Annotated in this window: 52 protein-coding genes and 2 pseudogenes (2 of these 54 cut by a window edge); 21 read left to right on the top strand and 33 right to left on the bottom strand. The window is 74.2% G+C overall.

The window, feature by feature from the left end:
• Positions 1–190, bottom strand: a pseudogene (locus ACFY0X_RS26480) (hydrolase) (its annotated part extends 764 nt beyond the left edge of the window); the annotation flags it as partial.
• A gap of 246 nt (positions 191–436) precedes the next feature.
• Here ACFY0X_RS26480 and ACFY0X_RS26485 point away from each other — a divergent pair.
• Positions 437–1,549, top strand: a complete 1,113-nt coding sequence (locus ACFY0X_RS26485) for a HoxN/HupN/NixA family nickel/cobalt transporter (protein WP_387758128.1) — start codon at positions 437–439, stop codon at positions 1,547–1,549.
• Between the two features lie 97 nt (positions 1,550–1,646).
• Here the strand turns inward: ACFY0X_RS26485 and ACFY0X_RS26490 are convergent, their stop codons facing one another.
• Positions 1,647–2,585, bottom strand: coding sequence for an SGNH/GDSL hydrolase family protein (locus ACFY0X_RS26490; RefSeq protein WP_387758129.1), 939 nt, complete (start codon positions 2,583–2,585; stop codon positions 1,647–1,649).
• Between the two features lie 335 nt (positions 2,586–2,920).
• Here ACFY0X_RS26490 and ACFY0X_RS26495 point away from each other — a divergent pair, with 335 nt between their 5' ends.
• From ACFY0X_RS26495 to ACFY0X_RS26510, 4 genes are all read left to right on the top strand, one after another.
• On the top strand, positions 2,921–4,576 hold the full coding sequence (locus ACFY0X_RS26495; protein ID WP_387758130.1) for an FAD-binding dehydrogenase: 1,656 nt from the start codon (positions 2,921–2,923) through the stop codon (positions 4,574–4,576).
• A 242-nt stretch (positions 4,577–4,818) separates the two neighbouring features.
• Positions 4,819–5,235, top strand: coding sequence for a (2Fe-2S) ferredoxin domain-containing protein (locus ACFY0X_RS26500; RefSeq protein ID WP_387758131.1), 417 nt, complete (start codon positions 4,819–4,821; stop codon positions 5,233–5,235).
• 169 nt (positions 5,236–5,404) lie between these two features.
• A complete protein-coding gene (locus ACFY0X_RS26505; protein WP_387758132.1) occupies positions 5,405–5,659 on the top strand; it encodes a hypothetical protein in 255 nt (84 codons plus the stop codon).
• 213 nt (positions 5,660–5,872) lie between these two features.
• A complete protein-coding gene (locus tag ACFY0X_RS26510; protein ID WP_387758134.1) occupies positions 5,873–7,540 on the top strand; it encodes a fibronectin type III domain-containing protein in 1,668 nt (555 codons plus the stop codon).
• Positions 7,541–7,663: 123 nt separating this feature from the next.
• Here the strand turns inward: ACFY0X_RS26510 and ACFY0X_RS26515 are convergent, their stop codons facing one another.
• Together ACFY0X_RS26515 and ACFY0X_RS26520 are read right to left on the bottom strand one after the other, a co-directional pair.
• Entirely contained in the window at positions 7,664–7,996 is a 333-nt protein-coding gene (locus ACFY0X_RS26515; RefSeq protein ID WP_387758136.1) for a YnfA family protein, read from the bottom strand.
• 31 nt (positions 7,997–8,027) lie between these two features.
• Positions 8,028–9,242 carry a pyridoxal phosphate-dependent aminotransferase gene (locus tag ACFY0X_RS26520; RefSeq protein ID WP_387758137.1) on the bottom strand — a complete coding sequence of 405 codons (1,215 nt, stop codon included), beginning with the start codon at positions 9,240–9,242 and terminating at the stop codon, positions 8,028–8,030.
• A 97-nt stretch (positions 9,243–9,339) separates the two neighbouring features.
• Between ACFY0X_RS26520 and ACFY0X_RS26525 the strand changes: the two are divergent.
• Positions 9,340–9,693: pseudogene (locus ACFY0X_RS26525) on the top strand (winged helix-turn-helix transcriptional regulator); the annotation flags it as partial.
• Between the two features lie 296 nt (positions 9,694–9,989).
• Positions 9,990–10,802: an SGNH/GDSL hydrolase family protein gene (locus ACFY0X_RS26530; RefSeq protein WP_387758138.1), complete on the top strand. Its 813-nt coding sequence runs from the start codon at positions 9,990–9,992 to the stop codon at positions 10,800–10,802.
• On the opposite strand, the gene ACFY0X_RS26535 is transcribed toward ACFY0X_RS26530, so the two are convergent.
• The gene (locus ACFY0X_RS26535) at positions 10,799–11,455 is read right to left on the bottom strand and encodes a GNAT family N-acetyltransferase (RefSeq protein ID WP_387758140.1); all 657 of its coding nucleotides are present in this window, start codon (positions 11,453–11,455) and stop codon (positions 10,799–10,801) included. The genes ACFY0X_RS26530 and ACFY0X_RS26535 overlap by 4 nt on opposite strands.
• 128 nt (positions 11,456–11,583) lie before the next feature.
• Between ACFY0X_RS26535 and ACFY0X_RS26540 the strand changes: the two genes are divergently transcribed.
• The gene (locus ACFY0X_RS26540) at positions 11,584–12,510 is read left to right on the top strand and encodes a pentapeptide repeat-containing protein (protein WP_387758141.1); all 927 of its coding nucleotides are present in this window, start codon (positions 11,584–11,586) and stop codon (positions 12,508–12,510) included.
• 60 nt (positions 12,511–12,570) lie between these two features.
• Here the strand turns inward: ACFY0X_RS26540 and ACFY0X_RS26545 are convergent, their stop codons facing one another.
• The 5 genes from ACFY0X_RS26545 to ACFY0X_RS26565 all read right to left on the bottom strand — a co-directional run bounded on the left by ACFY0X_RS26545 (position 12,571) and on the right by ACFY0X_RS26565 (position 16,114).
• A complete protein-coding gene (locus ACFY0X_RS26545) occupies positions 12,571–13,131 on the bottom strand; it encodes a DinB family protein (RefSeq protein ID WP_387758142.1) in 561 nt (186 codons plus the stop codon).
• Between the two features lie 157 nt (positions 13,132–13,288).
• Positions 13,289–14,026, bottom strand: a complete 738-nt coding sequence (locus ACFY0X_RS26550; protein ID WP_387758143.1) for a tyrosine-protein phosphatase — start codon at positions 14,024–14,026, stop codon at positions 13,289–13,291.
• A gap of 23 nt (positions 14,027–14,049) precedes the next feature.
• Positions 14,050–14,721, bottom strand: coding sequence for a TetR/AcrR family transcriptional regulator (locus ACFY0X_RS26555; protein WP_387758145.1), 672 nt, complete (start codon positions 14,719–14,721; stop codon positions 14,050–14,052).
• 113 nt (positions 14,722–14,834) lie between these two features.
• Positions 14,835–14,978, bottom strand: a complete 144-nt coding sequence (locus ACFY0X_RS26560) for a hypothetical protein (protein ID WP_387758146.1) — start codon at positions 14,976–14,978, stop codon at positions 14,835–14,837.
• A gap of 236 nt (positions 14,979–15,214) precedes the next feature.
• Positions 15,215–16,114 (bottom strand): aminoglycoside phosphotransferase family protein, encoded by a 900-nt coding sequence (locus ACFY0X_RS26565; RefSeq protein ID WP_387758148.1) that lies wholly within the window; start codon positions 16,112–16,114, stop codon positions 15,215–15,217.
• 377 nt (positions 16,115–16,491) lie between these two features.
• Between ACFY0X_RS26565 and ACFY0X_RS26570 the strand changes: the two genes are divergently transcribed.
• Positions 16,492–18,966, top strand: coding sequence for a Tex family protein (locus tag ACFY0X_RS26570; protein WP_387758149.1), 2,475 nt, complete (start codon positions 16,492–16,494; stop codon positions 18,964–18,966).
• 119 nt (positions 18,967–19,085) lie between these two features.
• On the opposite strand, the gene ACFY0X_RS26575 is transcribed toward ACFY0X_RS26570, so the two are convergent.
• From ACFY0X_RS26575 to ACFY0X_RS26600, 6 genes are all read right to left on the bottom strand, one after another.
• Positions 19,086–19,547, bottom strand: coding sequence for an SHOCT domain-containing protein (locus tag ACFY0X_RS26575; protein WP_387758151.1), 462 nt, complete (start codon positions 19,545–19,547; stop codon positions 19,086–19,088).
• Between the two features lie 323 nt (positions 19,548–19,870).
• Positions 19,871–20,272: an NUDIX hydrolase gene (locus ACFY0X_RS26580; RefSeq protein WP_387758152.1), complete on the bottom strand. Its 402-nt coding sequence runs from the start codon at positions 20,270–20,272 to the stop codon at positions 19,871–19,873.
• Complete coding sequence (locus ACFY0X_RS26585; RefSeq protein WP_387758153.1) at positions 20,269–21,429, bottom strand: type III polyketide synthase; 1,161 nt, start codon at positions 21,427–21,429, stop codon at positions 20,269–20,271. The genes ACFY0X_RS26580 and ACFY0X_RS26585 overlap by 4 nt, the downstream gene beginning before the upstream one ends.
• A gap of 50 nt (positions 21,430–21,479) precedes the next feature.
• Positions 21,480–22,685 (bottom strand): cytochrome P450, encoded by a 1,206-nt coding sequence (locus ACFY0X_RS26590; protein WP_387758154.1) that lies wholly within the window; start codon positions 22,683–22,685, stop codon positions 21,480–21,482.
• A 186-nt stretch (positions 22,686–22,871) separates the two neighbouring features.
• Positions 22,872–23,579, bottom strand: coding sequence for a response regulator (locus ACFY0X_RS26595; protein WP_387758155.1), 708 nt, complete (start codon positions 23,577–23,579; stop codon positions 22,872–22,874).
• Positions 23,576–24,478 (bottom strand): sensor histidine kinase, encoded by a 903-nt coding sequence (locus ACFY0X_RS26600; RefSeq protein ID WP_387758156.1) that lies wholly within the window; start codon positions 24,476–24,478, stop codon positions 23,576–23,578. Before ACFY0X_RS26600 ends, ACFY0X_RS26595 begins: the two co-directional genes overlap by 4 nt.
• A 139-nt stretch (positions 24,479–24,617) precedes the next feature.
• Between ACFY0X_RS26600 and ACFY0X_RS26605 the strand changes: the two genes are divergently transcribed.
• The 4 genes from ACFY0X_RS26605 (at position 24,618) to ACFY0X_RS26620 (ending at position 29,614) form a co-directional block, all read left to right on the top strand.
• On the top strand, positions 24,618–25,340 hold the full coding sequence (locus ACFY0X_RS26605) for an ABC transporter ATP-binding protein (RefSeq protein WP_387758158.1): 723 nt from the start codon (positions 24,618–24,620) through the stop codon (positions 25,338–25,340).
• Positions 25,341–25,437: 97 nt separating this feature from the next.
• Positions 25,438–27,765 carry an FtsX-like permease family protein gene (locus ACFY0X_RS26610; protein WP_387758159.1) on the top strand — a complete coding sequence of 776 codons (2,328 nt, stop codon included), beginning with the start codon at positions 25,438–25,440 and terminating at the stop codon, positions 27,763–27,765.
• A gap of 209 nt (positions 27,766–27,974) precedes the next feature.
• Complete coding sequence (gene hemC / locus ACFY0X_RS26615; protein WP_387758160.1) at positions 27,975–28,910, top strand: hydroxymethylbilane synthase; 936 nt, start codon at positions 27,975–27,977, stop codon at positions 28,908–28,910.
• 176 nt (positions 28,911–29,086) lie between these two features.
• Positions 29,087–29,614 carry a hypothetical protein gene (locus tag ACFY0X_RS26620; RefSeq protein ID WP_387758161.1) on the top strand — a complete coding sequence of 176 codons (528 nt, stop codon included), beginning with the start codon at positions 29,087–29,089 and terminating at the stop codon, positions 29,612–29,614.
• A 24-nt stretch (positions 29,615–29,638) separates the two neighbouring features.
• Here ACFY0X_RS26620 and ACFY0X_RS26625 read toward each other — a convergent pair whose 3' ends face one another.
• Positions 29,639–30,157, bottom strand: a complete 519-nt coding sequence (locus tag ACFY0X_RS26625) for an ArsR/SmtB family transcription factor (protein WP_387758163.1) — start codon at positions 30,155–30,157, stop codon at positions 29,639–29,641.
• Positions 30,158–30,219: 62 nt separating this feature from the next.
• Between ACFY0X_RS26625 and def the strand changes: the two genes are divergently transcribed.
• On the top strand, positions 30,220–30,804 hold the full coding sequence (gene def / locus ACFY0X_RS26630; protein ID WP_387758165.1) for a peptide deformylase: 585 nt from the start codon (positions 30,220–30,222) through the stop codon (positions 30,802–30,804).
• Positions 30,801–31,457, top strand: coding sequence for a class I SAM-dependent methyltransferase (locus ACFY0X_RS26635; RefSeq protein WP_387758166.1), 657 nt, complete (start codon positions 30,801–30,803; stop codon positions 31,455–31,457). The genes def and ACFY0X_RS26635 overlap by 4 nt, the downstream gene beginning before the upstream one ends.
• 497 nt (positions 31,458–31,954) lie before the next feature.
• On the opposite strand, the gene ACFY0X_RS26640 is transcribed toward ACFY0X_RS26635, so the two are convergent.
• Complete coding sequence (locus tag ACFY0X_RS26640; RefSeq protein ID WP_387758168.1) at positions 31,955–32,974, bottom strand: hypothetical protein; 1,020 nt, start codon at positions 32,972–32,974, stop codon at positions 31,955–31,957.
• Positions 32,975–33,086: 112 nt separating this feature from the next.
• On the opposite strand from ACFY0X_RS26640, the gene ACFY0X_RS26645 reads away from it, so the two are divergent.
• The gene (locus ACFY0X_RS26645; RefSeq protein ID WP_387758170.1) at positions 33,087–33,680 is read left to right on the top strand and encodes a TetR/AcrR family transcriptional regulator; all 594 of its coding nucleotides are present in this window, start codon (positions 33,087–33,089) and stop codon (positions 33,678–33,680) included.
• Positions 33,681–33,834: 154 nt separating this feature from the next.
• Here ACFY0X_RS26645 and ACFY0X_RS26650 read toward each other — a convergent pair whose 3' ends face one another.
• Positions 33,835–34,515 (bottom strand): TetR/AcrR family transcriptional regulator, encoded by a 681-nt coding sequence (locus tag ACFY0X_RS26650; protein WP_387758172.1) that lies wholly within the window; start codon positions 34,513–34,515, stop codon positions 33,835–33,837.
• 97 nt (positions 34,516–34,612) lie between these two features.
• Between ACFY0X_RS26650 and ACFY0X_RS26655 the strand changes: the two genes are divergently transcribed.
• Both ACFY0X_RS26655 and ACFY0X_RS26660 read left to right on the top strand, forming a co-directional pair.
• On the top strand, positions 34,613–35,356 hold the full coding sequence (locus ACFY0X_RS26655) for an SDR family oxidoreductase (RefSeq protein WP_387758174.1): 744 nt from the start codon (positions 34,613–34,615) through the stop codon (positions 35,354–35,356).
• 37 nt (positions 35,357–35,393) lie between these two features.
• Entirely contained in the window at positions 35,394–35,825 is a 432-nt protein-coding gene (locus ACFY0X_RS26660; protein WP_387758176.1) for a hypothetical protein, read from the top strand.
• Positions 35,826–35,853: 28 nt separating this feature from the next.
• Here the strand turns inward: ACFY0X_RS26660 and ACFY0X_RS26665 are convergent, their stop codons facing one another.
• The 4 genes from ACFY0X_RS26665 to ACFY0X_RS26680 form a co-directional block, all read right to left on the bottom strand.
• Positions 35,854–37,287, bottom strand: a complete 1,434-nt coding sequence (locus tag ACFY0X_RS26665) for an SDR family oxidoreductase (protein ID WP_387758178.1) — start codon at positions 37,285–37,287, stop codon at positions 35,854–35,856.
• A 148-nt stretch (positions 37,288–37,435) separates the two neighbouring features.
• A complete protein-coding gene (locus ACFY0X_RS26670) occupies positions 37,436–38,083 on the bottom strand; it encodes a hypothetical protein (protein WP_387758180.1) in 648 nt (215 codons plus the stop codon).
• Positions 38,084–38,167: 84 nt separating this feature from the next.
• Positions 38,168–38,746, bottom strand: a complete 579-nt coding sequence (locus ACFY0X_RS26675; protein ID WP_387758181.1) for a carbohydrate binding domain-containing protein — start codon at positions 38,744–38,746, stop codon at positions 38,168–38,170.
• A gap of 241 nt (positions 38,747–38,987) precedes the next feature.
• Positions 38,988–39,614, bottom strand: coding sequence for a DUF3592 domain-containing protein (locus ACFY0X_RS26680; RefSeq protein ID WP_387758182.1), 627 nt, complete (start codon positions 39,612–39,614; stop codon positions 38,988–38,990).
• A 189-nt stretch (positions 39,615–39,803) separates the two neighbouring features.
• Between ACFY0X_RS26680 and ACFY0X_RS26685 the strand changes: the two genes are divergently transcribed.
• Positions 39,804–40,757 (top strand): aldo/keto reductase, encoded by a 954-nt coding sequence (locus ACFY0X_RS26685; RefSeq protein WP_387758184.1) that lies wholly within the window; start codon positions 39,804–39,806, stop codon positions 40,755–40,757.
• Between the two features lie 10 nt (positions 40,758–40,767).
• Here ACFY0X_RS26685 and ACFY0X_RS26690 read toward each other — a convergent pair whose 3' ends face one another.
• The 4 genes from ACFY0X_RS26690 to ACFY0X_RS26705 form a co-directional block, all read right to left on the bottom strand.
• Positions 40,768–41,388 carry a GNAT family N-acetyltransferase gene (locus ACFY0X_RS26690; protein WP_387758187.1) on the bottom strand — a complete coding sequence of 207 codons (621 nt, stop codon included), beginning with the start codon at positions 41,386–41,388 and terminating at the stop codon, positions 40,768–40,770.
• Positions 41,389–41,471: 83 nt separating this feature from the next.
• Positions 41,472–42,155, bottom strand: coding sequence for a nitroreductase family protein (locus ACFY0X_RS26695; RefSeq protein ID WP_387758189.1), 684 nt, complete (start codon positions 42,153–42,155; stop codon positions 41,472–41,474).
• A 68-nt stretch (positions 42,156–42,223) separates the two neighbouring features.
• Entirely contained in the window at positions 42,224–43,861 is a 1,638-nt protein-coding gene (locus tag ACFY0X_RS26700) for an ABC-F family ATP-binding cassette domain-containing protein (protein ID WP_387758191.1), read from the bottom strand.
• A 223-nt stretch (positions 43,862–44,084) separates the two neighbouring features.
• Complete coding sequence (locus ACFY0X_RS26705; RefSeq protein WP_387758193.1) at positions 44,085–45,311, bottom strand: trypsin-like serine peptidase; 1,227 nt, start codon at positions 45,309–45,311, stop codon at positions 44,085–44,087.
• A 587-nt stretch (positions 45,312–45,898) separates the two neighbouring features.
• Here ACFY0X_RS26705 and ACFY0X_RS26710 point away from each other — a divergent pair.
• The gene (locus ACFY0X_RS26710) at positions 45,899–47,512 is read left to right on the top strand and encodes an ABC-F family ATP-binding cassette domain-containing protein (protein WP_387758194.1); all 1,614 of its coding nucleotides are present in this window, start codon (positions 45,899–45,901) and stop codon (positions 47,510–47,512) included.
• 42 nt (positions 47,513–47,554) lie between these two features.
• On the opposite strand, the gene ACFY0X_RS26715 is transcribed toward ACFY0X_RS26710, so the two are convergent.
• The 6 genes from ACFY0X_RS26715 to ACFY0X_RS26740 form a co-directional block, all read right to left on the bottom strand.
• A complete protein-coding gene (locus tag ACFY0X_RS26715) occupies positions 47,555–49,081 on the bottom strand; it encodes a S41 family peptidase (RefSeq protein WP_387758195.1) in 1,527 nt (508 codons plus the stop codon).
• 346 nt (positions 49,082–49,427) lie between these two features.
• Entirely contained in the window at positions 49,428–50,081 is a 654-nt protein-coding gene (locus ACFY0X_RS26720) for a Pr6Pr family membrane protein (protein WP_387758196.1), read from the bottom strand.
• A 144-nt stretch (positions 50,082–50,225) separates the two neighbouring features.
• Positions 50,226–50,906, bottom strand: coding sequence for a response regulator (locus tag ACFY0X_RS26725; protein WP_387758321.1), 681 nt, complete (start codon positions 50,904–50,906; stop codon positions 50,226–50,228).
• Between the two features lie 68 nt (positions 50,907–50,974).
• Positions 50,975–52,243 carry a sensor histidine kinase gene (locus ACFY0X_RS26730; RefSeq protein ID WP_387758198.1) on the bottom strand — a complete coding sequence of 423 codons (1,269 nt, stop codon included), beginning with the start codon at positions 52,241–52,243 and terminating at the stop codon, positions 50,975–50,977.
• Positions 52,240–53,217, bottom strand: coding sequence for a hypothetical protein (locus tag ACFY0X_RS26735; RefSeq protein WP_387758199.1), 978 nt, complete (start codon positions 53,215–53,217; stop codon positions 52,240–52,242). The genes ACFY0X_RS26730 and ACFY0X_RS26735 overlap by 4 nt, the downstream gene beginning before the upstream one ends.
• Positions 53,218–53,299: 82 nt before the next feature.
• Complete coding sequence (locus tag ACFY0X_RS26740; RefSeq protein WP_387758201.1) at positions 53,300–53,887, bottom strand: GNAT family N-acetyltransferase; 588 nt, start codon at positions 53,885–53,887, stop codon at positions 53,300–53,302.
• Positions 53,888–54,208: 321 nt separating this feature from the next.
• Here ACFY0X_RS26740 and ACFY0X_RS26745 point away from each other — a divergent pair, with 321 nt between their 5' ends.
• A protein-coding gene (locus ACFY0X_RS26745; protein WP_387758203.1) for a CaiB/BaiF CoA transferase family protein crosses the window boundary here: on the top strand, positions 54,209–55,415 show its 5' portion. 29 nt of this gene lie beyond the right edge of the window; 1,207 of the gene's 1,236 nt are visible here — the first part of the coding sequence; the start codon lies at positions 54,209–54,211; the stop codon falls past the right edge of the window.

Raw genomic sequence — 55,415 nt, forward strand, 5'->3', positions numbered from 1 at the left:
TCCAGTCGGCGTTGCCCGCGGTCTCGGCCTTGCTGTTGTCGAACAGCACCCGGTGCGGGGTGGCGCTGACCGCGGCGGCCGTGGCGGCGGGAGCGGTGGCGGTGGGGGCGGCGGTGGCGGGGGCGGTGAGACCGGCCGCGAGCAGCGCCGCGCCGGCCAGGGCCGCGGCGGTTCGAATACGGATAGTCATGGGCCGTTCCTCCGTGGGGAGTTGAGGGTTCGGCGCTCAGGTTTCGCGCGTAGAACGGAAGTATCCGCGCGTAGAGCCCGTGGTGAAAGCCCTGGAAGGTTACGAAGCCTTGTACGGGTCGTGACGATCTCCGGGAGGGGGGTGGCGGCGGGGGAGACGAATCCGTAATTGCGCATGACTTGCAACTGCGTGCATCGAGACGGAAAGATGGCCCAGCTCCGACCGCCCGAACGAAAGGACACGACGATGACCGCCCCCCGTTGGCGCGACCGGCTCAGCCGTGAGGAGTGGATCCGCCTGGCCGGAATGGGCGGCTTCATCCTCGCGCTGCACGTCATCGGCTGGTTCACCCTGATCGCGCTGGTCGAGCCCGAGCACTACGACGTCGGCGGCCAGGTGTTCGGCGCGGGCATGGGCCTGACCGCCTACACCCTCGGCATGCGGCACGCGTTCGACGCGGACCACATCGCCGCCATCGACAACACCACCCGCAAGCTGATGGGCCAGGGCAAGCGCCCGCTGTCGGTCGGCTTCTGGTTCTCGCTCGGACACTCCTCGATCGTCTTCGGCCTCTGCGCGCTGCTGGCCCTCGGCGTCCGCTCGCTGGCCGGCCAGGTGGAGTCCGACGACTCGGCGCTGCACGAGCTGACCGGCCTGATCGGCGTCGCCGTCTCCGGCACCTTCCTGCTGCTGCTCGGCCTGATCAACCTCGGCGCCTTCAACGGCATCCTCAAGGTCTTCCGCCGGATGCGCCACGGCGACTACGACGAGGCGGAGCTGGAGCGCCAGCTGGAGCGGCGCGGGCTGATGAACCGCATCCTCGGCCGGGTCACCAGGGCCGTCACCAAGCCCTGGCACATGTACCCGGTGGGCCTGCTGTTCGGGCTGGGCTTCGACACCGCCACCGAGGTGTCCCTGCTGGTGCTGGCGGGCGGCGCGGCGGCCTTCTCGCTGCCCTGGTACGCGCTGCTCACCCTGCCGATCCTGTTCGCGGCCGGGATGAGCCTGCTGGACACCATCGACGGCTCGTTCATGAACTTCGCGTACGAGTGGGCCTTCTCCAAGCCGGTCCGCAAGATCTACTACAACCTGACCGTCACCGGGCTGTCGGTGCTGGTCGCGCTGGTGATCGGCTCGATCGAGCTGATCGGCCTGCTCGGCGAGAAGCTGGACGTCACCAGCGGCCCGATCGCCTGGATCGGCGGGCTGGACCTCAACTTCGTCGGCTACGCCATCGTCGGACTGTTCGTGCTCACCTGGGCCGCGGCGATCGCCTACTGGAAGTTCGGCAACGTCGAGGAGAAGTGGTCGGCCGGGCTGGCCGCCGCCTCCGCCACCGCCTCCGGCGAGTCCGAGTAGCGCGCCCGCGCAGCCGAGGGCCGGTGACCGGGGTCTGGTCACCGGCCCTCGGGGCTGTCGGGCCCGGGCGGGCCGGCGCGGCGCGGCGCGGGCGGCGCTACTTCAGCGCGGCGAGCACCGCCTGCGCCATCACCTGCTCGCCGGTCGCGTTCGGGTGGAACGGCACGGCGGGCGAGCCGGGCAGCGCGCCCTCGATCCAGCGGTCGTCCGAGCAGACGTCGTGCCCGAGGGTCGGCGTCGCGGTGTCCACGTAGGTCGCGCCGTTGGCGGCCGCGGTGGACTTCAGGGCGGCGTTCAGCGTGTCGAGCACCCCGTGCATGTACTCGACGTCGCCCGGGGTCACCGGCTGGCGCAGGACGCAGGTCGAGCCGTCGGCGGGCAGCACCGACGGGTAGCCGACCAGCAGCACCTTGGCCCCGGGCGCCTTGGCGTGGATGCGCCTGAGGGTGTCGGCCAGCTGCGGGGTGATGGTGGTGCGGATCCGCTCGGCCAGGTCGTCGGTGCCGTACTGCCAGGACATGGTGCTCCAGTCCCAGTAGCCGTGGTGGTAGACGTCCTTGCAGGGCGTGCCGAACGGGTTGACGACGGCGCCGGCGATGCAGGTGGCGACGAGTTCGCCGAGGCCGAGGTCGCTGGCGGCCAGGTCGTTGCCGCCGATCCCGAGGGTGACCAGGTCGGTGTCGGCGGTCACCGCGTCCAGCTGCGGGTCGTTGACCCGGATGAAGGCGTCGTACTGGGGCTGCGTCATCGCCTTGATCTTGGCCGCGGAGCAGGTGACGTCGCTGTACCGGCCGGCCTTGAGGGCGGCGGCGACCAGGTGGCCGTAGTTGCGGTCGGAGCGCAGGCACAGGCCGGCCGACTGGCCCGGCACGCCGGCGCCGGCGGCGTAGGAGTCGCCGAGCGCCACGTAGTGCCTCGGCGCCGCGACGGCGGCCTGGGCGGTGGTGGAGGTGAGCGCGAGCGCGGCGCCGAGGGCGACGGCGGCGAGCGCGGTGGAATTCCGGAGGTGCCGGGATTTCCGGGCAGGGCGGAGCACGGTTCCTCCTGGGGGAGAGAAACGACGGGTGGGGGTCGTGCCGAGCCGGGCCACAGCTACTCGCAGGTAAGTTACTGCCAGGTTTCCCGGGCGTCCATGGTTCGCGCGGAAATCGCCGATATTCCGTCAGACGGCCCCGGACGGCATTTCGCATTTCGCTCCACCGCGTATCGTTCGGCCCCCTACGGCAATTCCGAAACGACCCGGAGCGGAATTCGGCCCGGCGCTCGTTACCCGCGGGTTGACCGGACGTCACCGCAGACCGCACTATCGGGCGCACAGCGACGGCGCGTCCCGGGCGCGCCGCCACCGCGAGCCGCGACGGAGGACTGCGCATGGCCCTGGACGCCGACGTCATCGTCATCGGGGCGGGCCTCGCGGGCCTCGCCGCCACCGCCGAACTCGCCGACGCCGGACGGAAGGTGATCCTGCTCGACCAGGAGCCCGCGACCGGTCTCGGCGGCCAGGCGCACTGGTCCTTCGGCGGCCTCTTCCTGGTCGACTCGCCCGAGCAGCGCCGGATGCGGATCCGCGACTCGCACGCCCTCGCCCGGCAGGACTGGTTCGGCACGGCCGGCTTCGACCGGCCCGAGGACGCCTGGCCGCGCCGCTGGGCCGAGGCGTACGTGGACTTCGCGGCGGGCGAGAAGCGCTCCTGGCTGCACGGGATGGGCGTGCGGTTCTTCCCGGTGGTCGGCTGGGCCGAACGCGGCGGGTACCTCGCCGACGGGCCGGGCAACTCGGTGCCGCGCTTCCACATCACCTGGGGCACCGGGCCCGGGCTGCTGGCGCCCTTCGTCCGGCGGGTCCGCGCGGCCGCCGCGCGCGGCCTGGTGGACCTGCGCTTCCGGCACCGGGTCACCGGCCTGTCCGCCACCGCGGGCGCCGTCGACACCGTCACCGGCGAGGTGCTGGTGCCGAGCCCGGCGGGCCGGGGCGAGGCCAGCTCGCGCGAGGTCGCCGGGGGCTTCGAACTGCGCGCCCAGGCGGTGGTCGTCACCTCCGGCGGCATCGGCGGCAACCACGACCTGGTCCGCAAGGCCTGGCCGGCCCGGCTCGGCACCCCGCCCGCCCGGTTGCTCTCCGGCGTGCCCGCGCACGTGGACGGGCTGATGCTGGAGGTCGCCGGCCGGGCCGGGGCCAACCTGATCAACGGCGACCGGATGTGGCACTACACCGAGGGCATCGCCAACTGGGACCCGATCTGGGCCCGGCACGGCATCCGCATCCTGCCCGGCCCCTCCTCGCTCTGGCTGGACGCGCGCGGCCGGCGGCTGCCCGTCCCGCTGTTCCCCGGTTTCGACACCCTCGGGACGCTCGAACACATCATGACCACCGGGTACGACCACACCTGGTTCGTGCTCAACCAGCGGATCGTCGAGAAGGAGTTCACCCTCTCCGGCTCCGAGCAGAACCCCGACCTCACCGGGAAGTCGGTGCGCGGCGTGCTCGGCCGCGCGCTGCCCGGCGCCCCCGGCCCGATCCGGGCCCACCTGCGGCACGGGCCGGACTTCGTCGTCGCCGGCAACCTCGCCGACCTCGCCCGCGGCATGAACGCCAGGACCGGCGGGTCGCTGATCGCCCCGGACGAGCTGCGCCGCACCGTCGAGGACCGCGACCGGCAGCTCTCCAACCCCTTCTCCAAGGACCTCCAGGTCACCGCGATCCACGGCGCCCGCCGCCACCTCGGCGACCGGCTGATCCGCACCGCCGCCCCGCACCGCATCCTCGACCCGGCCGCCGCCCCGCTGATCGCCGTCCGGCTGAACATCCTGACCCGCAAGTCGCTGGGCGGGCTGGAGACCGACCTGTCCTCCCGGGTGCTGCGGCCGGACGGCGAGGTGCTGCCGGGGGTGTACGCGGCGGGCGAGGCGGCCGGGTTCGGCGGCGGGGGCGTCCACGGGTACCGCTCGCTGGAGGGCACGTTCCTGGGCGGCTGCCTGTTCTCCGGCCGCACGGCGGGACGGGCGGCGGCGCGGGCGGTCGGCTAGCGCGGGCGGCCGGTCAGCGTGGTCAGCCGGGCGATCGGCCCTGGGCTCAGTCGGGCGCGGGCGGGCGGCCGGGGCCCTGTCGGGCGCGGGGACGGGGAGCGCTCCGGGGTCGTGCCTCGGTGCGCCCCTCCCCCGTGCGGACCGCACCGGATCCGCCCCGCGGCGGGGCCGCGGCGGGGTGACGGGTACAGTGCGGAGGCCGGTGCGCAGGGCGCCGCAGACCAGGGGGGGCAGGAGAACCGATGAGCCGCCGAGACCGCGACGGTGCCCGGGACCGCAAGCGGGGCGCCGGCGCCCCCGTGACCGTGACGGTCTGCCGGGGCTGCTGCTGCGGCACCGAGGCGAAGCACCCCGGGGTCGACCACGCGGGCCAGTACGAGCGGCTGCGGACGGCGGTGGGCCCGGCGGGCCGGGTCCGGGCGGTCAAGTGCCTCGACGTGTGCACCCAGTCCAACGTGGTGGTGGTCGGCCCCTCGGCCGAGGGCCGGGCGGCGGGCGGCCGGCCGGTCTGGCTGGGCTTCGTGCTGATGGACGAGATGATCGACGACATCGCCGCCTGGGTGCGCGCGGGCGGTCCCGGCCTGGCCGACCCGCCCGGGCTGCTCGACCTCCAGCTGATCTCGGTCTCCCGGCGGGTCCGCGAGGGCCTGCCCGAGTGAGGCCGCCCGAGGCCGCCCGCCGGGCCGATTGACTGATCGTCAGATCACATCGGCCGGGGGTGGTTCGCGGCCTTCACCACTACGATGACCGGTGGTGTCCGGCCGTTCCGGGCGGCGCCGAGCCGTCTTCGGACGGCACCGAGCCGTTTCCGCGCGAGGGAGGAAGCCGATGACGACGGTCTGCCGCATCTGCGCGGGCACCGGCCGGACCGCCGGTCTCAGCTGCCGGACCTGCCAGGGCACCGGCACCACCGAGGTGGGCGGCGGGGGCGGCAACTGCTTCCTCTGCGACGGCACCGGGGTGTACGTGCGCTACCGGGTGGACGCGACCGGCGCCAAGCACGCCTACCGGGACGAGATCTGCCGCACCTGCGACGGCACCGGCAACCGGGCCGCCAACCAGTGGGACGAGCCCTCCGGCTGACCCTCCGGCCGGGCTCCTGCCGACCAGCCGGGGCCGCCGCCGACACCCGCTCAGACCGGGCGGCGCGAGGGGGCCATGATGCGGCGTCGGGACGGTACGGACACGTCCTTTGCCGAATCATGGTCGAACAATTGCGTTCGAATGACCGGCACGCTGCGACCCGTTCACCCGGCGTCCGTGCGCGATCAACGAACCGCTGGAAGAGTCCCGCGCATGGATATCCCCAACATGGGCGTGCCGGCCGAGCTCGCCGACCGCATGAGCATGGCCGAGCAGCACGAGTACCTGCGGGCCCGCTTCTCCCGCCGCCGGATGCTGCGCGCCGGTGCCGTGACCGTGGGCGCCGTCGCCGTCGGCGGCGCGCTGGGCAACGGGACGGCCTTCGCCGCCCCGGCCGGCCCGCAGCTGCTGACCGGCGGCACGACCGACGGCGTCGACGGCTCGCTGGTCGCGCCGACCGGCCGCCACCTGCAGTTCGGCCCCGAGCCGGACACCCAGTTCCGCATCTCCTGGCAGGTGCCGGCGCCGGTCAGGAAGCCCTTCCTGCGCTTCGGGAGGACCCCGTGGGAGCTGAGCCACAAGGTCCAGGCCGAGGTCCGCGCCCTGCACACCCCCGCGCTGACCCCGAACGGCCGGCCGGTGGACCAGTACTACCTGCACGTGGCGCTGGAGGACCTGCGCCCCGACACCACGTACTACTACGGTGTCGGCCACGAGGGCTTCGACCCGGCCTCGCAGCAGCGGATCTCCACCCTCCACACCTTCCGCACCGCGCCCGCCCGCGACCACCGCTGGGGCAAGGTGTACGAGCCGTTCACCTTCACCGCCTTCGGCGACCAGGGCGTCAGCGCGCACGCGGCCGGCAACGACCACGTCATCAAGGCCCAGAACCCGGCCTTCCACCTCCACGCCGGCGACATCTGCTACGCCGACCCGGCCGGTTCCGGCACCGACCCGGACAAGTCCGTCTTCAACGCGCGGACCTGGGACGACTTCCTGGTGCAGACCGAGCCGGTCGCCGCCGACGTCCCGTGGATGGTCGCGTACGGCAACCACGACATCGAGGCCTGGTACTCGCCGAACGGCTACGGCGGCGAGAACGCCCGCTTCTTCCTGCCGGACAACGGCCCGGACCCGCGCGCCGTCCCCGGCGTCTACACCTTCCGCTACAAGAACGTCGGCGTGATCTCGCTGGACGCCAACGACGTCTCCTACGAGATCCCGGCCAACCTGGGCATCTCGGCGAACAAGCAGACCAGGTGGCTGGAGCGCACCCTCAAGGACCTGCGCGGCGACGAGACCGTCGACTTCGTGGTGGTCTTCTTCCACCACTGCGCCTTCTCCACCACCGTCGCGCACGCCTCCGAGGGCGGCGTCCGCGAGGCCTGGGTGCCGCTGTTCGAGAAGTACCGGGTGGACCTGGTCATCAACGGCCACAACCACATCTACGAGCGCACCGACGCGATCCTCGGCAACAAGGTCTCGAAGCAGGTGCCGAGCGGCGCCACCATCGAGCCGGCCAAGGACGGCGTGGTCTACGTCACCGCGGGGGCGGCCGGCCGCAGCCTGTACAAGTTCGACGTGCCGGACACCTACGAGGGGCACGAGAACCACCAGGACGAGGTCAGCACCTACTACTGGAGCAAGGGCCGGGTGAAGACCCCCGAGACGATCCAGTGGTCGCGGGTGCGCTACACCGGCTACTCCTTCATCAAGGTCGACGTCACCCCGAAGCACCTGGGCCAGAAGTCGGTCATGAAGGTCACCGCGCTGGCCGAGGACGGCACACAGATCGACAACTACACGATCCTGCGCGAGGTCGGCGAGGGCTGGGACTCGAACTCGGACGACGACGGCCAGGGCGGCGGCTGGGGCTGGTAGTCCCGGCGGGCCCGGCGGGGCCCCGGCGCCGGAGGTGCGGCGCCGGGGCCCGCACCGCCCGGCGCCGGCCGTCCCGGCGCGGGCCCGTACGCCTCAGTGCCGGGGGCCTCAGCGCCGTACGCCTCAGCGCCGGGGCCCGTACATGATGACGGCGACCCCGGCCAGGCAGATCAGCGCGCCCAGCACGTCGTAGCGGGTCGGCCGGAAGCCGTCCACCACCACGCCCCACAGCAGCGAACCGGCCACGAACACCCCGCCGTACGCGGCCAGCACCCGGCCGAAGTGGCTGTCCGGCTGCAGCGCCGCGACGAAGCCGTACGCGCCGAGCACCACCACGCCCACCCCGGCCAGCCACCACGGCCGTTGCTCGCGCACGCTCTGCCAGACCAGCCAGCAGCCGCCGATCTCGGCGAGCGCGGCGAGGACGAACAGGGCGACGGAGCGGAGGACGGCCATGGCCCCGAGCGTACGGGGACGCCGTGGCCGTTCAGCCCTGGCGGTAGGTGGCCAGGAAGCGCCCGATCCGGTTGACGGCCGTCTCCAGGTCGTCGGCCCGGGGCAGGGTGACGAAGCGGAAGTGGTCCGGGCGGGGCCAGTTGAAGCCGGTGCCCTGGACGACGTGGATCTTCTCGCGCAGCAGCAGGTCCAGCACGAACCGCTCGTCGTCGACGATCCGGTGCACCGCCGGGTCGAGCCGGGCGAAGGCGTACAGCGCGCCCTTGGGCTTGACGCAGCTGACGCCGGGGATCTCGTTGAGCGCCTTGACCGCGATGTCGCGCTGCTCGGTGAGCCGGCCGCCGGGCAGCACCAGGTCGTTGATGGACTGGTGGCCGCCGAGTGCGGCCTGCACGGCGTACTGGGCGGGCACGTTGGGGCACAGCCGCATGCCGGAGAGCATGGTCAGGCCCTCCAGGTAGTCGGTGGCGTGCTGCCGGGGCCCGGAGACGACCAGCCAGCCGCTGCGGAAGCCGGCCACCCGGTAGGACTTGGAGAGGCCGTTGAAGGTGAGGGTCAGCACGTCGTCGGCCAGGGCGGCCAGGCAGTGGTGCTCGGTGCCGTCGTAGAGGATCTTGTCGTAGATCTCGTCGGCCAGCACCATCAGGTGGTGGCGGCGGGCCAGGTCGAGGATGCCCTCCAGCAGTTCCTTCGGGTAGACCGCGCCGGTGGGGTTGTTGGGGTTGATGACGACGATCGCCTTGGTGCGGGCGGTGATCTTGGCGGCGATGTCGTCCAGGTCCGGGTACCACTCGGCCCCTTCGTCGCACAGGTAGTGCACGGCCTTGCCGCCGGCCAGCCGCACCACGGCGGTCCAGAGCGGGTAGTCGGGCATCGGCACGAGCACCTCGTCGCCGTCGTCCACCAGCGCGGTGACGGCCATCTGGATCAGCTCGGAGACGCCGTTGCCGAGGAAGACGTCGTCGACGGTGACGCCCTCGACCCCGCGCTGCTGGTAGTACTGCACCACCGCGCGGCGGGCCGGCAGGATGCCGCGCGAGTCGCTGTACCCGTGCGCCTTGGGCAGGTTGCGGATGATGTCCTGGATGATCTCCTCGGGCGCCTCGAAGCCGAACGGAGCCGGGTTGCCGGTGTTCAGCCGCAGCACGCTGTGCCCGGCCTCCTCCAGGGCGTTGGCCTGGTCGACCACCGGTCCGCGGATCTCGTAGCACACGTCATTCAGCTTGCTGGACTGCCGAAACTCCATCTGCGGCCTCCCGACCGTCACCACCGCTCCGCTGCTTCAGCTTTGTTCTACCAAGTGTGTACTTGGAAAGTCCAACCTCTTGGCTATGCTGATCCGCATGTCACGCCGAAGCTACGACCAGTACTGCGCCGTCGCCCGCGCCCTGGACGCGGTGGGGGAGCGCTGGAGCCTCCTGATCGTCCGTGAGCTCCTCGGTGGCCCGCGCCGCTACACCGACCTGCACGCCGACCTGCCCGGCGTCTCCACCGACATCCTGGCCACCCGGCTCAAGCAGCTGGAGGGGGAAGGGCTGGTCGTCCGCCGCCGACTGGAACGGCCCGCCAACGCGATGGTCTACGAACTGACCGGGCGCGGCCGCGAACTGCGGTCGGTCGTCGAGGCGTTGGGGGAGTGGGGGCTCGCCGCCCTCGGCGAGCAGCGGCCCACCGACGCCGTGCGCGAGCACTGGTTCACGCCCCGGAAGGCGGCGGAGGAGACGGCGGCGGTCCCGGCCGGCTGACGGTGGTCGCGCCGGCCGGCGGCCGATGCCCGCGGGGCGTGCCCGGAGGGGACCGGGGCGGCGGCAAGGCCCCCGTCGCCGGCCGCCGCCCCGTGGCCCCACGATGGCCCGGGCCGATAAACGAACACTCGACGTGCGATGAGCGCCGGGCCCGCCGCCGTTCCCGAGTGGGCACACACGTACGATCGTCGGATCGCGAAGCCGTCTCGGGAGACCACTCGGGAGACCAGGAGAGCGGAGGCCAGCCCGTGCCCACCCCCTACCGCAGCTACGTCGCCGTCGGCGACTCCTTCACCGAGGGCATGGGCGACGACCTGTTGCCCGACGGCCACTACCGGGGCTGGGCCGACCGGGTCGCCTCGGCGCTGGCCGGCGAGACCTCGGCGCCGGCCGGTGGGACCTCGGCGCCGGCCGGTGGGAACGGCGGCTTCCGGTACGCCAACCTCGCCGTCCGCGGCAAGCTGATCGGCCAGATCCACGACGAGCAGCTCGCCCCCGCCCTCGCGATGGGCGCCGAGCTGGTCACCCTGGCCGGCGGCCTCAACGACGTGCTGCGCCCCGGCTGCGACATCGACGCGGTCGAGCGGCAGCTCGGCCGCTGCGCCACCGAGCTGCGCGCCGGCGGCGCCACCGTCGTGCTGTTCACCAGCACCGACCCCACCCGCCGCCTGGCGGGCAGCGCCCGGCTGCTGCCCGCGATCCTGCGGATGAAGGCCTTCGTCCAGGAGCTGGGCCGGCAGGACGGCTTCGTCGTGGTCGACCTGTTCTCCGCGCCCTGCTTCGACGACCGCCGGCTGTGGGCCGAGGACCGCCTGCACCTCGCGCCCGAGGGCCACCGCAGGGTCGCCGCGGGCGTGCTGGAGGCGCTCGGCCGCCCCGCCGCCTTCGACTGGCGCGCCCCGCTGCCCGCCGCCGCCCCGGCCGGCCGCGCCGAGCGGCTGCGCGCAGACGCCCGCTGGCTGGGCACCCACCTCGGCCCGTGGATCGGCCGCCGCCTCACCGGCCGCTCCTCCGGCGACGGCCGCCCGGCGAAGCGGCCGGAGCTACTGCCCTACTCCTAGGCCTCCGGGCGTTCCGGCTGCAGGACCAGGCTCGCCATCGGGGCGTGGGTGGTCCAGCCGAGCGCCGTGTAGAGCGCCTGGCCCTCCGGCGTGCCGACCAGCACGCCGGTGCGCGCGCCCCGCTCGTACGCGGCGGACTGGAGCGTCCGCATCGCCAGCGCGCCCAGGCCCCGGCGGCGGTGCTCGGGCACGGTGGTGATCTGGTCCGGTACGGCCACCGGGCCGGCCAGGCCCGCCTGGCCGCGGGCGGCGAGGTGCCCCTCCCCGGTGCGCACCAGCGCCCGGAGGACTCCGCCGCGCTCCCAGGTGGTCACGGTGTAGCCGGCCGGGGCCCGGGGCCGCTCGGCGGTGAGCGGGACGCTCATCAGGAAGCCCGGCACGTCCAGGCGCCACCGCTCGTCCAGCCACGGGCGCACGGTCGCGTCCTCGGTGAACAGCTTCAGCCAGGTGGTCGGCGCGGTGACGGTCTCGCCGAGCTTGCGGACGTCGGCCTCGGTCGGCTCGGGCAGCACGTGCCGGCCCACCTCGCCGGCCGGTGCCCCGACGTCGATGCTCCAGCCCCAGGGCTGGTCGACGGGCTCGGCGGAGCCGCGCGAGACGGTCCAGCCCGAGATCCACATCCGGACGAGTTCCCTGATGCCCGGGTCCTGCATGGCGCCCACCCCTATGTGTAATAGTCCAAAGGTCCCTGCGTACCTTACAGGCGCCGAGGGCCGTCTGCCCAGTAGGATTTCCGGGTTCACCGCGCCGTCCGGCGCTCGGCTGTAGGAAGGACCGGAACGTGCGCGAGACCGAACCGCCGCAGAACCCCACGGCGGCCGCGCCGACCCCGCTCGAATCCGACTGCGGCAGCTGCTTCGGCCTCTGCTGCGTCGCCCTGCCGTTCGCCGTCGGCAGCGACTTCGCCATGAACAAGGCCGCCGGCAGCGCCTGCCACAACCTCCGGACCGACTTCAGCTGCGGCATCCACGCCCAGCTGCGCGACCGGGGCTTCCAGGGCTGCACCGTCTACGACTGCTTCGGCGCCGGGCAGCGGGTCTCCCAGGTGACCTTCGGCGGCCGCAGCTGGCGCGAGGAGCCGGACAGCGCCAAGCCGATGTTCGACGTCTTCCCGATCGTGCGGCAGCTGCACGAGCTGCTCCACTACCTCACCGAGGCGCTCACCTTCGAACCCGCCGGAGCCGTCCACGACGAGCTGCGGCAGGCGCTGGCGGAGACCGACCGGCTGGCCGGCGGCGCCCCCGAGGAGATCCTCGCCGTCGACGTCCCGGCCCACCGGCAGCGGGTCAGCGAGCTGCTGCTGCGCGCCAGCGAACTGGTCCGCGCCGCCGTCCCGCGCCGCCGCGAGCACCGGGGCGCCGACCTCTTCGGCGCCCGGCTGCGCGGCGCCGACCTGCGGGGGGCCAACCTGCGCGGCGCCCTGCTCGTCGCGGCCGACCTCTCCGGCGCGGACCTGCGCCTCGCCGACCTGGTCGGTGCGGACCTGCGGGACGCCGACCTGGCCGGCGCGGACCTCACCACGGCCCTCTTCCTCACCCAGGCCCAGCTCAACGCCGCCCGCGGCGACGCCACCACCCGCCTCCCGGCGGGCCTCACCCGGCCCGGTCACTGGCCCGAGAAGGCCCCGGCCTCGAAGGCGCCCCGCCGGGCCGGCGGCCCCCGCCCGTCCCGGAGCCCCCGATCGTCCGGGGCCCCGCGCCGCAAGTAGGGCCCGGCGCCGCTGGTCCCGGCGCAGCGGGCGGGCGCCCACAGCAGGTAGGCCCGGGTGCTACTGGCCCACCCGGCCGTCGACGCACTCGCGCAGCAGGTCGGCGTGGCCGCAGTGCCGGGCGTACTCCTCGATCCGGTGCACCAGCAGTTCCCGGATCGCGATCCGGGAACTGCCGACCCGCTCACCCAGGTCCCGGTGTCCGGCCAACTCGGCGTCCAGCGCCGCCTGTTCGCGCTCCAGGTCGCGGAACGCGGCCTCCACCACGGCCTGGTCGCCGACCGCCTCGTCGAAGTCCGCGTCCCGCCCGCCGTACAGCCTGGGCAGCGGCTCGCCGTCGGTGATCCAGTTCCGCCAGTCCCGTTCCACCTCGGCCAGGTGCCGGACCAGCCCGAGCAGCGACATCGTCGACGGCGGGACCGAGCGGCGGGCCAGCTGCTCCGGGTCCAGGCCGTCGCACTTCATCCGCAGGGTCAGCCGGTAGTTGGTCAGGCAGTCCTGGAGTGCCCCGAGTTCGCCGTCGGGGCTGGGCCCGTCACTGTTGCGGGGGTCGTCGTCCGGGTCGGCCCACATGTCGGGGTGAACGGTCGCCTCGGTCCATCGCACGGGTTGTTCGGTCATGCGGTGCATGATCGTCCGTGACCACCCCGTCCCGCCACCGGGTTGTGCCGCGCCCCGGTCCTCGCCCGGGCCGCTGCCGACGGTGCGGCGCGCGTGGGAAGTCGGACGGGCCGACTTCCCACGCGGCACGTCGTCTGCTCAGGCGGTCAGCAGACGGTCAGCGGGCGGTCAGCAGCCGGGCGCGCAGGGCCTCGATCTGGTCGCGGCCGACGCCGAGGGTGCCGGTGAGGTAGCCCTCGACCGAGCCGTGGCGCTCGGCGAGGTCGGCCAGGACGAGCCGGATGACGGTTTCCGGCGCGCGCCCGTAGCCGGGCCAGCGCAGGGCGCGGCCGGGGTGGGCGGCGTGCCACTCGGCGACGAGGCGCGGGGTGGCGAGCTCGGTGAGCGCGAAGTTGGCGGCGATGTCGTCCTCGCCGACGCCGAGCAGGGTGTGCAGCAGGGCGGCGATCAGCCCGGTGCGGTCCTTGCCGGAGGCGCAGTGGAAGACCACCGGGGCCTCGGCGGCCGTGATCACGTCCAGGACCTGGCGGATCTCCTTCACCCCGTCCTCGGCGACCTCGGCGAAGCGGTCGGCGAGGTAGCGCCAGGGGTCGAGCTCCGGGTCGATCTCGGCCTGGTCGTACGGGCGGTGCTCGATCGAGAGGTTGTGGTACTCCAGGCCCTCGAACTCCGGCACCCGGCCCTTGGCGGCGATCTCCCAGGGGTAGCGCAGGTCGATCACGGTCCGCACCCCGAGGGCCCGCAGCCGGTCGAGGTCCTCGGGGGTGCCGAGCTTGCCGAGCGAGTCGGAGCGGTACAGCAGCCCCCACCGGACGGACCGTCCGTCGGCGGTCGGATAGCCGCCCAGGTCACGGAAGTTGTGCAGGGCGTCGAAGGGGATGTGGCGCATTGTCATGCGCGCACTCTAGCCAGCGGGCCTCAGCCGGCGGCCGGCCGGTCCCCGGCGCCGGTCCGGTTCCCGGCGGCCGGGCCGTAGCCGTGGGCGAGCAGGTCGAAGGCGCGGGTGGCGTCGCCGACGGCTTCGGCGTGCAGGTCGTCGGCGCTGCGGCCGTCCTGGATGCGGCGCCAGTTGTGCAGGGCGAGCACCCGCTGGGTGGCGGTGACCTGGGCGGCGAGCAGGGCGGCGGCGAGGTCCTGCGGCCCGGGCAGGCCGGCGGCCTCGCGCAGCGCCTCGGCCAGCGACCGCTCGGCGCGGGCCACGTACTCGCCGACCCGGGCGGCCAGGCTGGGGGTGCCGTAGACCAGGGCGGTGAAGGCGAGCACCGCGGGGTGGTCGTTGAGGCCGGTGACCGGGTCGCGCCGGGCGAGGCCGGCCAGGAAGTCCCGCAGCAGCGCGTCGAGCACCGGCTCGCCGGGCAGCCGCCCGCGGACCACCTCGGCGGCCTGCTCCTGGTGGTCGGCGAAGCGGTGGACGACCAGGTCCTCCTTGGTGGGGAAGTAGGAGAACAGCGTCGGCTTGGAGACCTCGGCGGCCGCCGCGACGTCCGCCACCGACACCCGGTCGAAGCCGTGCTCCAGGAAGAGCGCGATGGCCGCCTCGGAGATGACCCGCCGGGTCCGCTCCTTCTTCCGCTCCCGCAGTCCGCTCATGCGGGACAGGCTAACAGCGGGGATTGACCGGGGCAGGTTTCTGGCCTGGTATGACAATCCGCGGAGCCCCGGGACGCGTCCCGGGCCGGAGCTCCGGAAGCGTCCTCACCGTCTCAGGCCGTGAGCGAGCCCGTGCTCTGGCGGACCGGTTCCACCACCGGTGCACCCGCCGTGACCGGCGAGGCGGTGCCGTCGCCGGCGGCCTCCAGCGACTCGTCCGGCACCTCGCGGTCCTCGGCCGGCAGCTGGTCGCGCAACCGCCGGATGGCGGTGGCGAGTTCGCGCAGGGCGGCCTGCGGGACGACGGGCGCCCGGTTCTTGACGATGCCGGCGTCGTGGTCGCCGTACTGGTCGACGGAATCGCCGACGTCGAAGCCGCTCGATCTGCCAGGGACGATGGCTCACCACGGCGCCGGTCGCGGAAGCGGACGCGCCCGCGCCGCGCCCCGCTCTACACGCCCCGCTCTACACGCCCCGCTCTACACGCCCCGCTCTACACGCTGCGGTCGGCGAGCACCTCGCGGACGACGTGGCGGGCGTTGGCGGTCAGCGCCTGGTCGGTGTGGCGGTAGTACGGGATCGTCACCAGGGCGATGGAGAACGCCCAGGCGCGGCCGCGGGCCCACATGGCATCGTCGGCGTGCAGGGCGGCGCGGAAGGCCGGACGGGCGGTGGCGGGCAGCAGGTTCCAGGCGGCGATCAGGTCGGCGGTCGGGTCGCCGACGCCCATCAGGGCGAAGTCGATGACGGCGGAGAGCCGGCCGGTGCGGGCGAGCAGCAGATTGCCGGGGGTGAGGTCGCCGTGCAGCCAGACCGGCGGGCCGGCGTACTCGGGGAGGCGAAGTGCCTTGTCCCACAGCGCGGTTGCGGCCGCCGTGTCGATCGAGCCGGAGAGCTGGGCGATGGCCGCGCGGGTGGCGCCGTCCCGGGAGGCGAGCGGCGCGCTGCGCTGGGAGGCCGGAGCGCCGGCCGGGTCGACGGCGCGCAGGGCGTTGACGAAGCCGGCCAGGTCGCGGGCCAGGCCCTCGGGCGCGGCCAGTGCCCCGACCACCGGGTTGGCGCCGTCGAGCCAGTGCAGCACCGACCACTCCCACGGGTAGCCGGCGGCGGGCCGGCCGACCGCGAGCGGCGCGGGGACCGGCAGCGGCAGCCGCGGCGCCAGCCGGGACAGCCACTGCTGCTCGCGCCGCGGGCCCCCGGCGGCCCACCCCACCCGGGGCAGCCGGACGGCGAGTTCGGGTCCGAGCCGGAACATCGCGTTGTCCGCCCCGGGGACGGGGACGGGGGTGACGGGGAGGCGCTCCCACTGCGGGAACTGGGCGGAGATCAGCCGCCGCACCAGGGGCGCGTCGACCACCGGTCCGTCGGGGTGCATCCGGGTGGCAGCGCACATGCCCGGCAGCGTACAGCGCCGGTCGTCGCCGTTCAGCAGGATTCCCGAACTGCCCGAACTTCTCAGCTGATGGGATGCTCAGCGGTCAGCGGTCAGCGGTCAGCGGTCAGCGGTCAGCGGTCAGCGGTCAGCGGTCAGCGGTCAGCGGACGGCGGGCGGCGGGCGGTTCCCGGCCCCGCCCGTCGGCCGGGGAACCCCCAACCGCGCCCCAACCGAGCCCCGCCCGAGCCCCGGTGGAGCCCCGCGCCGGTCCCGGGACCGGTCCCGCGACGGCGCGCCACGCCCGGCCGCCCCGGGTGCGGCCGGGCGCCGTCGTCGGCACCTGCCAGAATGCAGGGCGTACGGCGCAAGCACTGAAGGAGAAGGTGACCGGCTTCGTGACCACGCCAGTCGAACAGGGGGCCCGGCAGGCCCAGCAGGCGATCGAGCGGAAGATCGCCGAGGAACTGGGCGTCCGCGAAGGGCAGGTGAAGGCGGCGGTCGACCTGCTCGACGGCGGCGCGACCGTGCCCTTCGTCGCCCGCTACCGCAAGGAGGTCACCGGCTCCCTCGACGACGCCCAGCTGCGCGCCCTGGAGGAGCGGCTGCGCTACCTGCGCGAGTTGGAGGACCGCCGGGCGGCCGTCCTGGAGTCGATCGAGGCCCAGGGCAAGCTGGACGACGCGCTGCGCGCCCAGGTGCTCGCCGCCGACTCCAAGGCCCGCCTGGAGGACATCTACCTGCCGTTCAAGCCGAAGCGGCGCACCAAGGCGCAGATCGCCCGCGAGGCCGGCCTGGAGCCGCTCGCCGACACCCTGCTCGCCGATCCGGACCAGGACCCGGCCGCGCTGGCCGACCAGTACCTCAACGACTCCGTGGCGGACCGGAGTGCCGCCCTGGAGGGCGCCCGGGCGATCCTGGTCGAGCGCTTCGGCGAGGACGCCGACCTGGTCGGCTCGCTGCGCGAGCGGATGTGGACCCGCGGCCGGCTGGTCGCGAAGGTCCGCGACGGCAAGGAGGGCGACGGCGCCAAGTTCGCCGACTACTTCGACTTCGCCGAGCCGTACACCAAGCTCCCCTCGCACCGCATCCTGGCGATGCTGCGCGGCGAGAAGGAGGAGGTGCTCGACCTCGAACTCTCCCCGTACGACGGCGAGTCCGAGGGCGACCTGCCCGGCGAGAACGACTACGAGCAGCGGATCGCCGCCCGCTTCGGCATCGCCGACCGCGGCCGCCCGGCCGACAAGTGGCTCGGCGACACCGTCCGTTGGGCCTGGCGCACCCGCATCCTGGTCCGGCTCGGCATCGACCTGCGGGCCCGGCTGCGCGCCGAGGCCGAGGAGGAGGCGGTGCGGGTCTTCGCCGCCAACCTCCGCGACCTGCTGCTCGCCGCCCCGGCCGGCACCCGCGCCACCATGGGCCTGGACCCGGGCTTCCGCACCGGCGTGAAGGTCGCCGTGGTCGACGCCACCGGCAAGGTCGTCGCGTACGACACGATCTACCCGCACCAGCCCGCCAACAAGTGGGACGCGGCCCTGGCCACCCTGGCGGCCCTGGCGAGGAAGCACGACGTCGACCTGGTCGCGATCGGCAACGGCACCGCCTCCCGGGAGACCGACAAGCTCGCCGAGGACCTGCTCAAGCGCCACCCCGAGCTGAAGCTCACCAAGGCGATGGTCAGCGAGGCCGGCGCCTCGGTCTACTCGGCCTCCGCCTTCGCCTCGCAGGAGCTGCCGGACCTGGACGTGTCGATCCGCGGCGCGGTCTCGATCGCCCGCCGGCTCCAGGACCCGCTGGCCGAGCTGGTCAAGATCGACCCCAAGTCGATCGGCGTCGGCCAGTACCAGCACGACCTGAGCGAGGTGAAGCTCTCCCGCTCGCTGGACGCCGTGGTCGAGGACTGCGTCAACGCCGTCGGCGTGGACGTCAACACCGCCTCGGCGCCGCTGCTCACCCGGGTCTCCGGGATCACCGGCACCCTGGCCGACAACATCGTGGCCCACCGCGACGCCAACGGGCCGTTCCGCACCCGCAGGCAGCTCAAGGACGTCGCCCGGCTCGGCCCCAAGGCCTTCGAGCAGTGCGCCGGCTTCCTGCGCATCCCCGACGGCGAGGACCCGCTGGACGCCTCCAGCGTGCACCCCGAGGCCTACCCGGTGGTGCGCCGCATCCTGGCCTCGACCGGCGGGGAGCTGCGCGAGCTGATCGGCAACGGCGAGCGGCTGCGGGCGCTGCGTCCGGCGGACTTCGCCGACGACACCTTCGGCGTCCCGACCGTCACCGACATCCTCGGCGAGCTGGACAAGCCGGGCCGCGACCCGCGTCCGGCGTTCCGCACCGCGACCTTCAAGGAGGGCGTCGACAAGATCGGCGACCTGGAGGTCGGCATGGTGCTGGAGGGCGTGGTCACCAACGTCGCCGCCTTCGGCGCCTTCGTGGACGTGGGCGTCCACCAGGACGGGCTGGTGCACGTCTCGGCGCTGTCGAGGAACTTCGTCAAGGACCCGCGCGAGGTGGTCAAGCCCGGCGACATCGTCAAGGTCCGGGTGCTCACGGTGGACGTGCCGCGCAAGCGGATCGGGCTGACCCTGCGGCTGGACGACGAGGTCGGCCGCGAGCGCGGCGGCGACCGCGGCGACCGCGGTGACCGCCAGGCCCGCCCGCCGCGCCAGGAGCGCCGCAGCGGCGGCCAGGGCGGCCGCGGCGGCCAGGACCGGCGCGGGGGCGGCGGTCAGGGCGGCGGCCAGGTCGGCGATCGCGGCGGCTTCGGCAGCGGCGCTCCGGCCAACAGCGCCATGGCGGACGCGCTGCGCCGCGCGGGCCTCACCGGCGGCGACGGCGGCTCGGGCGACCGCCGCTCCGGGCGGCGCTGAGCCGCCCCGGGCACGAAGGACGCGCGACCGCACGACACGCGACCGCACGACCGCACGACACACCACGGCCGGGGGCAGGTGGGCGCAGGACGCACCCGCCGGCCCCCGGCCGTCGTCCGTCACACCAGGAGCTTCTCCTTGGCCTTCTGGTACTCCTCGTCCGAGATGGCGCCCCGGTCCCTCAGGTCCGCCAGCTTGGCCAGGTCGTCGACGTGGCTGCGGCCCGCACCGGGACCGGTAGCGGTGCCGACGCCGGTGGCACCGACGCCGCCCGGCGCCGACCCGGCCGCGTCCCGGATGTAGGCCCTGAACGCGTCCTCGGACCGCTGCGCCTGTTCGACGTCCCGTCTGCCCATCGACTGCCCGCGGGCGATCAGGTAGGCGAGGACGCCGATCAGCGGCAGGACGATCACCAGGACCAGCCAGCCGGCCTTGCCCCAGCCGCTGAGGTCGTGGCTGCGGAAGATGTCCGTGATGATCTTGAACAGCAGGAAGAACCAGAGGATCCAGAGGAACAGCTCCAGCATCGTCCAGAAGATGTTGAGCACCGGGTAGTCCACGGCCAGCAGTTTGGTCTCCATGGCCGAGTCATATCACCGCAAAACGGACACGACTCTCCGTTGTTCGGCTGTTCCGGTGGTCTTCCGCTCCGACGGGAATATCCGCTCCGACGGGAATGTCCGCGGCGCGGGAAGGCCGCGGGGGCCTCCGGGAGGGGGCCTCAGCCGAGCCCGGCCCGCCGCCGCAGCTCCACCGCCAGCTCGACCAGCTCGCCCCACCAGGCGTCGTGCCCGGCCAGCAGCAGCCGCCGGGCCTCCGCGGGCGCCACCGGCCGCACCTCGACCACCTGCTCGCCGTCCGCCGGGTTGGTCGGCGCGGAGTCCAGCGCGACCTCGGCCCAGCCTCACAGCCAGGCCTTCTCCGGGTGCGGCTGCCACGGCCGGTACGGCACCGGGTCCTCGGTGCGGCAGCGGTGCGCGCCCAGCCAGTACGGCTCGCCGAGCAGCCGGGCGCCGGCCTCCTCCCGCAGCTCGCGGGCGAGGCAGGAGGGGATGCTCTCGTCCTGCTCCCGGGTGCCGCCGGGCAGGAACCAGTGGTCCCGGTCGTCACGGCAGAGCACCACCCGGCCGTCCACGAAGCCGACCAGGTGGATGTTGGTGACCAGCGCGTCCGGCGGCAGCTCGGTGGAGAACTGTGCGTCGAACCGCCCCCAACCCCAGTACTGCGGCGCGTGCAACGCGGGGAACAGCGAGGCGAGTTCGGCGGATCTGGCGGAGGCGTCGGCGCGGTCCGTGGTGTCGGTCATTCGGTGATGGTAGTGCCGGCCGGGAAACGGCGGGGGGCGGTCGGATGGACGAGGGCGATGTCGGGGGTGGAGGTGGCGCGTGGGAGGCGTGGGCGCGGGCCCTCGGCCGCGACGCCGACCCAACTGCCGAGGGAGATCTCGGCGGTGATGCCCGGTCCGAAGCCGGCGATCAGCCCGGTGGTGCCCTCGGGCACGCCGCCGTCGGCGAACAGCCGGGCCAGCGCGTCGAAGACCACGGCGCTGGCGATGTTGCCGCGTTCGGTGAGCGTCGCCCGGCTGTAGCGGAAGGTGGCCGGCTCCAGGTTGAGGAAGCGGCAGAGGTCGTCCAGGATGCGGGGGCCGCCCGCGTGCACGATGTAGAAGCCGAGTCCGGAGACGTCCCAGCCGTGGTCCCCGGCCAGGCCGCGCAGCGCGGGCGCGAGCATCTCCATGGTGCCGGGCACCCGCTTGTCCAGCTGGAAGTGGAAGCCGGTGTCCTTCACCCCGTACGAGATCCAGTCAACGGTGTGCGGGACGAGGTGCGAGCCGTTGCGCTCGACCTGGACGCCGTGTCCGCCGTTGCCGCGCATCACCACCGCGGCGACGGCGTCCCCGAACAGGCCGTTGGAGAGCAGCGAGCCGACGCCGAGGTCGGTCGGCTGGTAGCAGAGCGAGCAGAACTCGCAGGCGACGATCAGCACGTTGGCGCCCGGGTAGGCGCGGCAGAAGTCGTGCGCCCGGTTGACGGCGGCGCCGCCGGCCGCGCAGCCGAGCTGGGCGATCGGCACCTGGCGGGTGTCGGAGCGGAAGCCCATGGTGTTGATCAGCCAGGCGGTCATCGACGGCATCATGAAGCCGGTGCACGAGACGTAGACGATCAGGTCGATGTCCTGGGCGGTCAACTCACCGTGGGCGAGGGCCCGTTCGACCACCTCGGGGACGCGCCGCTTGGCCTCCCGCTCGTACACCTCGTTGCGGATCGTGAAGCCCGGGTGGGTGAGTGTCCGCTCGATCGGCTGGACCAGGTGCCGGGTGCGCACCCCGGTGTTCTCGATCAGCCGCAGCGCCAGGCCGAGCTGGGGGTGGCCGGCGTGCAGGGTGCGCGCGAGGTCGAGGGTCTCGTCGAGGGTGATGACGTGCTCGGGCACGGCGATCGCCGGGCGGCAGAGAGTTGCCATGGTGCGGGTCTCCCCAGTGCTGCGGGAACGGTGGGTTGGAGGGGAGGCGGTTACCAGGCCACCGGCAGGGTGCGCGGGAAGCGCCAGATCGAGCCGGAGTTCCAGTCGAGTTCGGACGGCTCGACGGCCAGCCGCAGGCCGGGGAAGCGGCGCAGCAGGGTGCCGATGGCGACCTGCAGCTCCATCCGGGCCAGGTGCGAGCCGAGGCAGTGGTGCTGGCCGTAGCCGAAGGCCATGTGGGTGGGCGCGCCGCGGTCGAGGTCCAGCTCGTCGGGGCGTTCGTAGAAGGCCGGGTCCCGGTTGGCGGTGAGGTAGGAGACGTGCACGGCCTCGCCGGCCCGGATCAGCACGCCGCCCAGTTCGACGTCCTCGGTGGCGACCCGGGCGATGCCGACGCCCTGGCGGAACGGGATGAAGCGCAGCAGCTCTTCCAGGGCGCTCGGCAGCGTCTCGGGGCGGGCGCGCAGCTTCGCGAGCTGTTCGGGGTGGGTGAGCAGGGTGTAGGTGAGGTTGCCGAGCTGGTACGTGCTGGTGTCGTGGCCGGTGACCAGCAGGACCATCGCCATGACGGTCAGTTCGTCCGGGTCGAGCAGTTCGTCGCCGTCGCGGGCGGTGGCCAGGGCGCTGATCAGGTCCTCGCGGGGGTGCGCCCGGCGTTCGGCGGTCAGCTCGGTGAAGTAGCCGCGCAGCGCGGTCTTGGCGGCCTCCTGGCCGTCCCGGCTGCCCGGGCCCATCCGCATCATGGCGACCGCGTGGCCGCGCAGTTCGGCGCGGTCGGCGGCGGGGATGTCCAGCAGTTCGCAGATGGTGGTGAGCGGGAGGCGGTTGGCCAGGAAGTGCATCAGGTCGGCGGGGGCGCCGTGTTCGGTCATCTCGTCGAAGTAGCCGTCGACGGTGCGCTGGGTGGCCGGGCGCATCCGCTCGACCTGGCGGTTGGTGAAGCCCTGGGCGACCAGCCGGCGCAGCCGGTTGTGGGCGGGCGGGTCCATCAGGTTGATCGCCTCGGCCTGGGCGATCGGGGCGGGCGTCATCCGGGGCAGGTCGCGGCCGATGCCCCCGGCGCGGCTGAACCGGCGGTCGGTGGTGACCAGTTTGACGTCCTCGTAGCGGGTGGCCAGCCAGGCCTCGCCCTCGCCGTACGGCAGCCGGATCCTGGCGACCGGGGCTTCGGTGAGCAGCCGCTTCAGGAGGGGGTCGAACTCCAGGCCGTCGGTGTGGTGGAAGGGGCAGTCCCACACGGGGGCGGTGGTGGTCACGGGCCGGTCCAAGTGTTCTCGTCATGCCGGTGGCGGTGCCCGAGGCGTCGGTCCTGTTCGGGCGTGGACATGCAGATGGTGCCCCATGAACTGGCAAAAAGGCGGATTCGGCGAAGAGTTAGCTCTAAGGAGTGAGATTCGGATGATAGTCACGCGAATTGGGGCACGGTGCGGGCGAGTTGGCGGTCAGCCGCCCGGTGCCACCAGCCCGGTCTCGTAGGCGAGCACCACCGCCTGCGCCCGGTCGCGCAGGTGGAGCTTGGCGAAGATCCGGGCGACGTGGGTCTTCACCGTCGACTCGCTGAGGGTGAGTTCGCGCGCCAGCTCGGTGTTGGACAGCCCGCGCCCGAGCAGCGCGAGCACCTCCGCCTCGCGCGGGGTGAGCGGGGCGAGGTCCCGGTGCAGCGGCGGGCCGTCGGCGCCGGGGGCCGGGCGCGGGGCGCCGGCCGCGAAGCGCTCGACCAGGCGCCGGGTGATCGAGGGCGCGAGCAGCGCGTCGCCGGTGTCCACCAGCCGTACGGCGGCGGCGAGATGGGCCGAGGTGACGTCCTTGAGCAGGAAGCCGCTGGCCCCGGCGGACAGCGCGGCGTAGACGTAGTGGTCCAGGTCGAAGGTGGTCAGCATGATCACCCGGCAGTCCGGCACCTGGGCCAGGATGCGCCGGGCGGCCTCCAGGCCGTCCGTGCCGGGCATCCGGATGTCCAGCAGGGCGACGTCCGGGCGGTGCAGCACGGCGGCGGCCACCGCCTCGGCGCCGTCGGCGGCCTCGGCGACCACGTCGATGCCGCGTGCGGTGAGGATCATCCGGAAGCCGGTGCGGACCAGCTCCTGATCGTCGGCGATCACCACGCGCGGGCGGCGCGGCTCGTCGTGCTCCACGGGGCCCGCCGTCACGGCCGGTCCAGCGGGATGCGGGCGCGGACCCGGAAGCCGCCGCCGAGCCGGCGCCGGGCGTCCAGGTCCCCGCCGTACACCGCGACGCGCTCGCGCAGACCGATCAGCCCGCGCCCGGCGCCGTCGGCCGGTCGTGGCGCCGGTCGTGGCGCCGGTCGTGGCGTGGGCGGTGGCGTCGGCCCTGTCGTCGGCCGTGAGGACGGCCGCGGGGCCGGGCCGGGCGCCCCGGAGAGCACGCTCGGGCCGCTGTTGAGCACCTCCACCCGCAGGTAGTGGTCCGCGTAGCGCACCGTCACCTCCGCCGTCACCCCGTCCCCGTGCTTGAGCGCATTGGTCAGTGCCTCCTGGACGATCCGGTACGCCGTCACGTCGATGCCGCCGGGCAGCGGCCGCGGCTCGCCGGAGATCCGCACCTCGACCGGCAGCCCGGCGAAGGCGAACCGGTCGATCAGCGGGCTCAGCCGGCTCAGGCTGGGCTGTGGCGCGAAGCCGTCCGCGGCCGGTTCCTCGGCACCGTCGGCGGCGGGGGCGAGCAGGCCGAGCAGGTGCCGCAGTTCGGTCATGGTGTCCCGCCCGGCCGCCTCGACCGCCGCCATCGCGGCCGCCGCCTCCGCGGGCATGGTGGCCAGCACCTCGCGCGCGGCCCCGGCCTGCACCACCATCAGGCTCACGTTGTGGCTCACGATGTCGTGCAACTCGGCGGCGATCCGGGCCCGTTCGGCGTCCACGGCGGTGCGGGCGGCGCTCTCCCGCTCCCGTTCCAGCAGCCAGCCGCGCTCGCCGACGGCCGTCCGGTGCCGCCGTCGCGCCCGGGCGAGCGCCACCGCCAGCCACCCGGCCGCGCTGCTCGCCGCAGCGGCCGTCGCGGCCGCCGCCCAGTCCCACCCCGTTCCCCACACGGCGCCAGCCTCCCAGGTCAGGGCGTGGTCCACATCATCCGGGGGTGCCGCCTCCGTACATCCCGGGTACTACGGCCGCCCGCGGTTACACCCGGGGTGGGACGTACCGGTGGCGCCCCCGCCCCTACGGTCGTCCACCATGAGCAACCACGACGGGACCTCCGGGCCGGGCGACGCGCAGGTCGTCGTCCAGCTGTCCGGGGTGCACAAGGAGTTCGGCGACGCCAAGGCGCTCGACGGCGTCGACCTGCGGATCCGCGCGGGCGAGGCGGTCGCCGTGATGGGCCCCTCGGGGTGCGGCAAGTCCACCCTGCTGAACATGGTGGCCGGACTGGACCGGCCCACCGCCGGCACCGTCCGGGTGCAGGGGCAGGACCTCGGGCGGCTGAACGAGACCGGACTGGCGCTGTTCCGCCGCCGCCACATCGGCATGGTCTTCCAGTTCTTCAACCTGATCGACGACCTCCCCGCCCTCGACAACGTCGCCCTGGCCGCGCAGCTGACCGGCACCAGCGCCCGGCAGGCCCGCCGCCGGGCCCTGGAACTGCTGGACGAACTCGGCGTCGCCCACCGCAAGGACGTCTACCCGGCCGCGCTCAGCGGCGGCGAACGCCAGCGGGTCGCGGTGGCCCGGGCCCTGATGAACCGCCCGGCGCTGCTGCTCGCGGACGAGCCCACCGGCGCGCTGGACAGCCGCTCGGGCGAGCAGGTGATGGACCTGCTGATCGACCTCAACCAGATCGGCCAGACGCTGCTGATCGTCACCCACGACCCCGCCCTGGCCACCCGCTGCGCCAGCCGGCTGGTCGAGGTGGCGGACGGCCGTGTGGCGCGCGAGCGGATGCTGGAGGCGCAGTCGTGAACGAGCGACGCGGGACGACCGTCGAGGAGCGACGCGGGACGACCGTCGAGAGGCGCGCGTTGCGCGGAGCGCCCGCCGAGCGCGGCGAGGTGGGCGCATGACCGGGGCCGTCTGGCGCGCCTCCCGGGCCGCCGTGAAGCGCCGCCGGGTGCAGACCCTCGTGATCGGCCTGGTCGTCTTCTGCTCCACCACGACCGTGCTGCTCGCCCTGGCGGTGATCAGCGCCGCCCGGGCCCCCTTCGACGCGGCCTTCGGCGGCCAGCGCGGGGCGCACGTCGTGGCGGCCTTCGACCCGGCCAGGGTCTCGGCGGAGCAGCTGGCCGCCACCGCCCACCGGCCGGGCGTCGAGGCCGCCGCCGGGCCGTTCGACCAGGCCGTGGTGGACATCCCGACCGACTGGGCCGGCCACCCGCCCGGTCCGCTGACCCTGGTCGGCCGGGCCGACCCGGCCGGGCCGGTGGACCGGGTGGAACTGCTGTCCGGCCGCTGGGCCGCCGCACCCGGCGAGGTGGTCGTCAACAGCCCCTTCGGGGGCGCCGCGGCCAGGCTGCTGGGACAGCCGGTCACCACCAGCACCGGCGTGAAGCTCACCATGGTCGGCTTCGCCACCAGCATGAGCCAGAGCGCCGGCGGCTGGGTCACCCCCGAGCAGGCGGCCGCTCTGCACCCCACCGGCCGGCAGATGCTCTACCGCTTCACCGCCGCCGGCGGAGACGCCGGCGCCGACGGCGAGCGGGAGCTCACCGCCGCCCTGGCCACGGCCACCGAGGGCCTGCCCCGGGACGCGGTCGTCAGCGCGCAGTCGTACCTGGTGCTCAAGCAGGCCTTCTCGGCGGGCGCCGACGCCTACCTCCCGCTGATGACGGTCTTCGGCGTGCTCGGGCTGGTGGTCTCCGCGCTGATCGTCGGCAACGTGGTGAGCGGTGCGGTGGTCTCCGGCTACCGGCACATCGGTGTGCTGAAGGCGATCGGCTTCACCCCGCGCCAGGTGGTCACGGTCTATCTGACCATGGTCTCGGTGCCCGCCGTCGTCGGCGCCGTCCTCGGTACGGCGGCCGGCTGGGTGGCCTCGGAGCCGATCCTCGGGTCCGCGTTCTCCGGCATCGTCACCGGCACCGCCGTGATCCGGCCCGCCGGCTGGCTGCCGTTGGCCACCGTGGTCGGCCTCCCCGTGCTGGTCGTGCTGGCCGCCCTGGTCCCGGCCGCGCGCGCCCACCGGCTGTCCGCCGCCGAGGCGATCTCGGCCGGCAGCGCGCCGCGCACCGGGCGCGGGCTGAGGGTCCAGCGGTGGCTGGGCGGCACCCGGCTGCCGCGCGCCGTCAGCATGGGCCTCGGCCAGCCCTTCGCCCGCCCGGCCCGGACCGCGCTGACCATGGCGGCGATCGTGCTCGGCGTGGCCACCGTGACCGTGACGACCGGTCTGGGCAGCACCCTGACCAAGGCGACGGACCACCGCGACGGCCGGACCCACGTCAACGTCCAGACCGCCGCCTTCTCGGGCAACCGGATCGAGCCCGGGCTCACCCCGGCCGAGACCTCGGCGATGCTGCGGGCCGCCCCCGGTGCCGAGCGGGTCAGCTCGCGGGGGCTGGTCCGGGTCGCGCTGGTCGGCCACACCCAGCTCGCGTTCGCCGACTTCTACGGCGGCGACGACATCGCCGACCCCAAGCGGCTCGCCGTGGTCAGGGGGCGCGCGGCGACCGGTCCGAACGAGATCGAGGCCGGGCCGTCCTTCCTCGCACAGCACGGCCTGCGGATCGGCGACCGGCTCACCCTGGAGCTGAACGGCCGCCGGCTGACCGTCACCGTGGTCGGCGAGGAGGCCCAGGGCAACGCCCGGGCGTTCGCCTCCAACGACGCGACCAGGGCCGCGCTCACCGACGACCCGCACGTGGTCGAGTACGACGTGAAGCTCGCCGACGGCGCCGACGCCGAGGCGTACCGGAAGGCGGTCTCGGCCGCCGACCCGAGCCTCTCGCCCTCGGTGGTCGAGCCCGGACCGCCCGGGCAGGTCGTCGCCGTCATCGGCTTCACCACCGTCTTCACGGTGCTGCTGTCGGTGGTCGCCGCGCTGGGCGTCTTCAACACCCTGCTGCTCACCGTCCGCGAGCGCCGCCGGGACCTCGGCATGCTGAAGTCCATCGGGATGACGCCCCGGCAGGTGGTGGCGATGACGGTCACCTCGGTGGCCTGGCAGGGCGTGGGCAGCGGGGCCGTCGGCATCCCGGTCGGGGTGCTGGCCCACCGGCTGATCGCGGACAACGCCGGGACCATCCTGTTCTCGGAGGAGACCCTCGACGTCTGGAGCGCCCCGCTGCTCACCGGCCTCGCCCTCGCGGGCGTCGCGATCGCCGTCCTGGGCGCGCTCCTCCCGGCGCGGTCGGCGGCCCGGCTGCCGATCGCGGAGGTGCTGCACAACGAGTGAGCCCGGGGGAGGGGCCCGGGGACCAGCCCGGGCCCCTCCCCCAGGACCCTGCCCGGGCCCGTGCTCGGGCCCGTCCCCGGGTTCGAACGGCCGGTCGGGCCCGTTCGACCGGGCGTCCGCGTTGTCCGAGCTTGCGGAAACCTCCGCCGCGCGTGTCATGGCACTGACGCATGCTCAATCCCCGGTGTGCGGGCGCCTATCATCGCGCCATGGCCACCGCTGAGCTGATCCGCATCGTCTCCCGCTCCTCGCCCATGGCGCTCGCCCAGGTCGAGCGGGTCCGCACCGAACTCGCCGCCCTGCACCCGGGCCTGCGCACCGAGGTGGTGCCCGTCACCACCTCGGGCGACCGCTGGACGGGTGATCTCGCCCAGCTCGGCGGCAAGGGCGCGTTCACCAAGGAGGTCGACGCCGCGCTGCTCGCCGGGGAGGCCGACGTCGCCGTCCACTGCCTCAAGGACGTGCCCGCCGACCGCCCGCTGCCGGCCGGCACCGTCTTCGCCGCCTACCTGCGCCGCGACGACATCCGCGACGCCCTCGTCCACCCCGGCGGCCTGCCGCTGGCCGCGCTCCCGCCCGGTACCCGGATCGGCACCTCCTCCGTCCGCCGGGTCGCCCAACTCGCCGCCTCCCACCCGCACCTGGAGTGCGTGCCGATCCGCGGCAACGCCAACAGCCGGCTCGCCAAGCTGGACGCCGGGGACGTCGACGCGCTGCTGCTCGCCGTCTCCGGCCTGGAGCGGATCGGCGAGCAGGCGCGGATCACCGAGGTGCTCGGCATCGAGGCGATGTGCCCGCCGATCGGCGCCGGCATCCTCGTCCTGCAGTGCCGCGAGGGCGACGCCGCGACCATCGAGGCGGTCACCTCCCTCGGCCACCACGACACCTGGCGCGAGGCGGCGGCCGAGCGGATGTTCCTGCACGCGCTCCAGGGCCACTGCAACAGCCCGATCGCCGGCTTCGCCCGGTCCGAGCGGGACGGCCGGCTCTCCCTGCGCGGCCGGGTCTTCACCCCGGACGGCAAGCAGGTGCTGGACGCCCACGAGTGGGCGGGCGCGCTCAGCCCGGAGGACCTGGGGACCTCGGTGGCGCTGGCGCTCAAGCGGCAGGGAGCGCAGGAGCTGATCTCCTCGATCCCGCACTGAGCCGGCCCGTCGGGTTCGGGCGGTCGCGCGGGGGTGACCGCCCGGCGGTCTCATCCGCCGCGGATCCGCCCCGGATTCCGCGGCCCGGGTCCGCCCCGGATTTCCTGCCCCGACCCCGCCCGGATTTCCCGCCCCGGACGAGAACCGGGCGGCCGTGCGGGGCGTCCGTTTGAGGCGTGATCAGTGCGGTGCTCGGCGGGATGCCGATGTTCTGGCCCGGGCTGCTGCTCTCGCTGGTGCCCGCGGCCCTGTTGAACCGGCCGGTGGGGCGGTTGCTGCGGGCCCACTGGGCGGTGGGCTTCGTGCTGCTGCTCGGGCTCGGCGGGGTGGTCGTGGCGACGCTGCTGCCGGAGGCGTTCCGGCTCACGGAGGGCGCCGTGCGGCACTGCGCCGTGGAGGGCGGCCGGCCGCGTTCGCCGTACGAGCTGCTGCACGTCCGGCACATCGAGTTGAAGCTGGCGACCTTCGCCCCGGTGGGCTTCGCGGCCGCGCTGGCGGGCACCCGGCGGCGGACGGCGGTGGCACTGCTGGGCGCGGCGGCGCTGCCGTTCGCGGTGTCGGCGGTGCACTACGCGGTGCCGGCGATCGGCCGGGCGTGCGATGTGCAGGACGTCTGGGACGGGGTGCAGGGGGTCGCCCTGGGGGCGGCGCTGGGGCTGGCGGTCGGACCGCTGGTACGGGCGGTACGGGTGCGCACCGTCTGAGTGCCCCGGACCGCTGGTCCCGGGCTACTGGTCGAGGAGCGGGAAGAGCCGGGTGACGGCGGCGACCGGGCGGGCCCCGGCGGGCCGGGTGGCCGGGTCGGCCTCGCGGCCCCGGTAGCGGGCCAGCATCCGGCGGACCTCCTCGCCGACGGCGGCCAGTTCCCCGGGCGTCAGGTAGACGACGGCGCTGAACGCCTCGTCCTGCCGCCACTCGGCCGGGGCCTCGGCGCGCCGGGCGAGCCAGCGCTGGTAGCTCTCGTCCTCCAGGCCGCGCGCCAGTTCCCCGAACTCCTCCTCCGCCGCCGGAGGTCGGGCCGTCGGCAGCCGCCACGGCCGGGCCCGCCCGTCGGTGGCCGGGGCCTCCTCGATCAGACCGTAGCGGGCCAGCTGCCGCAGGTGGAACGAGCACAGGCCCGAGCTGAGCCCGAGTCGGGCGGCGGCCTCGGTGGAGGTGAGGGTGCCGTGCGCGGCGAGCAGCTCCAGCAGGGCGGTGCGGACGGCGTGCTCGGGGAGGGAGCCGGTTCTGACGAGGTCTTCGGTCACTTTGCAAAGTCTGCTACTTTGCAAAGTCGACAGCAAGTCCATCGTCCGTCGAGGGAGCGCTCGTGTCCGAGCTGCGTGAACGTCCGACCGTCCTGCGGATCACCGAGGTGGGGGAGGAGATCCTGCGCCGCACCTGCCGTACGGCCACCGAGGAGGACTTCGGCAGCGAGCGCCTGGCGCGGCTCATCGACGACATGTTCGTCACCATGCACGTCGCCGACGGCTGCGGCCTCGCCGCCAACCAGGTGGACGTCGACCTGCGCCTGTTCGTCTACGACTGCCCCGACGACGACGGCGTCCGGCACACCGGGCACATCCTCAACCCGGTGGTCGAGGAGCAGGAGCCCGGCCGCGCGCTGATCGAGGAGGTCGAGGGCTGCCTCTCCGTGCCCGGCGCCAACACCAGGCTCGCCCGCCCGGCCCGTACGGTGGTGCACGGCGTCGACCAGCACGGCGAGCCCGTCACCATCGAGGGCACCGGCTACTTCGCCCGCTGCCTCCAGCACGAGACCGACCACCTGAACGGCGGGCTCTACATCGACCGCCTCTCCGCCCGCGACCGCAAGCGGATGCTGAAGCAGGCCGCCGACCGGCGGGAGAAGGTCTTCGCCGAGCGCGCCGCCAAGGCTGCCACACTGGACCGGTGACCGAGCCCGCGCACCTCGCCGCCGTCCGGGAGTCGTACGACACCGTCGCCGCCGACTACGTCCGCCTCGTCGTCCCGCCCGAGGGCATGGACCCGCTGTCCCGGGCGATGCTCGCCGCCTTCGCGGAGCTGGTGCGGGAGTCGGGTGGCGGCGAGGTCGCCGACCTCGGGTGCGGGCCGGGGCGGGTGACGGCGTACCTGTCCGGTCTGGGGCTGTCGGCCTTCGGGGTGGACGTGTCCGGCGAGATGGTCGCGCTGGCCCGTCGGGCCTATCCCCGACTGCGCTTCCTGCACGGTTCGATGGCCGCCCTCGACCTCCCCGACGGCGGCCTCGGCGGCATCCTCGCCTGGTACTCCGTCCACCACACCCCGGCCGAGCAACTGCCGTCGCTGTTCGCCGAGTTCCGCCGCGTCCTCGCGCCCGGCGGCCACCTCCTGCTCGGCGGCCACGTCGGCGAGCCCCAACTGCTGCGCCCCGCCCGGGCGTACGGCCATCCGGTGTCGTACGCCTCGCACCTCGTTCCGGCGGCCCGCCTGGCCGAACTGCTGGAAGCGGCCGGGTTCACCGTCACGACGCGGATGGAGCAGCCGCACCCGCAGCGCGCGTACCGCTCGTACGCCTGCCTGCTGGCGTGCGCCTCCGACCGCCGGTGAGGCCGGCCGCCGAGGCCACCGCCGAGGCCGCTTCCCGGGTGGCGTGCCGCTCCCGCTGACCTGGACAGTGCGCGCAAGCCCGCCCTGCGCCTTCCGCGATCCGTGTGTCGCCCCGGGCGAAGCGGGGCCAACCGGAATGTCGACCTCAACAGCGGTACGGGGGACGCCTGCGCAGACCTCTGCCGCGGCTACGAGCGGGCCGACCAGGACTCGGGGCACCCGGTGACGGTCATTCGCATCCTCGCCGGAGATGAGGGCGGGCCCCGAGGGCCAGCACCAGGCCTTCGCCGCCGGGGACTCCACCACCGGCGTCACCTTCGTGGGCGATGCGACGGGGCTCCGTCTGGTGACCAACCGCCAGGCCGCCGAGCTGATGTGCCACGCCTACCGCAACGGGAACGGCAAGTGGCCGGCGAACCCGACGGCCCGGTGGCTGGTAGTTCGCTGCGCAGGAAGTCGGGCGGGCCGACTTCCTGTGCGGCGGTGGGTGTGGGTGATCAGTGGGTGCCGTAGTACTCGGCGAGGGTGAAGAAAGCTTTCTTCGGGTCCCAGGGGATGCCGGGGTGGGTGCTGCCCGGGCGGTCGTCATAGGTCTTGACGATGCCGTAGCTGGCGAGGTCGAGGTCGTCGCGGGGGTCGCCGTCGGGGCGGTGGACGTGGTCGTAGAGGGCGAAGGTGAAGACGAAGGTGGCGTCGATGCCGCCGGCGTCGAAGGCTTCCAGTAGTTCGTGGAGGTAGGCCGCCTGTGCGGCTTCGTCGCGCTGGTAGGTGCCGTTGAGGCGGACCGGTCCGTCGGCGTCGTACTCGACGACCTCCAGGCCGAGCGCGCCGCGGTCGCCGGCGCCGCGGTAGGTGGCGGAGCCGAACTCGGTGACGGCGACCGGCTTGCCCTGGGCCGTGAGGTCGCGGACGCCGCCGGCGAAGCGGTCGGCGGTCTCGGCGGAGCGGTACAGGTCCAGCGAGGCGACGTCGAAGGGCTCCCAGTCCACCCGCTCCAGCGGTACCGCGGCGTAGGTGACCCGTCCGCCGAAGCGCTCGCGGACGGTGGCCACCGCCTCGGCGAGGAACGCGTTGACCCGTGCGCCGACCGCGCCGAGGTGCTCGCGCACCCGCTCGGGCCGGGCGAGCAGGGCGATCCGCTCCTCGGTGCTGGCGCCGGGCAGGAAGCCCGGGTTCATCAGGCTGAGTTCGGCGCCGGTCACGAAGACCACCTCGGCCCCGCTCCGTCGCAGGCGCTCCGCGCGCTCGGCGCAGTCGGCGAACAGCTCCAGCATCTCCTCGGCGGTCAGCTCCAGAGGGTACGGGGAGTACCAGACTTCCAGGCCGAGGGCGGCCGCGCACCCGGCGGCCAGCTCGATCCGCCCGGCGTCGCCGCCCATGATGCGCACCGCGTTGCAGTGCAGCTCGTCCCGGATGATCCGCAGCTCCCGTTCGACCACTGCGGGATCGAATCGGGCCCGGGAGGACGTCCCGTTCCTGATGAAGCCGGTGTCGTAGCTGATTCCCTTGGTGCGCACGTTCTCCTGCCTTTCCGGCGAGAGGGGAATTTACGGTACGCCAAGTACCCTAGTTGCCTGGGATCGCCACTGACAAGAAGGATGGGGACGGGTCTACGGAGAGGGCGACGGCATGGCCGGGCAGACGCGGCGGCGCGGGGCGGCGCTGGAGGAGGCGATCCTGCAGGCGGCGGTCGAGGAGCTCGCCGAGGCCGGGTTCGCCGGGCTGACCATGGACAGGGTCGCGGTCCGCGCCGGCACCAACAAGAACGCCATCTACCGTCGCTGGCCCAACCGGCTGGCGCTCGGCCTCGCCGCGTACAAGCAGCTCGCGAAGGCCGCCCCCCTCCCCGACACCGGTGAACTGCGCGGCGACGCCCTGGAGTTGTTGCGCCAGGCGAACCGCCACTGGAGTTCCCCGCTGGGCGCCGTGCTGCGCGAGCTGCTGGCCGCGGCCGGCGGCGCGACGGAGTTCCTGGCGCAGCTTCAGGACCAGTCCGGCGACGCCGCGGCGGCGCCCTGGCTCACCGTCCTGGGTCGCGCGGTCGCCCGCGGCGAGGCGACCCCCGAGGCGCTGCACCCCCGGGTGGCGACGGTCGCGGTGGTGCTGCTGCGCAACGAGTTCATGGCGCGCGGGGTGCCGACCGCGCCGGACGACGTCCTGGTGGAGATCGTGGACGAGGTGTATCTGCCCCTCGTGCGCGGCCGGGCTCCGCGCGGCTCCTGAAGCCTGTCGCGGACGGACGGTGCTGCCCGCGTGCGTGGCGGGAAGGTCGGAGGCCCGCACCGCGTAGTGCGGGCCGTCGCGCTTGCGCGGGCCGTCGCGGAGGGGCGTGTCGTTCTGCCCGCCCAGGGCCCGGGCAACCTGTCGGTGCCCGTGGTCAGGGGATGAGGGAGTCGGCGAGGCGTGCGGCGGTGTCGGCGTCCAGGGGGCCGTGGCCGAGCAGGAAGCGGTACCAGAACACCCCGTAGACCTGGTCGGCGATGAGGTCCAGGTCGGCGGTCCCGGCCAGTTCGCCGCGGTCGCGTGCCCTGGCGAGGAGGTCGCGCAGTGCGGTGCGGCGGGCGGCGGTGAAGGTCCGCATCAGTTCGGCGAGGTGCGGGTCGCGGGCGGCCTCGCGGGCGACGGTGCGCAGGGCGGAGGCGGTGGTGCCGCGCTGGGCCGCTTCGAAGGTGCTGGTGACGAAGGTGCGCAGGTCGGTGCGGAGGTCGCCGGTGTCGGGGCCGTGGACGTCCTGGTCGGCGCGGTCGGTGAGGGCGTCGAGCAGGACGGCGCCCTTGGAGGGCCACCAGCGGTAGACGGTCTGCTTGCCGACGCCGGCCGTGCGGGCGATCGCGTCGATGGTGACGGGCGTGCCGTCGGACTCGGCGAGCAGGCGCAGGGCGGCGTCGAGGATCGCCCGGCGGGCGGCCTCGTTGCGGCGGCGCCCGGTGTGCGGGCGTACAGCCGGGGTGGCCCCGGCAGTCTCGGCGCTTTCGGCGGCGTCAGTGCTCACGGCGCTGTCGGCGGCCGCGGCGGCCTCGGCCTTGGACGCCTTGGAGGCCTTGGCGGTGTCGCTCATCGGGTTTCCTCTCCTCCTGCCCTCGCTTGACAAGACTAACAGTCTCGACAAGCATCATTGCCGGAACCAGCGGTCTCGACAAGCGGAAGGCCCCACCATGAGCACTGCGTCAAACCTCTTCGCCGGACAGCACGTCGTCGTGATGGGCGGCAGCTCGGGCATCGGTGAGGCGGCGGCCACCGCCTTCGCCGCGGACGGTGCCGAGGTCGTGGTCACCGGCCGCGACCGCGACCGGCTGGACGCCGCCGTCGCCCGGATCGGCGGCCGGAGCACCGGTCGCCGACTGGACGCGGCGGACCCGGCCGCCCTCGCCGAGTTCTTCGCCGGCGCCGGCACCGTGGACCACCTGGTCGTCGCGGTCAGCGGCGCGGCCGGCGCCGGCCCGTTCGCAGAGCTGGACCTGGCCGAGCTGGCGACCGGCTTCGACGCCAAGTTCTGGCCGCAGGTGCGCGTCCTCCAGGCGGCACTGCCGCACCTGCGCGCGGACGGCTCGGTCACCCTGATCACCGCCGCCTCGGCCCGCGCCGCCATCCCGGGCACCGCCGGACTGGCCGCCATCAACGGCGCGCTGGAGGCGATGGTCCCGCCGCTGGCCGTCGAACTCGCCCCGCTGCGGGTCAACGCTGTCTCGCCCGGCGTGATCGACACGCCGTGGTGGGACCGCGTCCCGGCCGAGCAGCGGACCGCGCTGTTCGATGGCCTCGCCGCCACCACCCCGGTCGGCCGGGTCGGCCGTGCGGAGGACGTCGCCCGGGCGATCCACATGCTGGCCGCCAACAGCTTCGTCACGGGGGTGGTGTTCGACTGCACCGGCGGGGCCAACCTCCCCACCGGGCGCTGAGCGGTCCCCTGTCACAGGCCACCCGTACGGTGCGACCGTGAACGCTCCCGACGTCATCCCGATCAGCCACCGGCCCGACTACCGCACCGACACCATCGGCCGCTGGCAGGGCGGCCAGTTCTTCGCTTCGGCCGTCTGCCTCGGCGTCGGCCGGTACTACGCCGTCCTGCACCGTTTCGACGACGCCGGCCGGCACCTCGGCTCGCGGATCCGCTCGGCCGGCGACGCGGCGGAGGCCAAGCGCCTGCTGGTGGAAGAGCTCGACGGCCTGCCCGGCCGGGAGTACCGGGACATCGTGATCGCCCCGTTCGCCGTGCACGTCGACGGCGAGATGTTCGGCCTGGTCCGCGAGGACTACGAGCCGGACGACGAGGGCGAGGAGGCCGAAGACGACGAGCGGATCCACTTCGAGCTGTACCCCGACGGCCTCGGCTTCGACGCCCCCTGGTGCGGCTGCTACGACACCTGAGCCGCCGCCGCGCCGGGGCGCCCGGGCGTCACCACTCCGCCACCCGGTAGTCCTTGAGGAACACCCCCGACACCGGGTCCCCGGCCTCGCCGCGGACGATCGGGTCGTAGATCCGGGCCGCGCCGTCCACGACGTCGAGCGGGGTGCGGAACCCGTGGGCGGCGATCCTGGCCTTCTTCGGCGCCGGGTTCTCGTCCGTGATCCAGCCGGTGTCGACGGCGCACATGTGCACGCCCCGGTCGGCGAGTTCGGCCGCGCTGGTGCGGGTGAGCATGTTGAGCGCGGCCTTCGCCATGTTGGTGTGCGGATGCCGGGCGGTCTTGTTGCGGACGGCGAACCGGCCCTCCACTGCCGTGACGTTGACGATGTAGCGGGCGGGGTGCGGCGAGGCCAGCAGCAGGGGCAGCAGCCGGTCGCAGAGCAGGGCCGGGGCCAGCGCGTTGACCAGCTGGGTCTCCAGGACCTCCGCCGGGTCGAGCGAACCGAGCGTGGCGGACCAGGAGTTGGCGGGGGCGAGGTCGGGCAGCAGTCCGGCCTCGTCGGTGAGATCCAGCAAGGAACCGGCGCCGGACGGGAGTTGGGCGAGGCCGGTGACCGGACGGAATCCGGGTGCGGCGTGGCCGATCGCCCGGCGGTCGGCGGCGGGCAGGGCGTCCTGCTCGCCCGCGGCCAGCAGCGCGTACGACTCGGGCGGGCGGCGCAGGGTCTGCGCGGCGTTGTTGACCAGGATGTCGAGCGGGCGGCCCTCGGCGCGCAACCGGTCGGTCAGGCCGATGACCTGGCGCGGGTCGCGGAGGTCGATGCCGACGACGGTGAGCCGCTCCCACCACTGCCGGCTGCCCTCCGCGGCCCGGAAGCGGCGGACGGTGTCCTGCGGGAAGCGGCTGGTGACGACCAGCTCGGCGCCGTCCCGCAGCATCATCAGCGCGAGCTGGAAGCCGATCTTGACCCGCCCGCCGGTGAGCAGCGCCCGGCGCCCGCGCAGGTCGGTGCCAAGGGCGCGGCGGGCGGTGTTGTCGGCCGCGCAGTCCGGGCAGAGCATGTGGTAGAAGCCGTCGACCTGGCGGTAGGCCTGCTTGCAGACGTAGCACTTGCGCGGGAGCCGCAGCTCGCCGACCGGCCCGCGGGGCCCGTCCGCCGCAACCAGCGGCGCGTCCTCGCGGCGGGTCCGGCGGCCGGTCGCGGTGGTGGCGAGCAGGTCGGCGTCGGCCTGCCGCTGGGCCTGCCGGGCCTCCTGGCGGCGGCGCTTGCGGCTCTCCATGACGAAGGAGCTGAGCTGCCGCTCGGCGTGCAGCCGGGTGCGGTCGTGGGCGGGGAGGGCCCGCAGCCGGCCGAGGGTGCGGCTGAAGGCGGCGAGCTCCTCGGCGGTGACGTCCGGCGCGCCGGCCGCTTCGTCGCAGGCCGCTTCGTCGCAGGCCGGAGTGGTCGTGCGCAACTGGATGTGGTCGTCTCGGACCGTCATGTCCGCCCCCTCGTGCCGTACAGGTGGGACGGACTGTAATCGACGGTCCGGAACGATGAGATGCCAATTTCCCCCGGTGGGCAGTAGCGGGAGGCGGGCGGCGGCGGGCGGTGGGGATGCCCGGCGCCCCGTGGGCGACCCGCCGGGATCAGCCCGCGCACTGGCCGAGGAGCCTCGCGAACCCGTACGGCTGCTGCGGGACGTCGGTGCACGTGGACAGCGAGCCGCCGGTGCAGGCGTTGGCGTCCCGGGTGGCGTCCCGGAAGGAGACCATCCCGAGGTGGTACCGCCGGGCGAAGGCCGGCAGCTGCCGGGCGTCGGCCTGGTCGTAGACCTGGTGGTCGTCGTTCTCGTCGATCATCGGGGTGACGCCGACCATGGCCCACAGCTGGGCGTCGGACTTCGCCAGGAGGTCGACCAGGTCGACGGCCATCCCGGCGTCCCGGGCGGACTTGACGACGGCGACGCCCTCGCTGGTCAGGCCCTCGGGCAGGACGGGCAGGGTGAACGACACCTTGAGGCCCGGGTGGGCCTGCTGGAGCCTGGCGAGCGCGGCGGAGCGGCGCTCGTTGGCGGCGGTGTCGGCGATGGCCGCGCCCTCGAAGCCGAAGTCGACGTAGCGCAGCCCGTAGGTCCTCACGACGGCGTCGTACTCGGCGAACAGCGCGTCCACCTGGTCCTCGGCCCAGGCGGTGCGAGGGCCGTAGGCGTTGAACCAGCCGGCCTTGCAGCCGACGCCGGTGACGAAGCCCACCGTGTAGCCCTTGAGGCCGCCGGCCTCGGCCAGTTCGGGCATCGAGGGCGTGGGCCAGGCGCCCGTGTCGGTGTACGGGGCGACCGGAAGCGCGACGCTCGCCCCCGGGTCGCCGGTCGGGCCCGGCTAGGTCGAACTCGGCGGCGGGGTAGCCGGGTTGACGCCGCCGGGGCCGGTCAGCGCGATGTCGTCGGCGAGGTAGCCGCCCTGCCCGTACCAGCCGTGCAGGTACACGGTGACGCTGGTGGTGGCCGGCCCGGTGGTGAAACGCGTGGACAGCTGCTGCCAGTCGGCGCCGCCGGCGGTCCAGGTGGCCGGGTCGGTGGTGCCGCTGCCCGTGGCGCCGAGGTGGACGTACCGGCCCTGCACCCAGGCGCTGAGCGTGTACTCGGTGCCGGGCCGGACGCTGACGGTCTGCCCGCACTGTGCGGTGTCGCTCGCGCTCACCGCGCCCTTGAGCGCGTACGTTCCGCCGTGGGCACCGGAGTCGACCACGCTCCCGGTGTCGGCGGAGCAGCTCCAGGAGCCGGCCGCGCCGCTCTCCAGTCCGCCGTCGGCGAGCAGGTTGACGTCGGCGGCACCGGCGTTCCCGGCGAGGACGGCCAGTCCGCCGGCGGCGAGCGCGGCGGCGGCACCGAGGCTCAGCAGGGTGGTCCGACGGGCGGGGCGGCGGCGCGTGGGGGCGTGCTGGGGCGCGCTGGGCATGGGGGTGCCTCTCGGGACGTGGCGGCTGCCCGCGCCGCGAGGGGTCACGCGGCGGGCGGCGGCCCTGGGGCGGTCCGGTGCGGGGAGGGCGGGGGAGCGCGATGCGGGGGATCACGACGCGGGGAACGTGGTGCTGAGCATCAAACTGGACTAGACCAGCTGTGCACGTCAAGCATTTCCGGGCCCGGACGCCCCAGCGGGGGCGGGTTCCGGGAAGGGACGAGGCGTCCCTGACGGTTCGTTACGGCATGTGGGGAAGCTTGAGGGTGGGGGCGACGTGCGGGCAGAACCGGAGGCCGGAGCCCGGCTCGTTGGTGCAGACGGTCGCCGGAGGGTACTCCCAATCGGCGGACGTGGACGTAGGCGTGGAGACCGGGGGCCGGGGGGACAGGGGGGTGCGCCGGGAGTCCTGGAAGGTGTTGTAGCCGCTGATGGCGAAGACCGTCCCACAGGCGACGACGAGCAGGCCGATCAGGACGTCCCCGGCGATCCGGGCCGCGATCCCGGCCCGGGCCCGGTCGACGACCACGGCCCGGTGCGGCCGGTCGGGCAGGTACCGCACCGTCACGCGGTCGCCCACGACGCGCGGCGCGCCGGAGGTGTCCTCCAGCCGGACCTCCGCGCCGTCCCGGGTGCGGAACCCGAGGATCACGTGCCGCTCCGTCCGGGTGCGCCGGCTGGACGGGTCCCGCTCCTGCGTCGTGTACGTCTCCAGGCAGCGGGCCTCGGCCGACAGCCCCTCGGCCAGGGTCCGGAGGTCCAGCCGGGCCCGCCGGATCCCGAGCACCGGCTTGACCACCCCCAGGCCGACGGCCAGCAGCCCGATGGCTCCGAACACGATGCCGACGGCAGTTCCGTCCTGGGACATGTCCCCCCGTGGATCGTTCCGTCGAACGTCTGATTCCTCGTCAGGAGGACGGTGATCACCGCCGTCCGGTTCCCCGGGCTGCTCCGCCGTGCGGGCCGGACGGAACGGGCTTGACCTTGAGTGCACTCCAAGGTGAATGCTGAGGGCGTTGATCGGCACCACCACGCGAAACACGATGGGAGCACTGCCATGCGCAACGCCTCGTTCGGTACCGGCGGACCCGAGATCGGCGTCATCGGTCTCGGCTGCATGGGCATGACCTGGGCCTACGACGTGCGGAACCGGGACGACGAGAACTCGGTCCGGGTGATCCGGCAGGCGCTGGACCTCGGCGTCGGCCTGATCGACACCGCCGACATGTACGGCCCCTACACCAACGAGGAGGTGGTCGGCGCCGCCCTGGCCGGCCCGTACCGGGAGCGCGCCTTCCTGGCCACCAAGGTGGGCATCGTGCCGGGCGGCGGGGGCCAGCAGGAGCGCAACGGCCGGCCCGAGCACGTGCGCCGCTCGATCGACGAGAGCCTGCGCCGGCTCGGCACCGACCACGTCGACCTCTACCAGCTGCACCGGGTCGACCCGGAGGTCCCGATCGAGGAGACCTGGGGCGCCTTCGCCGAGGTCGTCGCGGCGGGCAAGGCCCGGAGCATCGGGCTCTCCGAGGCGACGCTGGACGAGATCAGGCGGGCGCAGGCGGTGCACCCGGTGGCCTCGGTGCAGTCCGAGCTGTCGCTGTGGACCCGGGACGTGCTGGCCGAGGTGCTGCCGTACACCGAGGAGCAGGGCATCGCCTTCCTGCCGTTCTCGCCGCTCGGCCGGGGCTTCCTGACCGGCGGCATCACGTCCTTCGACGAGCTGCCCGCCGACGACTTCCGCCGCCGGCTGCCGCGCTTCCAGCAGGACGCGCTGAAGGCCAACCTGGAGCTGGTCGGGACGGTACGGGCGGTCGCCGAGCGGATCGGTGCCACTCCCGCGCAGGTCGCGCTGGCCTGGGTGCTGGCGCAGGGCCGGTACGTCTTCCCGATCCCGGGCACCCGGACGCCGCGCTACCTGGTGGACAACGTGGGCGCGGCCGGGATCGAGCTCTCGGCGGCGGACCTGGCGGAGCTGGACGCGCTGCCGGCCGCGACCGGCGAGCGCTACTGAGGGCCGGCGGTCAGGGCTCCCGGAGCTCCCGGCGCTCCATCACCCACACCAGCTGCCGCCCGGTCTCGCCCGGCGCCCGGACAGCCGCCTCGGCGACCCGGTCCAGCCGGTAGCCGAGCTTGCGCGGGATGGCCGCGCTGGCGCCGTTCGCCTGGTCGCAGTGGATCTCCACCCGGGTGATCCCGGGCAGCGCCAGCGCGGCCTCGGTCAGCGCCCCGGCCGCGGCGGTGGCGATGCCGCGGCCGACGTGCCGGGCGGCGACCCAGTAGCCGATCTCCAGCGCGCCCGGGCCGATCCGCCCGTGCAGGCCGAAGGCGCCGATCACGCCGCCGGGTTCGGCGTCCAGGCCGGCCAGGTACATGAAGTCGGTGCCGGCCTCCCAGGCGGCCGCGCCGGCCCGGGTCAGCTCGGCGGTCCGGGCCCGGGAGGGGGCCTCGGCCGCCCACTCCATCCAGGGCCGCAGGTGGTCCAGGTTGGCGCGGACGGCCCGGTTCAGCGCTTCCGCGTGGGTGCTGCGACGGCGCCGCAGCCAGAGGCCGCCGGGCAGCCGCAGCCGTTCCGGCGGCCGCCCGGCGGTCACCGCCACGGCCGGCGGCCCGGGACCGCAGGACCGCGGCCGTGCTTGGCTCATGACGGCGATTATGTCCTTGGCCGGGACCTGTCACCATTCGAGGTCCCCCCGGTGGCGGGCGCGCCCGGCCGCACCCCGGCGCGTCAGAGCCGGACCATCACCTCGTCGAGCTCCTTGCGCCGCAGATCCGGCACGCGCGCGCCCTCGGCCGGGTAGCCGACCGGGATCACGTACGCCGCGCGCTCCTCGGCCGGGCGGTCGCACACCTCGTTGAGGAACCTCATCGGGCTCGGGGTGTGGGTCAGCGTCGCCAGCCCGGCCTGGTGCAGGGTGGCCAGCAGCAGCCCGACCGCGATCCCCACCGACTCCTTGGTGTAGTACGGGCGCGGCGAGTCGGGGCCCTTGTGCACCTCGAACACCACGATCACGGCCGGCGCGTCCTCCAGGAACGGCTTGCGCCAGTCGGTGCCGATCGGGGCGAGCGCGGCCAGCCACTCCGCCGAGGCCCGGTGGCCGTAGAACTCGCGCTCCTCGGCCTCGGCCGCCTCGCGCAGCCGCCGCTTGCGCTCCGGGTCGGTGATCACCACGAACCGCCAGGGCTGGACGTGCGCGCCGCTGGGCGCGGTGCCCGCGGTCCGGACCGCCCACTCGAGCACCCCGTCCGGGATCGGGCGGGTGGAGTAGTCGCGGACGGTCCGGCGCTGGGCCATCACCTCGTGGAAGGTCCTGCTGCGGGCCTCGGCCTCGTGGGCGGGCACCGTCATGGGCGTGAGCGGGACGGTCGGGTGGGACGTCCCCGCCACGGCGCTGTCTGTGCTGTCAACCATGGCGGACAGCACAGCACATGACGGCCCCTCCGGGAAGAGGTAGAGACCAATCGCCGGTCAGCGGCGGCTCAGAGCTCGTGCACCCGCCCGTCCCGGACCTCGATCCGCCGGTTCACCGTCACCGTGTCCAGCATCCGTCGGTCGTGGGTGACCAGCAGCAGGGTGCCGGTGTACGAGGCGAGCGCGGACTCCAGCTGCTCGATCGCGGCCAGGTCCAGGTGGTTGGTCGGCTCGTCCAGCACCAGCAGGTTGACCCCGCGGGCCTGCAGCAGCGCCAGCGCGGCCCGGGTGCGCTCGCCGGGGGAGAGGGTGCCGGCCGGGCGCAGCACGTGCACCGCCTTGAGGCCGAACTTGGCCAGCAGGGTGCGCACCTCCTCCGGCGAGAGCTCCGGTACGGCGGCGGCGAAGGCGTCCGCCAGCGGCTCCCCGCCGAGGAACAGCCCGCGCGCCTGGTCCACCTCGCCGACCACCACGCCGGAGCCCAGCGAGGCGCTGCCGCCGGCCAGCTCCAGCCGGCCGAGCAGGGCGGCCAGCAGCGTGGACTTGCCGGCGCCGTTGGCGCCGGTGATGGCGACCCGGTCGGCCCAGTCGATCTGGAGGTCCACCGGGCCGAAGGCGAAGTCGCCGCGCCGGGCGCTCGCCCCGCGCAGGGTGGCGACCACCGAGCCGGAGCGCGGGGCGGTGGCGATCTCCATCCGCAGCTCCCACTCCTTGCGCGGCTCCTCGACCACCTCCAGCCGCTCGATCATCCGCTGGGTCTGCCGGGCCTTGGAGGCCTGCTTCTCGGTGGACTCGGCGCGCGTCGCACGCCCGATCTTGTCGTTGTCGGAGGACTTGCGACGGGCGTTGCGCACCCCGTGCTCCATCCAGCCGCGCTGCATCCGCGCCCGGGCCTCCAGCCCGGCCTTGGTGTCGGCGTACTCGTCGTACTCCTCGCGGGCGTGCCGACGGGCCACCGCCCGCTCCTCCAGGTACGCCTCGTAGCCGCCGCCGTACAGGTTGACCTGCTGCTGGTGCAGGTCCAGCTCCAGCACCTTGGTCACGGTGCGGGCCAGGAACTCGCGGTCGTGGCTGATCAGCACGGTGCCCGCGCGCAGGCCCTTGACGAAGGACTCCAGCCGCTCCAGGCCGTCCAGGTCGAGGTCGTTGGTGGGTTCGTCCAGCAGGAAGACGTCGTAGCGGGAGAGCAGCAGCGAGGCGAGGCCGGCCCGGGCGGCCTGGCCGCCGGACAGGGCGGTCATCGGCAGGTCCAGCGAGACCTTCAGCCCGAGCGAGTCGGCGACCTCCTCGGCGCGCTCCTCCAGGTCGGCGCCGCCGAGGTCCAGCCAGCGGTCCAGGCTCGCCGCGTACGCGTCGTCGGCGCCCGGCCGGCCCTCGACCAGGCCCTCGGTGGCCTCGTCCAGGGCGGCCTGGGCGGCCGCCACGCCGGTGCGGCGGGCGAGGAAGTCGCGCACCGACTCGCCCTCGCGCCGCTCCGGCTCCTGCGGCAGGTGGCCGACGTTGGCGCCGGCCGGGCTCAGCCGCAGCGAGCCGCCCTCGGGGGTGTCCAGGCCGGCCAGCAGCCGCAGCAGGGTCGACTTGCCGGCGCCGTTCACGCCGACCAGGCCGATCACGTCGCCGGGGGCGATGACCAGGTCCAGGCCGGAGAAGAGGGTGCGTTCGCCGTGGCCGGCGCTGAGGTCCTTGACTACGAGTGTCGCGCTCATGATGGGGCCGATTGTAGGAGGAGCGGCCCGGGCGGCGGAAAAACGGCGGGACGGGCGCCGGGGGAACTGGCGGCGGCTGGGCGGGGGAACCCGGCGGGCGGGCGCGGAAACGCCGGGGGCCGCGGCTGGCTCAGCCGCGGCCCCCGGACCACCTGATCACGGGACTACCGGGTCACGGGACTACCGGGTCAGAGGACCACCGGATCACCTGGTCACCGGTGGATCACTTGGCCTTCTTCGAGAAGTAGTCGAACATGTGCTGGGCCACGTCCTCCAGGTACGGACCGGCCTCGTAGGTGTTCGCGCCGTTGCCGATGGAGGTGTCGCTGACCAGGGCCGGCTTGCCGTCCTTGGTCGCGAACCAGCCGCCGCCGCTGCTGCCGCCGGTCATGTTGCAGCCGATCAGCAGCATCGCCGGGCGGCTCGGGTCGCCGGTCTTCTTGGACGGCTTGCCGCCGTCGCAGTGCTCCAGCTCCACGCCGTCGAAGGGCTTGCCCTCCGGGAAACCGTAGTTGCTGACGGCGCCGACCTGGTCACGCGGGGCGTTGAACCAGAGCGGGACGGAGCCGCCGACGGTCTCCTCCAGCGACTTGCCGCCCGGGGTGGGGTTGGCGACCTTGATGATGCCGAAGTCGTACTGGCTCCACGGGCCGCCCTTCTCGGGGTCGGCCTCGGCGGTCCACTGCGGCGAGACCATGCCGGAGGTGGCGGTCCACTCGCCGTACGGCTCGGCGTCCTCCAGCTTGGCCTGCTTGTTGCCGTTGCTCAGCACGCCGTTGCTGTTGAAGGCCGGGGCGAAGGTGATGTCGGTGTAGTACTTGTTGCCCTTGCCGCCGTGCAGGCAGTGGCTGGCGGTCCACACCAAGTTGCTCTTGCCCGGGTTGGCCGGGTCGGAGACGACGGTGCCGGAGCACACGTAGTCCTCGTTGCCGTCCTTGAAGAAGATCTTGCCGTTGACGTGCATGTTCTTCGGGAACGGGTGCGCCACGGGCTTGGCCGGGACCATGGCGGGCAGCTGGTCCGCGCCGCCGCCGGGCTGGGCCGCGGTGGGCTGGGCGGTCGGCTGGGCCGGGGCGGGCGCGCTGGTGGCCGGAGCGGCGCCGGTGGGCTGCGCGGGCGGCTGGGTCGCGTCCGGGGCGGGCGCCGGCAGCGGCTTCGGCTTGGCCTCCAGCAGCTTCTGCAGGGTCCAGTAGCCCTTGACCGCCGGGGTGATGACGTTCGCCTGGGCCCACTTGTCCCAGTCCTCGAGCTTCCAGGTCTTCAGCTCCTCGAGCGTCGGAAGCTTGATCGGGGCCGCGCCCGGCTTGCCGGGGACGCTGGCCGCGACGCTGGGAGCCGCGGTCGCGGCCGGGTCGGCGTTGTCGGGGCCGCACGCGGTGGCGACCACCATGGTCAGCGCGACGACGGAGGCGCCCAGGACGGCGCGGCCCGGCCGGGATATCGGTGACATGAGTTCAAATCCCCCTGTTGACTACCGCCATGCGGCCCGTTCCCCGGGTGCGGCCCCACTCGGCCGCAGGCATGGCAGGTGAGGAGTCTGCCATGAGGCCGCGGAACTCCCGACATCCGCCCCTGACCGGGACGGGGCCGTCACCGGACCGGGACGAAGCTGTCACCGGTTCGGCACGGGATCGGCACCGGGCCCCCGTCGCGCCGGGTTTCGCGGTGCCGGGCGCACCGGGCGGAGCCGACGAAGCGGGCGGAGCGGGCAGAGGGGGCGGAGCGGCGGCCGGGCAGGCCCGGCGGGCCGGGGACGGTAAATCGGTTGCGGGTGGCGCAGCGGCTGCCTAGCGTGGTCCGGGTCATCAGCCAGACAAGGAGAAGGCCGTTGCTCTACTGAGGTCCCGGGACACCGCCCCCGCCGCGCAGGCCCTGCTGCCATTGCGCGGTGCGCGAGTGTGCGACCTCAGTCACGGCCCGTGGCGCTCCTCTGCGTGACGCCATCCTTCATCTCCTCCCGGCCGTCCCCGGTTCCGCACCCGCGGTGTCTCCCCGTGTTGCTCACCACCCCTTCGGCAACCACCCCGGGAGGCCTGTATGGCACACCAACCCACCACCACCGCCGTCCTCTGCACCGAGCTCTCGTTCGAGTGGCCCGACGGCAAGCCCGTCCTGGACGGCTTCCACCTCGCCGTCGGCCCCGGCCGCACCGGCCTCATCGGGCTCAACGGCGCGGGCAAGTCCACCCTGATGCGGCTGATCGCGGGCGAACTCACCCCGACCGGCGGCGCCGTCCGGATCGACGGCGAACTCGGCTACCTGCCGCAGGGCCTGACGCTCGACACCACCCTGCGGGTGGACGAGGCGCTCGGCATCCGTGCCACCCGCGAGGCCCTGCACGCCATCGAGTCCGGCGACACCGACCAGCGCCACTTCGACGCGATCGGCGACGACTGGGACGTCGAGGAGCGCGCCCGCGCCACCCTCGACCGGCTCGGCCTGCGCCGCCTCGGCCTCGACCGCACCACCGGCGAACTCTCCGGCGGCGAGGCGGTGCTGCTGCGGCTGGCCGCCCTGCTGATGGCCCGTCCCGACGTCCTGCTGCTCGACGAGCCCACCAACAACCTCGACCGGGCCGCCCGCGAGCGGCTCTACGAGACGGTGGCCGGCTGGAACGGCGTGATGCTGATCGTCAGCCACGACCGCGAACTGCTCCGGCACGTCGACCAGATAGCCGACCTGAGGGACGGCGAAGTCACCTGGTACGGCGGCAACTTCGCGGAGTACGAACGCACCCTCGCGGCCCAGCAGGAGACGGCCGAGCGGGTGCTGCGCAACGCCGAGGCCGACGTCCAGCGCCAGAAACGGGACTTGGCCGAGGCCCGGATCCGGCTGGACCGCAGCGCCGCGTACGGCAAGAAGCGCTCGGTCACCCGCAACGACCCGCACATCTTCGCCGGGATGCTCAAGCGCAAGGGCCAGGAGACGGCCGGCCGGCTCCAGGGCATGCACACCGAGCGCCTGGAGGAGGCCAGGGCGCGGGTCAGCGCGGCCGAGGAGGCCGTCCGGGACGACGCCGAGATCCGGATCGACCTGCCGCGCACCGCCGTCCCGGCCGGGCGCACCGTGCTCACCCTGGACAAGGTCCGGCTGCCCTACGGCACCACCGCCGACCTCGACCTGCGCGGGCCCGAGCGGATCGCCCTGGTCGGCCGCAACGGCGCGGGCAAGACCACCCTGCTGCGCACCATCGCGGGCGAACTCGCGCCGTTGGCGGGGGAGGTGATCACCCCGGTGCCGCTGCGGCACCTCCCGCAGCGGCTCGACCTGCTGGACGACGAGCGCTCCGTCGTGGAGAACGTCAAGCTGTTCGCCCCCGCCGCCGGGGACAACGCGGTCCGCGCCCGGCTGGCCCGCTTCCTGTTCCGCGGTGCCCGGGCCGACCAGCCCGCCGCCACCCTCTCCGGCGGCGAGCGGTTCCGCGCGACGCTGGCCGCCCTGCTGCTGGCCGACCCGTCGCCGCAGCTGCTGCTGCTCGACGAGCCGACCAACAACCTGGACCTCGCCAGCGTCCGCCAGCTCACCCAGGCGCTGGCCGCGTACCGGGGCGCGCTGATCGTGGCCAGCCACGACGTGGCGTTCCTGCGCGGCCTGGGGCTCACCCGGTGGCTGGAACTGGACGGCGAACTGCGGGCGGTGGAGCCGATGTAGCGCCTCCTACCGCTGCCGGGCCCGGTGTTCCCGCCGGCCCTGTCAGTCCTGCCGGTCCCGCGCACCCTGGTCGGCCTGCGTGCCCCGGACGTCCTGCGCGTCCTCGGCGCCCTGGTCGCCCCGGGCGTGCTGCGCGTCCTCGGTGAGCATCCGGCGGGCCGTGCTCAGGGCCGAGTCCCTGAGTGCGGCCAGCTCGTCGGGGGTGAACACCGGGGTGCGGACGTCCGGCGGGATGCCCGGGCCGTCGTAGGTGGTGCCGTTCCGGGTCAGGTACTTCTCGTTCGGCAGGATGGCCAGGAAGTCCGGCGAGAGCGTCTTGACCATGATGTCGGAGAAGACGCCCTGGGTGTTCTCGCCGACCCGGAGCACCCGCGGGGAGCGGCCGGTCATGGCCTGGGTGAAGGTCTCCGCCGCACTGGTGGAGATCGAGGAGGTGAGCACCGCCACCGGCCCGGTGAAGCGCCCGCCCGCCGAGGGCCTCACGGTGATCGGCTGGGGCCGGGTGAACTTCGTCGGGTCGGCCGGGTCGTTGCGCGCCACCTTCCGGTAGGCGACGTAGGGGCGGTCGGTGAGCCGGGCGGCGATGTGCAGCGCGAGCGCGTCCGAGCCGCCGCCGTTCAGCCGGACGTCGACGACCAGGCCGACGGGCCGGTCCGGGCCGGCCAGCACGGTGTCCAGCGCCCGGTCCAGCTCGTCGACCTGGCTCCGGAAGTCGCCGTCGGTGTAGTCGTTGAAGCTGCTCACCCGGAGGTAGCCGAGGCCGTCGGGGAGCCGGCCGGTGCCGAGCCGACCGCCGGCGAACTCCTGCTCCGGGCCGGTGAGCTGGGCGGCCGCGGCCTGTCGGGCCCGCGCGGCCAGTTCCTCGGTCCGCACCGTGGACCCGGGCCGCTGCCCGCTGAACACGTCCTCGGCCTGCCCGGCGACCACCCGGGCCAGCCCGGTGTGGGCGTCCCCGAGCGGGCGGAGCATGTCCACGAGGACGGCCTGCAGCTGGTCGGTGGTCGTCGTCGGCGTGATCGTGCGCCGCTTCTCGTCCCGGACGGCGTGCCAGTCGACGCCCTTGGCCGCGAAGAACGGGTAGTTCTCCTCGAAGTTCTCCCAGAACCGGTCGAAGACCGCGAGCGGATCGTTCGGTGCCGGCTTGGCGCACAGCGCCGGCAGGGCTGCCAGTCGGGTGAGCGTCTTGCTGCCGACCCCGCCCTCCTCGCGCTCGACGGCCCGGTTCCGGCCCTTGGGGGTGATCGTCAGGGCCAGGTCGTCCACGGCGTAGCGGGTGGTGCCGTCCGGGTCGGGGGCCGTGGTCTGCGTCCCCTTGATCCATCCGGGCACGCAGCTGTGCGCCGTCACGTCGTAGGTGGTGAGCCTGTTCCCGGAGACCGTGATCAGCAGACCGTAGCCCTCCGTCCGCCAGACCCCCTCCAGCGGGTTCGACCGCACTCCCTGGAGGGCGGTCGCGCCCTGGGGCGAGGTCGCCCCCTGGGCGGCGGCCGCCCCTGGTGCCGCCACCCCCACGGCCGTCGCGAGCGCCACCGCCGCGGCCGCGGCGCTGCCCGTGCTCCTGCGTTTCATCTCCGGCCTCCGCCGAACCCCGGTCTCCCCCGCGGAACCCCTCCGCCACCGCTCCCCGCCGACGCTACGACGGCCCAGCGGCCCGGTCGTCATCCCACGCGTCGCACCCGCTTCCTCCTCCGGGCCCATCCGGCATCCTCCTCAGGGCCCATCCGGAGGCGGCGGAACGGTCCCGGGCGGTCTCGACGGCGGCCGGTCCGGGCACGGGTGGGAATCCGCCGTCTGTGGCGGTGCTGGTGGAGCCGGCGCGCGACGTGGCGGAGGCCCGGGCGGACGTGTACGCGGCGGCCGACCGGATCCGCGCCTGGCGGATCTGCGGCCGGCCGACGCGCAGGGTCCGCCGGGGTCAGGAGGCCTGCGGCGTCGGCCGCAGCCTGCCCGCGATCCGCGTCCCGAGCCGGTCCAGCCCGACGACGAGCGCGGCGAGCACCACGAACTCGACGGTCAGCAGGGCGATCTGGCCCCAGACGTAGCCGTAGCCCTTGGTGGTCGGGTCGAAGAAGAAGTAGGGGTAGGGCAGCGGGTAGTCGTCGAACAGCGCGTTGCGGGTGAGCACGATCGCCGCGTAGCCGAGCGGGAAGGCCAGCCAGAGCGGGATGTCCTTCCAGGCGGCGGCGTTGCGCGGCCTGAGCACCAGCCAGTCGACGATCACCATCACCGGCGTCACGTAGTGCAGGAAGAACGACGACCAGTGCGCCAGCTTGTCCGGCCCGCTGACCAGGCCGGGCAGCGGGTTGGCGCCGTGTTCGAGCAGGACGTGCGAGACCAGGCCGGTGATCAGGATGTACAGCGTGGCGGCGCCGCGCAGCCGGGGCGCGGGCGCGTCCACGGTGTCGCGCTTGAGCATCCAGTAGACCGCGCCGACGAAGTAGCCGAACACGATCACGTTGCTCTGCACGGTGAAGTAGACCAGCGGCGCGGTTCCGAGGATCAGGCCGAGGCCCGCCGAGAGCACGATGCCCATGCGCCACCAGAGCGCGGGTCGGGTCCGGACTGTCATGCGGCCACCAGTTCGTTCCAGGCGATACGGGAGGTATCGGACGTTGCAGGGGGAAAGCCGCACTCTACTCGCTGGTTGCGATCGGATGGAATCCGCGTTCGACGCTCCCGGCGCCGGTGGGCCGGGGAGGGTGCTGGGCGGGCGTCAGCCGGGCAGTACGAACCCCGACTCGTACGCCGCGATGACCGCCTGGGTGCGGTCCCGTGCGCCCAGCTTGGCCAGCACGCTGCCGACGTGCGTCTTCACCGTCTCCTGGCTCACCACCAGCCGGCGCGCGATCTCCCCGTTGTTGAGCCCGGTGGCCATCAGCCGCAGCACCTGCCCCTCCCGCTCGGTCAGCCGGCCGATCGGCCCGCGGTCCGCCGACTCCGCCTCCCGCCGCCGGTCCGCGCCGTGGCGCAGCGCGAGGTCGCGGACGGCCGCCGGGAACAGCAGCGAGTCCCCGCGGGCGACCAGCCGTACCGCCTGCACCATCTCCTCGGCCCGGGCCCGCTTCAGCAGGAACCCGGCGGCGCCCGCGCGCAGCGCGTCGTACACGTGGTCGTCGTGCTCGAAGGTGGTGACCACCAGGATGCGCGGCGGCGTGGCCATCCCGTTGACCAACTGCTCGGTGGCCCGGATGCCGTCAATGCCGGGCATCCGGACGTCCATCAGCACCACGTCCGGGCGCAGTTCCCGCACCAGCGGGACGACCTCGGCGCCGTCGGCGGCATCGCCGACCACGGTGAGGTCGGGTTCGCTGTCGATCACCACCCGCAGGCCCAGGCGGACCAGCCGCTCGTCGTCCGCGATCACCACCCGGATGGCCTCGGTGTTCCGGTTCACGTCCCGGTCCACGTCCTGAGTCGCGCTCTGGCTCACGTCCTGGTCCACGCTCTGGTCCACACCCTGCTTCACGTCGTCCCCTCCGCCGGCAGCCAGACGGCCAGCCGCCATGTCGTTCCGTCCTCGTCCGGCCCCGCCGTGCTGCCGCCGTGCAGGGCCGCCGCCCGCTCCCCGATCCCGCGCAGTCCGCGCCCGCCGCCGGGGCGGCTCGGCCGGGCCGGGCCGAGCGGGTTGGTCAGTTCGATCTCCAGCCGGCCGTCGGCCAGCCCGACCCGCAGGCCGGCGGGGGCGCGCCCGGCGTGGCGCAGCACATTGGTCAGGCCCTCCTGCACGATCCGGTACGCCTCGCGGGAGACCGCCTCGGGCAGGCCGGCCAGTCCGGGTGCCAGCTCGGCGTCCACCGCCACCCCGGCGCGGCCGAGCTGGCGCAGCAGGTCGTCCAGCCCGGCGAGGGTGGGCCCGGCCGGCTCGGCGGCCTCCGGATCCTCCTCGCGCAACAGTCCGAGCACGGTGTCCAGTTCGGCGACGGCGGCCCGGGCGGTCTCCTCGATCGCCGCGAGCGCCTCGGCGGCGAAGTCCGGGTTGCTGCGCAGTACCCGGGCGGCGGCCGAGGCCTGGATGCCGACGGCGCTGAGCGCGTGCCCGACCGAGTCGTGCAGCTCGCGGGCCAGCCGGTTGCGCTGGGCGAGCACAGTCGCCCGGCGCTCGGCGGCGGCCACCCGCTCCTCCGGGGTCGGGCCGAGCAGGGCGGGTGCCCAGCGGGCGAGCAGCGCGCCGCAGGCGGCGTTGGTGCCGACGATCAGCAGGAGCACGCCGAGGCCGAGGGCGGGGCCGGTGGTCAGCCAGTCGGGGAAGTGCCGCTGCCAGGTGCGGACGAACTCCTCCGTCCCCGGGAAGCCGAGGAGCAGCACCACCGCGAAGGGGGTGCCGGCCAGCGTCATCCCGGCGACCACCCCGCCGAACAGGACGTGCAGCACGTACCAGAGCGCGGTGCGCCACCGGGCCGCCCAGGAGCGGGCCGGGCCGGTGGCCAGTTCCTCCGGCCGGGCCACCGAGCACAGCGCCCGGGCGGCCGCGCCCTCCAGGCCCCGCACCATCGGCACCAGCGCGGTGACGGCGGCCATCGGCAGCGAGGTGAGCAGCGACAGGACGTACAGGAGCAGTTGGCGGGCGGGCGACTGGTCGGGGTTGAGCGCCCCGAACAGCACCACCGACAGCATCCAGTACGGCATCAGCAGCGCGCCGCCCAGCACCAGGTGCACCCAGCGCAGCCGGGCCCGCCGCCCGACCGTCGCCCCCGCCGTACGCCGCAATCGGCCGCCCACCCCCGTGATCACCCGCGCGACTCTACGGCAGCGGCGCGCCGCTGGGCGCCCCGTTCGGTGAGCGCGATCGCCCCGACGGCCAGCACCAGCACGGCGGCCACCACCTGGGCGGCCTGCACCAGGGGCAGCAGCCCGGGCACGGCCATCCGCAGCTCGGTCACCCGGGTCGTCGACACCCCGAAGGCCACCAGCTGCCAGCTGCCCCAGCCGAACAGCGAGCCGGCCGCCGTCCAGACCACCACCAGCGGCCCGAGCAGCCGGCGCCCCGGACGGATCCGGAAGACGAGGCCCAGCAGTGCCGCGGTCGCGGCGACCGCCATCGCCGCGGTCACCCCGTCCATCACCACCACGCCCCGGCTGCGCTCCTCCGCCATGCTCTGCGGCAGCCCGGCGGTGCCGCCGAGCGCCCAGTAGACCCGGCCCGCCGCGACGCCCGCGGCGAGCAGCGCGGCGACGCAGGCGAGGGTGCGCTGCACGGTCAGGGTGGGGGAGTCGGGCAGGTCGCCGATCCGCTCCCGCAGCAGCCCGGCCCAGCGCCGGCGGGCGTACAACGCGAAGGCGGTGATCAGGGCGAGGCCCTGGACGGCGAAGCCGCCGTACACGACGAGGAAGACCCAGTCGCCGACGCCCTTGTCGTCCGGGTCGCCGCGCTCGGGGCCGAGCACCAGGAGGCTCAGCAGGTACAGCGGCAGCGCGACCAGGATCGTGCCGAGCAGTCCGGTCGCCACCCACATCGGGAACGCCACCAGTCCGGCCGGGGCCCGCCGCCCCCACGGCCGGGCGAACGCCAGCGCCAGGGCCACGGCGATCGCGTCCATGCCGAAGGTCAGCAGGTTCACCAGCCACAGCCGGTCCATCTCGCCGGCGTCGTCCGATCCCACCGGATGCCCGGTCAGCCAGAGCAGCTTCAGGGTCAGGTACGGCCCGGTCGCCGCCACCGCCGTCCAGGCCGCCCCGGCCCGCACCGTGTGCTCGTTGATCCTCATGCCCCCACGGTCCCGCCGGGCCGCGCCCCGGGTCCTCCGCCCGGGGCGCGATCCCGCTCCCCCTGGCGGGGGATCTCCGGGCTCAGGCCATCCGGTGGATCAGCCGGTCCTCCTCGTCGGTTCGGCCGTTCGGATCGGCGACCAGGCCGAGCCGTCGGGCGAGGCGGCGGGAGGGCAGGTTGTCGGCGTGGATCAGGGCGATCACCGGGATGCCGGGGTGGCGCGGCAGAGCCTCGGCCATCGCGGCCCGGGCCGCCTCGGCCGCGTACCCCCGCCCCCAGGCGGACGGCCGGAACCGGTAGTAGAGGTTGAACACCCGTTCCCCGTCCAGCGTGTGCAGGAACAGCCCGGCGAACCCGATGACCGTCTCCGGGTCCTCCCGGGTGGCGACGGTGCAGTACCCCACGCCGTCCCGCACCCAGTCGGCGACGAACCCGTCCAGCATCTCCCGGCTCGCCGCCCGGTCCCGCTGCGGCCCGTACGGGTTGTACCGGTTGGTCTCCGGGTCGCCGTGGATCGCGAACACCGCCTCGACGTCCCCCTCCTGCGGCCGCGTGAGCACCAGCCGTTCGGAGACGGCGACGATCGTGCGGGCGGTGGGGATGGTGGGGTCGGTCCGGTCTGTGAGGTCGGCCTGGCCGGTCCGGTCGGTCCGGTCGGTGGTGGTCATGGTGCTTCCCCCGTCTTCGTAATGGCTGCACCGCAGGATAGGCCGTTACCGGGCCAGTCGTCCGGTTGATTTCCGGGGCCTGCCCGGGGCCTGCCAGGAAGGTGCGGAGCCGACGCCGGAGTCGGCTCGGGATCGGTGGGCGCGGCCGGGCGCGGAGGTCTTGTTACTGACCGGTCGCTTGCCTATCATCCCGAGTGTTACAGCTTTACTGTCAAACCCCGAAGGGTTCTGCGGCCAGTGCGTGACACAAGCAGTGCACCGGGCCCGGGCGGTCCGGGTGCCCCGGCGGGTGGCCCGGGGGCCGGCGGCCCGCTGGCGGGCGTGCGGGTGGTGGAGCTCGCCGGGATCGGGCCGGGGCCGTTCGCGGCGATGCTGCTGGGGGACCTCGGGGCGGACGTGGTGCGGGTGGACCGGCCGGACCCCTCGCCGCTCGGCACCGACCCGGCGTACGACCTCAGCAACCGCAACAAGCGCTCGGTGCTCATCGACCTGAAGTCCCCCGAGGGCCCCGGACGGGTGCTGGACCTGGTCGAGCGGGCCGACCTGCTGATCGAGGGCTACCGGCCGGGCGTCGCGGAGCGGCTCGGGGTCGGGCCCGCCGAGTGCCTCGCGCGCAACCCCGCGCTGGTGTACGGGCGGATGACCGGCTGGGGGCAGTACGGACCCCGGGCGGCGACCGCCGGGCACGACCTCGGGTACGCGGCGGTCGCCGGGGTGCTCGGGATGGTGGCGGCGCCGGGCGGGGCCGAGGCACCGCCCGGCATCCCGGCCAACCTGCTGGGCGACTACGCGGGCGGCTCGCTCTACCTGGTCGTCGGCCTGCTCGCCGGACTGCACCACGCCCGCGCCACCGGTGCCGGCCAGGTGGTCGACGCCGCGATCGTGGACGGCGCGGCACACCTCGGCAGCATGCTGTGGGGCCTGCTCGCGGCCGGCCACTGGCAGGACCGCCGGGGCGTCAACCTGCTCGACGGCGGCGCGCCGTTCTACGCGGTCTACCGGGCGGCCGACGGCGGCCACCTGGCCGTCGGCGCGCTGGAGCCGCGCTTCTACGCGGAGTTCGCCCGGCTGCTGGGGCTGGGCCCGGACGCGCCCGGCCAGTACGACCTGGCCCGCTGGCCCGAACTGCGCGCCCTGATCGCCGCCCGCTTCGAAACCCGGACCAGGGCCGAGTGGGAGGCCGTCTTCGCGGGCTCCGACGCCTGTGTGGAACCGGTGCTGACGATGCGTCAGGCAGCCGTCGACGACCACCTGTCGGCGCGCGGGACGTACGTCGAGGCGGACGGCGTCACCCAGCCCGCCCCCGCTCCGCGCTTCTCCGCCACCCCGGGTGCCCTGCGCCGCCCGCCGGCCCGCCCGGGCGCGGACACCGCCGAGGTGGCCCGGGACTGGGGCGTCCCGTCCCTCGACCCCTCCTCCGGTCCCTCCCTCGACCCTTCGGCCGACTCTTCGGCCGGCCCTTCGGCCGCCGACGCTGCGGCCGACCCCTCGGCGAATGCCTCGGCCAAGGCCTCGGCCGAGACTTCGG

Origin of the sequence: Kitasatospora sp. NPDC001547 (assembly GCF_042894165.1) — a bacterium.
Classification (GTDB): Bacteria; Actinomycetota; Actinomycetes; order Streptomycetales; family Streptomycetaceae; genus Kitasatospora.

Excerpts from the sequence above, each read along its gene's own strand:
- ACFY0X_RS26700 (WP_387758191.1), bottom strand. The coding sequence starts at position 43,861 with ATGAGCGCGACACTCGTAGTCAAGGACCTCAGCGCCGGCCACGGCGAA.
- ACFY0X_RS26680 (WP_387758182.1), bottom strand. The coding sequence starts at position 39,614 with ATGTCCCAGGACGGAACTGCCGTCGGCATCGTGTTCGGAGCCATCGGG.
- ACFY0X_RS26585 (WP_387758153.1), bottom strand. The coding sequence starts at position 21,429 with ATGGCAACTCTCTGCCGCCCGGCGATCGCCGTGCCCGAGCACGTCATC.
- ACFY0X_RS26650 (WP_387758172.1), bottom strand. The coding sequence starts at position 34,515 with ATGAGCGACACCGCCAAGGCCTCCAAGGCGTCCAAGGCCGAGGCCGCC.
- ACFY0X_RS26550 (WP_387758143.1), bottom strand. The coding sequence starts at position 14,026 with ATGACAATGCGCCACATCCCCTTCGACGCCCTGCACAACTTCCGTGAC.
- ACFY0X_RS26735 (WP_387758199.1), bottom strand. The coding sequence starts at position 53,217 with ATGAGGATCAACGAGCACACGGTGCGGGCCGGGGCGGCCTGGACGGCG.
- ACFY0X_RS26705 (WP_387758193.1), bottom strand. The coding sequence starts at position 45,311 with ATGTCACCGATATCCCGGCCGGGCCGCGCCGTCCTGGGCGCCTCCGTC.
- ACFY0X_RS26695 (WP_387758189.1), bottom strand. The coding sequence starts at position 42,155 with ATGGTTGACAGCACAGACAGCGCCGTGGCGGGGACGTCCCACCCGACC.
- ACFY0X_RS26740 (WP_387758201.1), bottom strand. The coding sequence starts at position 53,887 with ATGACCACCACCGACCGGACCGACCGGACCGGCCAGGCCGACCTCACA.
- ACFY0X_RS26710 (WP_387758194.1), top strand. The coding sequence starts at position 45,899 with ATGGCACACCAACCCACCACCACCGCCGTCCTCTGCACCGAGCTCTCG.
- ACFY0X_RS26720 (WP_387758196.1), bottom strand. The coding sequence starts at position 50,081 with ATGACAGTCCGGACCCGACCCGCGCTCTGGTGGCGCATGGGCATCGTG.
- ACFY0X_RS26495 (WP_387758130.1), top strand. The coding sequence starts at position 2,921 with ATGGCCCTGGACGCCGACGTCATCGTCATCGGGGCGGGCCTCGCGGGC.
- ACFY0X_RS26565 (WP_387758148.1), bottom strand. The coding sequence starts at position 16,114 with ATGTGCGCTGCCACCCGGATGCACCCCGACGGACCGGTGGTCGACGCG.
- ACFY0X_RS26715 (WP_387758195.1), bottom strand. The coding sequence starts at position 49,081 with ATGAAACGCAGGAGCACGGGCAGCGCCGCGGCCGCGGCGGTGGCGCTC.
- ACFY0X_RS26485 (WP_387758128.1), top strand. The coding sequence starts at position 437 with ATGACCGCCCCCCGTTGGCGCGACCGGCTCAGCCGTGAGGAGTGGATC.
- ACFY0X_RS26520 (WP_387758137.1), bottom strand. The coding sequence starts at position 9,242 with ATGGAGTTTCGGCAGTCCAGCAAGCTGAATGACGTGTGCTACGAGATC.
- ACFY0X_RS26535 (WP_387758140.1), bottom strand. The coding sequence starts at position 11,455 with ATGCAGGACCCGGGCATCAGGGAACTCGTCCGGATGTGGATCTCGGGC.
- ACFY0X_RS26670 (WP_387758180.1), bottom strand. The coding sequence starts at position 38,083 with ATGCCCGAACTGGCCGAGGCCGGCGGCCTCAAGGGCTACACGGTGGGC.
- ACFY0X_RS26645 (WP_387758170.1), top strand. The coding sequence starts at position 33,087 with ATGGCCGGGCAGACGCGGCGGCGCGGGGCGGCGCTGGAGGAGGCGATC.
- ACFY0X_RS26575 (WP_387758151.1), bottom strand. The coding sequence starts at position 19,547 with ATGGAGACCAAACTGCTGGCCGTGGACTACCCGGTGCTCAACATCTTC.
- ACFY0X_RS26605 (WP_387758158.1), top strand. The coding sequence starts at position 24,618 with ATGAGCAACCACGACGGGACCTCCGGGCCGGGCGACGCGCAGGTCGTC.
- ACFY0X_RS26515 (WP_387758136.1), bottom strand. The coding sequence starts at position 7,996 with ATGGCCGTCCTCCGCTCCGTCGCCCTGTTCGTCCTCGCCGCGCTCGCC.
- ACFY0X_RS26510 (WP_387758134.1), top strand. The coding sequence starts at position 5,873 with ATGGATATCCCCAACATGGGCGTGCCGGCCGAGCTCGCCGACCGCATG.
- ACFY0X_RS26580 (WP_387758152.1), bottom strand. The coding sequence starts at position 20,272 with ATGACCGACACCACGGACCGCGCCGACGCCTCCGCCAGATCCGCCGAA.
- ACFY0X_RS26505 (WP_387758132.1), top strand. The coding sequence starts at position 5,405 with ATGACGACGGTCTGCCGCATCTGCGCGGGCACCGGCCGGACCGCCGGT.
- ACFY0X_RS26545 (WP_387758142.1), bottom strand. The coding sequence starts at position 13,131 with ATGACCGAACAACCCGTGCGATGGACCGAGGCGACCGTTCACCCCGAC.
- ACFY0X_RS26555 (WP_387758145.1), bottom strand. The coding sequence starts at position 14,721 with ATGAGCGGACTGCGGGAGCGGAAGAAGGAGCGGACCCGGCGGGTCATC.
- ACFY0X_RS26690 (WP_387758187.1), bottom strand. The coding sequence starts at position 41,388 with ATGAGCCAAGCACGGCCGCGGTCCTGCGGTCCCGGGCCGCCGGCCGTG.
- ACFY0X_RS26610 (WP_387758159.1), top strand. The coding sequence starts at position 25,438 with ATGACCGGGGCCGTCTGGCGCGCCTCCCGGGCCGCCGTGAAGCGCCGC.
- ACFY0X_RS26500 (WP_387758131.1), top strand. The coding sequence starts at position 4,819 with ATGAGCCGCCGAGACCGCGACGGTGCCCGGGACCGCAAGCGGGGCGCC.
- ACFY0X_RS26675 (WP_387758181.1), bottom strand. The coding sequence starts at position 38,746 with ATGCCCAGCGCGCCCCAGCACGCCCCCACGCGCCGCCGCCCCGCCCGT.
- ACFY0X_RS26685 (WP_387758184.1), top strand. The coding sequence starts at position 39,804 with ATGCGCAACGCCTCGTTCGGTACCGGCGGACCCGAGATCGGCGTCATC.
- hemC (WP_387758160.1), top strand. The coding sequence starts at position 27,975 with ATGGCCACCGCTGAGCTGATCCGCATCGTCTCCCGCTCCTCGCCCATG.
- ACFY0X_RS26665 (WP_387758178.1), bottom strand. The coding sequence starts at position 37,287 with ATGACGGTCCGAGACGACCACATCCAGTTGCGCACGACCACTCCGGCC.
- ACFY0X_RS26655 (WP_387758174.1), top strand. The coding sequence starts at position 34,613 with ATGAGCACTGCGTCAAACCTCTTCGCCGGACAGCACGTCGTCGTGATG.